We start from the raw sequence: 57,671 nt of genomic DNA on the forward strand, positions 1-57,671 counted from the left end.
TTACTATCGGCCCGAAGATATTGATTTCCTTGCTCATATTCGAACCCTTCTGCACGATCAGGGTTTCACGATCAAAGGCGTTCAAAAGCTTCTGGATCAGAATAAGGGCAAGCTGCCTTCCGAGATCGCTGTTGCGGGACAAGAGGCTGACACGCGTCCTTCGGACGGGGTGCTAAGTGATGTCGCACCAATGAAGACGGGTGTTTCAGCTTCAGATAAAGCCGCACTGAAAGCTGTTTTGGGCGAACTTGAAGAACTTCAGGTGATCTTGCGGACAGGCCTGCAGGACACCAAAAAAAATCCTTAAAAACCATTTGCGTCTTTGGCGTGGCGCCGCTATTTATCGAGCCGCGCCAAACGGCGCATCTTTACGGTCGGAGCGTGGCGCAGCCTGGTAGCGCACCTGCATGGGGTGCAGGGGGTCGGAGGTTCGAATCCTCTCGCTCCGACCAATTATCTCTCTTCCATGATTAGTTGATTGTTCGCTTCCTGCGGTGCTAGGGCATCAACCGGGCGAGAACTTCTATGTCTGCGGTTTCGTCAGCCAATCGAATCAGAATAATTTCGCCCGATCGCGGAAAAATTCCAGTCAGCGCCGTAATATTGACCTGATGGGTGACCAGTAATCGTTTTTCGCCGTCGGCCAGACCGGCCAGTAGCTGTTTGATTTTACGGGTTTGCGTCGGTTCGGTGCTTCGGTCCCGGAAGAACGAATTAAGTGCGGGTTCTTCGGCGACCGGTCCAACATCAAGTAATCTTGCTGTATCAACACAGCGGCACCACTGGCTGGTCATTACAGAGCTGATTAGAATCCCTTTACTGCGTATGACATTTCCAGTGTTGCGGGCCTGTTCCCGGCCGGTTTCATTAAGGTTGCGTTGGGTTGAGCAATCACCAAGCGTAAAATTCGCCGGATCGCCAGTCCCGGGCGCGATGGCATGACGCATCAGGGCATGTACGCCGTCAGACTTCCATATTTGCCATGCGTCTTCCGCAGCAGAAACAGGGAGGGTGGAAAGGATCAATAAAGCCAGAAAGCTGGCGATCCGAAGTATGTTTGGAAGCAAAATCGACATAATCCTTACCCATCTCGCGTACGAAGGAAGATGAGTCTGATACCTGAAATCAGGGGTTTCGGATCAAAAAGGGGCGGATTTTGATCCCAATGTGTGCGAAAAGCAGGAGTTCATGGCGGTATTAGGCGCCCGCGCTGGCGACACGACGCCCTTCATCTGTCAATTTGCAGATCAGCCAGTCCGGCTTGACCGGATTGTCAAACCAGGGTGCTGCCCAACCATGATCAATGCAGCTTCGAACTGTTTTCTCGCTGATCTGTTTGCCGTTGCCATCGAACAACGGCAATTTGCCGCCGGGCTGGCTTAGCCCGCGACGTAGCCATTCAAGTTGCACGTCTGTCGGTTTCGAATGTTTTTTCCCCGCCATCGGTACTCCCCGCACCGTTATGATATGATTGGTGATACAAACATTAGATGTTGGTCAGTGTGACGGATAATCAACCATGGAGCAATCGCAATGACGCCAGAAGAGTTCCAACCAAGCGAGATGTCATTTCTGTATATCACGGTGCCTGACATGGAGATCGCGCGGGTGATTGCAGGTGGGGCGATCCGCGAGAAGCTGGCGGCCTGTGCGAATGTATTGCCGCAAATGACAGCGATCTATGAGTGGGATGGCGATGTCGAGGAAGAAAGCGAAGTCGTCGTCATTCTGAAAACATCAAAAACGACGGCCTTTGAACTGGCACAATGGGTCGAGGATCATCATCCCTATGAAGTTCCCTGCATCCTGGAGCTGCCTTTGGGAAGGGGGAATCATGACTATGTTTCGTGGTTGCAAACCCAGCTGGGATCAAGATCACGGCTGATGTGATTGCATCTGGAAGACATGGCGCCTAGGATGGCGCAAATTTAGTCCTTGGATGATACGAGTTAATGAATCACCTAACCAAAATGGCCCTCGAGATGGGGCCGTTGATCCTGTTTTTCGGCGTCAACGCGACGACCAATCTGATGACGGCAACCGCTGTTTTTGTTGTTGCGACGGTTGTTGCCCTTGCAACATCTTATGCGCTGGCGCGTACCATTCCGGTCATGCCGTTGATTGGCGGGGTGTTTGTCATCGTGTTTGGCGGCTTGACGCTGTATCTTGATGACGAACTGTTTATCAAGATCAAGCCGACCATTGTGAACCTTTTGTTCGCCAGCATCCTGTTTGTCGGCCTTGCAGCAGGGAAATTGTTCCTGAAGCTGGTTCTGGAAAGCGCATTCAAGGCGACCGACGAAGGGTGGCGCATCCTGACCTGGCGCTGGGCGTTCTTCTTTGTGTTTCTGGCCGTCGTCAATGAAATCGTCTGGCGGAATTTCTCGACCGATACGTGGGTGGCATTCAAGGTCTGGGGGATCATGCCGATCACCATGGTGTTTGGCATGGCACAGGTGCCGGTTTTGATGAAGCACCAGCTGCCTGAAGAAGAAGGCGGCGAGGCGGCGTCGTAGGACCTCGGTGGTGTCCAGATAACGTTGAAAAAACAAAGGGCAGGATGATGATCCTGCCCTTGTTATTTGTTGATGGTCGGTCTGACTAGCTGATCGGAAGGGCGATGCTGACGGCGGCCTGTGCCGCAATGCCTTCTTCGCGTCCGGTAAAGCCGAGCCGTTCGGTCGTGGTGGCTTTGACATTGACCCGGTCGACATCAATCTCGAGGATTTCGGCAACCTTTTGACGCATTGCTGGCGTGTACGGCCCGATTTTCGGGCGTTCGCAAATCAGTGTCACGTCGACATTCACAATCCGTCCGTCACGCTTGCGCACAAGGTCCGCCGCATGTTTGAGGAAGATGTCGGACGCAGCACCTTTCCATTGCATGTCACTTGGCGGGAAGTGCTGGCCAATGTCGCCTTCGCCGATCGCGCCAAGAATGGCATCGGTCAGTGTGTGCAAGCCGACATCTGCGTCGGAGTGGCCCTCCAGGCGGGCGGTGTGGGGGACTTTAACTCCGCACAGGATACAATGATCACCCGGGGCAAACCGGTGAACATCAAATCCAGTGCCAGCCCGGTATTCTTCTTGCGACATGTGCGCTGTTTCCTTGTTATCAAAATCCGCCCAGCTTTGCGCGCGACCAAAATCATCCCGATGGGTGATCTTGTCATTGTTGGTGGTGCCTGCAACGCAGATCACATCCAGCCCGATGGCTTCAAGCAGGGCAGCGTCATCGGTAAATTCCTGACCTTCGAATTTCTCGTGGGCCGCCAATATGATGTTGAATTCAAACCCTTGCGGTGTTTGCGCCCGCTTAAGGCTATCACGGGGAATGGTGCGGGTAATCACTCCGTTTGTGTCGGTCTGCTTGATGGTGTCTGCCACAGGCAGGGTCGGTATCGCACCGGAATGGCTCTTAAGTGCCGTCGTGACCCGATCAATGACGTCATCGGAAATGCCCGGGCGTGCTGCATCATGGATCAACACACTATCGGGCGCCTTGATCGCGAGTGCGCGCAATCCGTTGAGGACCGATTGCTGTCTTGTGTCGCCACCCGCCACCGGCGCGGGCAGTGAAATGCTCTCGCCCAAAGACGCGGTTGCGCTTTCATACCAGCTTTGATGCGCCGGATTGTAGACCACCTGAATAAGGTCGGGATCGGTATGTCGTGCAAAACATTCAATGCAGTGCGCAAGAATGCTTTTGCCGCCAAGCATGTGATATTGTTTTGGTATTGGGTCGCCAAATCTGCTACCGCTGCCGGCAGCAACGATGACAATGCCTGTTTTTTGGGTCATAAACGTAATGCCATGGCTTGTCTGAATTGTGCCGCAGGCTATCTTTCTGTGAGGGTTTTGCCAAGTCGGCAAATGCAATATCGGGGGCGTTTCGTGCCCCTAAGACCAAGATGGGTTCCAAGATGCTTGCTGCATATATCCATATCCTTGCCCTGTTGCCCCTGACCGGGCAGATCATGCGTGCTGAACCACGTCGGGACGTTTGGCTATACGCATCGATTTGTCTGGCGGCATTGGGCACAATGGTTTTGTTGGGCGTTACCGGCGAGGAAGTCCAGTCGCGCGGTTTTGCAGCGGCGTTGCATTGGTCGGAACTGACCGTGATCATGATTTTTGGCGGGCTGGTAATTTGCAAAGGCCCCCATCAAGTATGGCGGCTGGCAGGCTACATTGGCGGTTACCTGCTTCTTTTCGCTATTTTAGCCGCAGTCTTCCGCCTTATTGGTGATAACGACCCAGAAACAGTGAATGGGCCTGCACTCTATTCCGGTTGGCTTTGGGCCCATATCGGCAGTTCACTGATCACCTATGCGCTGGTTACTTTGGCAGCCATTGCCGCGATGGCCTATGTGGTTCAGGAATACGCCCTTAAAAAGCGCAAACCAACCCGTTGGAGCCGACGATTGCCGCCATTGCGTGACAGTGAATACATGTTGGTCGGCTTTTTGAAATGGTCGGCATGGGTGCTGATCATCGGGATTATATCAGGTTTTGCATTACGGTACGTCGAAGGTCGCAGCCTGTGGGAGATTGACCACAAGATGCTGCTAACCTTGCTTGGCTTTGCGACCATCTGCATTCTGATCTTTATCCACGAACGATCAACCTTGCGCGGCAGAATGGCAGTGCGTTTCGTGCTTGGTGCCTGGTTGCTTCTCACCTTGGCATTTCCAGGTGTTCGTTTAGTGACCGGCTATATCGTAGGCTAGTCCCCAAACCGTTGGTTTGTAGTCCTGTTGCCCAATTTTTGCGATCACTTTGGTTGTGTATGCATAATTGCTAGTCATAAATCAGGGGCTCTGATCGGTTGCCGGGGGCTGGACGCGTTTAACTCGGTTGAATTTTCCACGGTTTTTCTTCGAATTATCCAGTTTGACGCTACGAATTTGCGCGGATGCGCCGAGAGTTGTTGCATGTCGTGCCCAGTTTTATTAATCTGCCCAAGTTTTAGGCAATTGGAATTCCTTCATGTCATTGCAGATCGGTTCTGTACATGTGCCAGAGAATGTTGTGCTGGCACCCATGTCAGGTGTGACTGACCTTCCGTTTCGGCAGCAGGTGCGCCATTTTGGCGGACATCTTGTTGTGTCCGAAATGATTGCGTCCGATGCCATGACCCGCATACAGCGGCATGAGAAGGAAGTCCGCAAAATGAATGGCGATTGCGCGGCCGAAAGCCCGCTTTCTGTTCAGCTTGCTGGCACCGAGCCCGAAGAAATGGCTGAAGCGGCCAGGATGAACGAGGCCCGCGGCGCCATGATCATTGACATCAATATGGGGTGTCCGGCCAAAAAGGTGACCAAGGGGTACGCCGGGTCGGCCCTGATGCGCGATGAAAAGTTGGCCGCAGACATTATCAAGGCGACTGTTGACGCGGTTTCAGTGCCAGTGACGCTTAAAATGCGTTTGGGCTGGGATGATGACAACCGTAATGCCCCGGCATTGGCCCGCATTGCCGAGGATCTCGGGATTGCGATGCTGACCATCCATGGTCGCACGCGTTGCCAGTTCTATAAGGGTGAAGCTGACTGGGATGCGATCGCACTGGTCAAAGATGCGGTATCGATCCCTGTTCTGGGCAATGGGGATGTCAACAGCGAGGAAGATGCCGAGGAACTTCTGGATCGGTCTGGCGCCGACGGCGTTATGATTGGCCGTGGTGCGCAAGGGCGCCCGTGGTTCCTTGCACAGGTTTCTCATTATCTCAAAACCGGTCAAAAACTTCCGTCACCTGGACTTGAGGTTCAGCTTCAAACCATCCTGCGTCACTATGACGCGATGATTGAGCATCATGGACGTCAGGGTGTTCGGATCGCCCGCAAGCATCTGGCATGGTATTGCAACAGTTTGCGGAACGCGACGGAATTCCGTCGTGTTGTCAATGTGTTGGATGATCCGGCAGAAGTTAAAGATCAGGTTCGGGCATTTTACGAACCTTTGATCGAAACCAAAATCAAACTGGATCAGGAAGCAGCCTGATCGCTTCATAACAATAATATGGCGACGGTCAAAACACGTCGTCGGGGAAGATATGCATGAGACTGGGATTTGGAAAAGGCAATGGGGTTGACCCGACCGGCGTTCTAAACGCCATTGCCAGTGCTGTTGTCGTTGCCAACAGGGATGGCAAGATCAAGTTCGTCAATCAGGCGACTGAGCAGCTGTTCAACACGAGCTCAAGCGTGTTGTGCCGTAGTAACCTGACGGACTTTATCCCGCAAGACAGCCCGGTATTCTCCTTGATCAAGCAGGCCGTTGATGAGGCAACCCTGGTTGCCGACCACAATCTGCTGATCGAAAGCCCCAAGATTGGCAAACACACGGTCAACCTAACTGTGGGGTCGATGCCCGACGACAGCGAGTGTGCGGTTTTGACCTTTGAGCCGCGATCCATCGCCCAAAAAATCGATAACCAGTTGCTGAGCCGGAATTCGGCCCGGTCTGTCAGCGCAATGGCGGCCATTCTGGCCCACGAAATCAAAAACCCGCTTTCGGGTATTCGTGGTGCAGCCCAGTTGCTTGAGCAAACCAGCAACGAAGATGACCGCGTCCTGACACGTCTGATTTGCGATGAGGCTGACAGGATTGTCGAGCTGGTTGACCGGATGGAGATTTTCTCCGACAAGCCGTTGGAGCGCGGGGCAGTTAATATCCATACTGTGCTCGAACATGTGCGTCGTTTGGCAGAAAACGGGTTTGGCAAGAACCTGACCTTCGAGGAGATTTACGATCCGTCCTTGCCACCGGTTTTTGGCAATCGCGATCAGCTTGTTCAGGTGTTCCTTAACCTGATCAAGAACGCCGGCGAGGCGGTTGATCCCAAGGATGGCAAAATCACCATTTCGACACGTTATCAGCATGGCGTCCGACTTGCCGTTGCTGGCGGTGATGCACGTGTTCATTTGCCACTTGTGGTATCGGTGCGTGACAACGGCCCGGGCATTCCGCAAGACATGCGTGAAAGTCTGTTTGACCCGTTTGTCACAACAAAGCCGACCGGTTCGGGGCTTGGCCTTGCGCTGGTTGCGAAAATTATCAATGACCATGGTGGTGTGATTGAAGTGAAAGATGTGCCTGGGGGAGGCGCAGAGTTTCAAATCATGTTGCCGATATACAATCGGGCACTGGCCGAAGGGGCATCTGACCCGGTCATAATCAAAAACAGGGAAGAAACCGCATGAGTACCAGCCCTGCGAGAATTCTGGTTGCCGACGATGATCGGGCCATTCGCACTGTCCTGACGCAGGCATTGTCGCGTCAGGGGCATGAAGTCCGTAGTACCGGCCATGGCCGTACCCTTTGGGACTGGATCGCCGACGGGGACGGCGACCTTGTGATTACCGATGTCATGATGCCCGACGAGAACGGCCTTGATATGGTGCCGCGTATCCGCAAGCTGCGCCCAGATCTTCGCGTGATCGTCATGAGCGCCCAGAACACCTTGATGACCGCGGTAAAAGCAGCCCAGCGCGGCGCGTTTGAATACCTGCCAAAACCATTCGATCTCAATGAGTTGATGGGGATTGTTGATCGGGCACTTGAGACGCCGCAAGAAAGCGAGAAGGGCGAGGAAGAGGACGAAGAGGGCGATGATCGCCTGCCATTGATCGGTCGTTCGCCGGCAATGCAGGAAATCTATCGTGCGCTTGCCCGGCTGATGAATACTGACCTGACCGTGATGGTTACTGGTGAAAGCGGAACGGGCAAGGAACTTGTTGCGCGCGCACTGCATGAATATGGCGGACGTCGCCATGGGCCTTTCGTTGCGATCAACATGGCTGCCATCCCGCGCGAACTGATCGAAAGCGAGCTTTTCGGCCACGAAAAGGGCGCCTTTACCGGTGCAAATGAGCGCAAGGTCGGACGGTTTGAACAGGCCGAAGGCGGCACATTGTTCCTTGATGAAATCGGCGACATGCCGCTTGAGGCGCAAACACGTTTGCTGCGTGTCTTGCAGGAAGGTGAATATACCCGCGTGGGTGGGCGAACGCCAATCCGGGTGAATGTGCGCATTGTTGCCGCAACCCACCGCGACCTGCGTAAACTGATCCGTGAAGGCACATTCCGCGAAGATTTATTCTATCGCCTGAATGTCGTGCCAATCCGTCTGCCGTCGCTGCGTGAACGTCTTGAAGACATTCCGGAGCTGGTCAACCACTTCCTGATGCAGGCAAGCGAAGAAGGTTTGCCACGTAAAACCTTGTCCGCCGAAGCCATGGCGCGCCTCAAAGCCCATCGCTGGCCGGGTAACATCCGTGAACTTGAAAACATGGTGCGGCGTCTGACAGCGCTTTATTCGCATGATGTGATCGGTGTGGATGTCATCGAAACCGAGTTTTCCGAAAACAATGTCAGCGAAGCCGCCCCAAGTGCAGAGCCACAATCGCTTTCGGAGTCCATAGAGCGTCATGTGCGCGAGTATTTTGACGCCCATGATGACGATTTGCCAGCCAACGGGCTTTATGATCGTATCTTGCGTGAAATGGAACGTCCGCTTTTGAATGTGACACTTGAAGCAACGCGCGGAAATCAGGTCAAGGCAGCAGAAGTACTTGGTTTGAACCGCAATACATTGCGCAAGAAAATCCGCGATCTTGGATTGGAAGTCGTCAGGGGCACGAAATGAACAATACCGACCGTTCGATCTCCAACCGGTTCTTGCGGTCGGGCTTTGTACGGTTTCTGGGGCGGCTGGGCCAGTCACGACGCTTTGCGGTCGGATTGGTAACCGCGGCCCTGATTTCGGTTACTGCGACCTATCTGGCCATGACGGGGACGGCGCCATTCCGCCCGGATCCACGTCTGATCTTGCTGTTGCTTAATATCGACCTTGTGTTGGTCTTGCTTCTGGCAACATTGGTGGCGCGCAAGCTTGTCCAGATCTGGATGGAGCGTCGACGCGGTGTCGCGGGCGCAAAGCTGCACACCCGGATGGTGTTGATGTTCTCGCTGGTGGCGGTAACACCGGCGATTGTGGTGGCCATTTTTTCTGCACTCTTTCTGCATTTTGGCATTCAGGGCTGGTTTAGTGACCGCATCAGAACGGCGGTTGAAGAAAGCATGGTAATTGCTGATGCCTACCTGCGCGAGCATCAGGAACTGATCCGTGCCGACGCCCTGGCGACAACAAGCGATTTGCAGCGTTTTGGGGTGAATTTCTCGACCAGTACGGATCGCATTGCCAATCTTTTGACCGACCAGGCGCTCGCGCGTGGCTTGCCGGAAGTCATGCTGATCGATGGAACCGGTCGGATTATCGCCCAGTCGGAATACAGTTTTTCCTATGACACCAATCAAGCTTCCGTGCCGCCCGAAGTCCTGGACGATGCGCGCGAGAAAGACGTCGTTTTGATGATCGGGTCCAGCGACAACCGTATCCGTGCGATTGCAAAGGTTCCCAGTTTTATTGATGCATTCCTGCTTGTCGGTCGATTTGTCGACCCCAACGTCCTGGATCGTATCGACAAGGCACGGCGTGCGGTTGATGCCTATGAAAGTCTGGAGGGTGAGCGGTCCGGGATCGTGATCACCTTTGTGATGATCTTCGTTCTGATTTCGGTGGTGTTGCTTCTGGCGGCCGTAACGCTGGGCCTGATGGTTGCTACACGACTTGTGCAGCCTGTTTCCCAACTGATCACCGGTGCAGAACGCGTTCGCGATGGTGACTTGTCATTCCGAGTGCCGCTGGACGGGCAGGGTGATGAGCTTGAAGCCTTGGGCCGTGCCTTTAACCGAATGACGGCACAGCTTGAAACGCAGCGAAATGAACTGATTGCGGCCAATCGCCTTAATGATGAACGACGTCGCTTCACAGAGGCCATTCTTGGCGGTGTTACAGCAGGGGTGATCGGCCTTGATCCCGAACGCAGGATTGATCTTCCCAATCGTAGTGCATCTGATCTTCTGGGGATTGATCTTGAAGGCTTCCTCGCACAGGAACTGACAGAGGTCATACCTGAATTTCTGCCGTTGTTTGATGATCTTGGCCGGGATGGCGATCGCAGCAAGCCACGCCAGATCGAAATTCGCCGTGATGGCGTTATTCTGACGCTGATGGCGCGCGTAACGGCAGAGTGGGCTGATGACGGAACTGTTTTTGGCTATGTCGTTACATTCGACGATGTTACCGAACTGCAAACAGCCCAGCGAATGGCGGCATGGGCAGATGTCGCGCGGCGTATTGCGCACGAAATCAAGAACCCGCTGACACCGATCCAGCTTTCGGCCGAGCGCTTGAAACGCCGCTATCTAAAGCAGATCAATGATGATCAGGAAGTCTTCAAGACATGTACCGACACCATCATCAGACAAGTGTCTGACATTGGGCGGATGGTTGATGAGTTTTCCAGCTTCGCGCGCATGCCATCACCGAAGATGCGACTAGAAAACCTTGGTGAACTGGTGAACAGTGCTGTGTTCCTGCAAAAACAGGCGCATAGCAACATCACTTACGACTTTGATCGCAGTGGAATTGAAAACGTGCAAATTTCCTGTGATGCGCATCAGGTTAACCAGTGCTTGATCAACACCCTAAAAAACGCTGCGGAAGCCATCGAAGGCCGGCAAAAGCCTGAAGACGGCGAGCTGCCGCGCGGCAAGATCGAGATTTCGGTGGCGACATCGCCCGACAATCAGCGCGTCTTTGTGGCTGTTTCGGATAATGGCAAGGGGCTTCCGGTTGAGCATCGGGAACGTTTGACCGAGCCCTACGTGACCACTCGGTCGAAGGGTACCGGGCTTGGTCTGGCCATCGTAAAGAAAATCATGGAAGACCATGGCGGAGAGCTTATACTCTCTGACGGCGTTGAAAACGGAGCAACGATTACGCTATCTTTCCCGAAAGTTGTCAACGCCGGAGGCGATGACGCATCGCCGGACGAAAATTCCTTAGACAATTGATTTAATTGTCAAAATCGCAACAATAAAAAGATTGATTTGGTCACGACATGGCGCACGACATTCTTATTGTCGACGATGAAGAAGATATCCGGGCTCTGATCTCCGGCATCCTCGAAGACGAGGGCTATACAACCCGCCAGGCAGGATCAAGTCAGGGCGCGCTGTCCGAAGTTGCAGCGCGCAGACCAAGCCTTGTGGTTCTTGATATCTGGATGGATGAAAGTGACCATGACGGTATTGAGACCCTGAAACTGATCAAGCGCGAGCACAGCGAAGTTCCGGTGGTCATGATTTCCGGGCACGGCAACATTGAAACTGCGCTCGAGGCGTCGCGTATCGGGGCGTATGACTTCATCGAAAAGCCGTTTAATACTGACCGTCTGTTGATGGTGGTGGAACGCGCCATTGATGATGCACGACTGCGCCGCGAAAACCGCGAACTCACGCTACGTGCAGGCGGGGATACAGAACTTGTCGGTAAATCATCAGTTTTGAATAATTTGCGCCAATCGGTCGACCGTGTGGCGCGAACGGGTAGCCGGGTCTTGATCCATGGGCCTGCGGGCTCGGGCAAGGAAGTGGTCGCGCGCCTGATTCATCAGAAATCTGCACGCGCCGAAGCCCCGTTTGTGGTTTTGAATTGTGCAAATATTTCTCCCGATACCATGGAAGAATCGCTGTTTGGTGCGGTCGCGACAGCCGATCGTGAAGCGCGCACCGGGGTACTTGAACTGGCCCATGGCGGGACTTTGTTGCTGGACGAAGTCGCGGACATGCCGCTTGAAACCCAAGGTAAAATCGTCCGCGTCTTGCAGGATCAGACATTTGAGCGTGTCGGTGGCTCGGTGCCGGTCAATGTGGATGTGCGTGTTGTTGCAACAACCGCGCGCGATCTTGAACAACGGATAGAAGAGCAAAAATTCAGACAGGACCTTTATTACCGCCTGAATGTTGTGCCGCTTGAAGTGCCGTCCTTGCAGCAGCGCCGTGACGATATTCCTGTTCTGGCGGAAATGTTTCTGGATCGTTATGCTGACGCAACGGGTCTTCCGAAAAGAAAGCTTTCGCCCGAAGCGATGGCAACCCTTCATGCCTATGACTGGCCAGGAAACGTTCGTCAGTTGCGGAATGTGATTGAAAGACTGATGATCATGGCACCGGACGACGAAGACAAGGTCGACCTGATCAGTGGCAAGATGCTGCCATCCGAGCTGTTTTCTGACGTGCCAACGTCGCTAAGTTTTGACAAGACCAGTGAAATCATGGCATTGCCGCTGCGCGAAGCGCGTGAGATGTTTGAAAAAGAATATCTCCAGACACAGATTGATCGTTTTGGCGGGAATATCTCCAAAACGGCAAGCTTTGTCGGCATGGAACGTTCAGCCTTGCATCGCAAACTGAAAAGCCTTGGTGTAAGTGGGCAATAGGCTCACGATCGTCCGGGACTGTTGTGAACGGGAGAATTCGAAATGAAGGTCATCATTTGTGGCGCCGGGCAGGTGGGCTTCCACATTGCCAAATATCTGGCTGCGGAAAACAATGATGTAACCGTGATCGACCAGTCCGAAGAACTGGTACGCAAGATTTCCGATACGCTCGAAGTCAAGGGCATCATCGGGTTCGGGTCGCACCCGGATGTGCTTCAGCAGGCCGGCGCCGAAGAGGCCGACATGCTCATCGCCGTGACCTTTGCAGATGAAGTCAACATGACAGCCTGTCAGGTCGCGCATTCGCTGTTTAACGTCCCGACCAAGATTGCGCGTATCAGAAGCCAGACCTATCTCCAGCCGGAATGGGCCAGCCTGTTTGGCCGGGAAAAGCTGCCGATTGATGTGGTGATTTCGCCGGAAATGGAAGTTGCACGTGCGGTTGCGCGCCGCCTGCAGGCCCCCGGTGCGTTTGATATGATCCCGTTTGCCGATGACAAGGTCAAAATCCTCGGTATTCGGTGCAGCGATGACTGCCCGGTGATCAACACACCCCTGCGTCAGCTTCATCAACTGTTCCCGGATCTGAATATCTCGATCCTTGGTATGATCCGTGGTGACAAAGCGGTCTATCCCAAGGGTGACGACCAAATGTTGGCAGGTGACCTTGTGTATCTGGCGGTCTCGGGGGATCAGGTCGATCGCGCCATGTCTGCGTTTGGGCATGAAGACCCCGAAGCACGCCGCATTGTGATTTTCGGTGGCGGCAACATCGCACTGTTCCTCGCAGAGGAAATCAATAAAAACTTCCCCGGCGTCACGACCCGGCTGGTCGAGGCAGATCCGGAGCGTGCGCGCTTTGTCGCACAGAAACTGCCAAAGAAAAGCGTTGTTCTGCGTGGTGATGTTCTTGATCCGGAACTGCTCGAAGAAGCCAATGTCGGCAATGCCGAGGCTGTTGTTGCCCTGACCAATGACGATGAAACCAATATTTTGGCATCCCTTCTGGCCAAGCGTTATGGCTGCCCGCGCGCACTTACACTGATTAACAAAAGCACCTATAACTCGCTCGTTTCCGAGCTCGGCGTGGATGTCGTGATCAGTCCGCGTATGACAACGGTGTCGACCATTCTGCACCATGTGCGTCGTGGTCGCATTCGGGCTGTTCACAGCCTGTCAGAGGGATTTGGCGAGGTGCTTGAGGCAGAAGCACTGGAAACGGCACCGATCGTCGGCAAGGCAATCAAGGACATCTCTATGCCGGCCAGTGTTGTATTTGGTGCAATCCTGCGGGATGGCGAGGTTGTGATGCCGCGCGCCAATACCGTGATCGAAGCCAATGACCGTATTGTGGTATTTGCAGGGTCCGAGCAGATCAAGAAAGTTGAAAAGATGTTCGCTGTCCGACTGGAATACTTCTGATTGGGCAGGGGGTTAGCTTATTCCTCATACAAATCGTCATGCAGCCAGCCACCGGAAGTTCAAATGTCTGATCAATTGCCCCATCCGCCCAAAGCCGTCCTCTTTGACTGGGATAACACCCTTGTCGACAGCTGGGGGACAATTCAGACGGCGCTTAACATGACGTTTGAGGAATTTGGTCTGGAGCGCTGGTCGATTGCAGAGACCAAACAGCGCGTTGCGCGCTCGATGCGCGACAGTTTTCCTGTTCTGTTTGGTGAGGATCGCTGGCTGGATGCCAAAGACAGTTTCTATGGCCACTTCCAATCCATCCATCTTCAAACCTTGCAACCACTTGCCGGTGCGCACGACCTGTTGTGTGCGCTGCGTGATAACGGAACTTATATCGGGGTGGTCAGCAACAAGAATGGCGACTTCCTGCGTAAGGAGGTCGATCACCTTGGATGGACGTCGTTGTTTGGCCAGATTGTCGGAGCAACCGATGCCGAAAAGGATAAGCCTGCACCCGATCCGGTCCATATGGCAATGGGCGACTCTTCGGCACCGCAATATGAGAATCTGTGGTTTGTAGGGGACAGCGCGGTCGATATTGAGTGCGCACGCAATGTCGGAGCGACTGCAATTCTGATTGGCGATGAAATAACCGGTTACAGTGACACGCAGAATTCCGCGACTCTTAGCCCTGATTGGCATTTCGCGGATTGCGGGGCGCTTGTAAGGGTTGTAAAAAGCTTCTCGAACGTCTTATAGTTCACTCAGGTCATTAAAAATGGGGCCGGAATCGTGACAGACCTGAAAGTCGACGGTTCCACATTTTCCTTGACCGCCCGAAACCAAAAAAACGCTCATAAAAGAAGGCTAGGTCTAACCAATGGCGGAAAAATCACAAAATGTTCAGGACGTCTTTCTGAACTATTGCCGTAAAAACAAAACGCCGGTTACCGTGTTTCTGGTCAACGGAGTCAAATTGCAGGGCATCATTACCTGGTTTGACAATTTCTCTGTTTTGCTGCGGCGCGATGCTCATACCCAGCTCGTTTACAAACACGCGATTTCGACGGTAATGCCGACGACACCAATCAAGCTGTTTGATCCGAGCCAGCCTGCGACGGAAGAAGAAAATAGCTGACGAGTCTCTGACTTCGGGGGGCGGCGATACGCCAGAGTCTCCCCGGGTCCTGGTTTTCCACCCGGAACTAAAACGCGCAGACCCGACCGGGACTTGGCGCGACGCTTCGTCACGTTTGGAAGAAGCGGTCAGTTTGACGGGTGCTCTTGATTTTGAAGTGGTGGGCGCAGAAATTGTGCCCATCGCAAAGTTGCGTCCTTCCACCTTGTTTGGCAAGGGCGTTACTGAACGTCTTGGTTTGCAAATCAAGGCAGAAGAAGCCGACATTGTGATGATCAACGGCATTCTCACCCCGATCCAGCAACGTAACCTGGAACGTGAATGGAAATGCAAGGTCATCGACCGAACCGGCCTGATCCTTGAAATCTTTGCCGATCGCGCACGGACCCGTGAAGGCCGCCTACAGGTGCAACTGGCACTGCTGAGCTATCAGCGATCCCGCCTTGTACGGACGTGGACGCACCTTGAGCGTCAGCGTGGTGGTCGTGGCTTCCTTGCCGGTCCTGGTGAACGCCAGATCGAGATTGACCGGCGTCTTATCGGTGACAAGCTGGCCAAGCTCCGTCGTGAGCTTGAGGAAGTCAAACGTACGCGTGAGCTTCATCGTGAAGCCCGCCGTCGGGTGCCTTATCCGATTGTCGCGCTTGTCGGGTACACCAACGCCGGAAAATCGACGCTGTTTAACCAGTTGACCGTGTCCGAGGTGTTTGCCGAAGACATGCTGTTCGCGACGCTTGATCCGACCATGCGGGGGCTGATCCTGCCAAGTGGTCGCAAGGTGATCCTGTCCGATACCGTGGGCTTTGTGTCAGATCTGCCGCATGATCTTGTCGCGGCTTTCCGTGCAACGCTTGAAGAAGTGCTGGAAGCCGACCTGATTGTGCATGTACGCGATGCCTCTTCGCCTGAAACCGAAGAGCAAAAGCTGGATGTACTTGAAGTCCTTAAGGAGCTTGGGCTTCAGAAGGCGATTGACGGTGAAGAACTGGTCGAGGCACTTAACAAGATTGATCAGCTGGAAGGCGATGACTTGCAGGCTGTCTTGGAATATGCGACGCGCCATGACAATACGATCGCGATATCGGCCTATAAGGGCACGAATTGTGAATCGTTGCTTGATCTGATCGAAGATCGCCTGACCGAAGATATGCCGATCTTTGAGCTTTGCGTGCCGTATGCGGACGGAAAGTCACTCGCCCGACTTTACGAACAGGGCGAGGTATTGAAGCGCAGTGAAGGCGCGGATGGCATTTCTGTTCAGGTACGTGTCGATACAACCCGTGTTGGCCGGTTCGAGGATTGGTGTGCCAAGGTCGGGCTTGATATTCATCTGGTGTGATAGGGAGTAAGCGCGTGGCGATCAAAGTCGATATGGACAAGGTGACCGAGATCATTCGGGAAGTGTCGGCTGTTGAGATTGCCCCGCGCTTCGGCCAGCTTGAGGATGCCGATATCGATACCAAGAGCCATGCAATGGATCTTGTCACCATCGCCGATACGGAAGCCGAGCGGGTTCTGACCCGGCGCCTGACCGATCTGCTGCCGGGAAGCCGGGCCTTGGGCGAAGAAGCGGCACATGCGGACCCGACCTTGCAGGATCGGATGTTTGCGGCCGCTGATCCTTTCTGGATCATTGATCCGGTTGATGGCACCAAAAACTTCGCCCATCACAGACAGCCATTTCGCTGTATGGTCGGTCTCTATGCGGGCGGGGAAACCGTTGCGGCATGGATTGTCGACCCGATTGAAGGGGCAGCAACTGTCGCAGAACTGGGGTCAGGTACGCGCTACAAGGATCAGCCGGTTTCGGTGCGTTCCAACATTACCAGGGCATCTGATGCCAGGGGTTTTTTGATTTCCTATGCGCGGGACCGCATCCGCAAGCATTACGGCCATCTCGATTTCTTTGCCGATGTTGCGCATTACTCGTGCTGCGGTGCCGAGTATGAAGAAATGGCGCGTGGGGCCTTTGATTTCTGTGCGTATCGCATCCTCAAGCCCTGGGACCACGCGCCGGGCACGCTATTGGTGCGTGAAGCGGGCGGGTATGCGCGCTATATCACCGCAGATGCTGATAACGAATACAATGCCAACGCGACTGCACCCGGCCTTCTTTGTGCAAGTTCAGAGGAACTTTGGGCGGAAATCAACGCAATCCTGATGCCACTTTTTAGCTAGGGGCAGGTCCGCGGATCGGAGCTCAAAATAGCTCTCCGCCAGCTTCCGGGAAGGCAGAGTTTCTGCGAGGCCATCTAGGGCGATGTCGTGCGGATTGTCGTTGCTTGCGCTTTCCACACCCAAGACACTTCTGATTGCAGGAACGCTACGAAATTCAGCGATGCTCAGCCCAGCTTTCGCGGGCGCGCCGGGTTATTTCATCAACCAGTTCAGAGCTAACCGCTTGGGGTGTCCATTGATCCTGGGGATCGAAGTGAAACAGATATAGTCGAGAGGCAAACTGCTCGAGAGGGAGGGATGCCTCACCGTATTGCTCACCGTTGCCTTGGGTCGACACCACCGTGTCATGGCCCCAGTTTTGGCCGCTATCGTTGTTGGGATTGAAAAAATAGACGCGCATGACATGCTCCAGGTCCAGCGTCACACGAGTGATTGTAATCGCATGCCAGCCAACAAAACGACCGCGCACGTCCGTTACAGCAATGCCAGCGGGTTGGGGATGGATCAGGGGGCGGTTACGGTTGTAGGTCGGGTGGTAAATTGCGACGAAGTCACGAACGAATCCCTCGTAGTCAAACAGCTTTCCGGTCGGAACGTCAACGGCGAGACGGCAACCGCGTCCAACCCACCAGCCGTGGAACTCGCGGTTGATCCATTGGTGCGGGTCACCGGGCCGATCTGCGCACAGGCGTCCCATTTCACAATAAATCCGGTCCAGATGCGGCACGACAATCAGCGATACCGGGTCAACATCTCGCGGGGGCAAGTGCGGGGGCAATGCCTGCACATTCTGCGATGATATGGCTTGCCCTTCAAAGTGCACAACGACTTCGTCGTCACGTGCGGCCCAAACAACCGTTTGCATCAAATACGCAGGTTCGTCTTGCGCCCACATCGATAGCGCTCGCGCGGCTTGGCAGGTCGGGTTGTTGCCTTGACCCACGCCGAACGGTTGGCCGATAACGTTTAGCAAACCAGCCAACAGAAAAACCTGGGCCGGACGTGCAGTACCGTAAACGGAGGAGACCAATTCCTCTACGCTAGGCGCCAGTGGGATGCTGATAAAGTGCCAGAATCCGGGCGCAATCGGCGGCATGAACAAAATGCCACGCTCCAGCAATAGCGCCAGCCCGTAGGCTGCTTGACTGGTTTCGGGGTAGATTGCCTCCAAGACAAGGTTTTTCACCAAATCGCGGTAGCAGTTCAGAGCGTCTTGCCCGGTGGAACTCAGGCCAAGAGCATGGGGCATCAGATCCATATTGTCTTGCGCGATAAAGCGTAAAAACACCGGATGATAGGGCGAGACCAGTCCTGTGTCGTGCATGGCGCGCGCAAAACCGCTGGCTTCTTGTGCAAGGGCATTGGCGTCCATGGTGGAAAGACGCTCGTAATAGGCATCAAGACCGGGATCTTCACGACACCCCTGGGTGGGGCCGAACAGGGCGCTGATCAGGCGGTCCGCTCCCATGCCGGCATTGCCGATGCTCTTGCCGCTCAACTCTGCGGTTTCACTGTAAATACACGCGGCAATTTGACTGATCATGGCCTTGACGCTATCGACCTGGATTGGCCTCTGCGCCAGAATACGCCAAATTTCAGCAATCAATTCGTCGAGGATACCTTCAAGGCCAATGCGCTCGGCGAGAAATTCATACAGCGTGCGCACCGATGTCCCGAGCACCGATTCCTGTGCACGCTCGGCCTCGCTCGAACCTTCGAACAAGATGTTGAGGTTGAGAGCCAGAACCTGCGACAGAAAATGGCGCGCCTGTTCGTCGGTCAGGTCGTCGCGTATCAAATCCCCGTTGGCCACCGCGAGGAAGCGCAGTTCATTGAGGTATTCCAGCGTCGCAGTTATTTTGTCACCTTGCCAGAGGGTGTTGGCAGCAAGGCCCGGCTGTAGCGACTTGGGATGCTCCCAGTCGCCGCCATGGAAGATGCCGGCAGTGTCGAGCCGGCCGATGCGGGCATAGATGGCCTCCACGCCGCCGGGCTGAGCGCCCAGGCGACGTGTAATGTCCAATGCAGCCGTCTGATGGCTCGCCTTGGCGAAGTGGCGAGCACGCTCCAGTCGCTCGATGGCAGCATCAAGCAAACCCTCCAGCTTGTGTCGGTGCTCCATGCCGGAGGTGTCGGGCGTGTAATCAGAATTCAAGGCCATTTGCACTCCAGTGTAGCGCTATGTACGTCGGATGGACGTCAGACGTAGTAATCGAGTTCTTCTTGGCGATTGAGCAGCTCACGCATGCGTTCTGCATTGTCGCCGAAGAAGTATGCCAGCCCCCAGTGTGTGCCAAAAGCTGTGCGCTTCGGGACCTTGGCTTCTGCCGGCGCGGACAGCTCGTGAAACTCGAAATATTCATGGTTTTCCGTCTCTTCTGGGATTTGCAGTTCGCTGACCACCCGGCGGCGCGGATAGACACCAAAGCACCCGGCATAACCTGTTGCGTCCACGACTTCGCGAGGGAAGAAAGCCTCGACCTCTTCGGCTGTCGATTTTGGATCGAACATTAATACCAGCCCGTGATAGGCGTTGAAACCATAAGTACGTTCCATCAGTTCAAATACATTGAAGCCAGGCGGGCGGTAAGCAACTTCGCCGAAGTGCATCTTGCCGTCGGACGTGACAAAGTATTCAGGGTGGATGAAACCGAAATCAATGTTGAAGGTCTCGATCAGTTTGTTGATTTCGTCTTCTACTTGTGGACGCCATTTTTCCATTTCGGGTGACGCCGGGACGAACACCGAATAACCTAAGGTGACGTATTCGGAAATGTTGAGAAACTGGATTTTGCGGTTCCAAATAAACGCCTCGCAGGCAAACTCAAAGCCGTCGAGGTGACTTTCCATCAAACACGGAAACTCATCATCGGGGATGTTTTCCACGTCGTCCGGCGTATGGACCACCCGGTGGCCCAAACAACCTGCCATGTCGAAAGCCTTGAGGTGGATTGGATCGTTGGGGTCACCGTCGAGCTTCATCAAGGCTTGATTGACGCGTTTGAGGAAGTGAATAACGTCGCTCCTCTCGCGGGCTTCTTCAAAAATACCCACGCGGATACCGCCAAGCTGTGCACGGCGCTTCATCAACGATTTGTCACGAAACAGCATTGACTGGTTGAGCAGACGGGGATTGTCCAACAGGACCGCGTTGATGGCACCGGCCCATTCCACAACTTCTTCGAACAACGGGATCGCAACGTCGACGCCCATTTCTTGAAGCGTCTGGGCGAGCTCGTACGATCGCTCGTTCAAGCGGTCAAAATTCCATTTGAGGAACGGAATACCGTGTTCCTTGGCGTACGGCTCAGCCCAATCCGGGGCAACCACAATGTAACGTCGGTCGAAGCGGTCAATGGCGTCAATGGCCTTGAGGCTCCAGCCAATAATGGCAATGTAGCCCTTGTTAGGGTCTTTGGGGTTCTCTTGGTTTGATGCTAGCTCAGTAGTCATAGTTATTCGTTCCCTTCGACGGTTATGTCTTGGTCGCGGTATGAAATATGACGGCTTTGATGAACACGGCCGAAAACCGGATCAGCACGCCACGCGTGCTGAAGCCACGACCGTTGTTCAACAACGGTTTAGGAGGCTACGGTCATATTGGCTTGATGTGCTGAACGGGGTGATTTTCCCCTGCTTGTGCTTGATTCATCAGCTTCGGATGCGGCATGTGCGCGCAAGATGTGCATGAACGACGTTGTTATGTTTGTCAGCATGGGGCGGACCATAACGCATTTAAGCTGCAATGTCGAATTTCAGCAAAATCAGAGACTAATATATATCTAAATAAGACGCATTAATTCAGGTCAGATTGTCCCTGAAATGTGATATTTAGATAGAAATACGTGAAATAAAATCGAGAGAAACGAAGATAATCTGTGGATTTTGGTTTAATCGTGCGCCATAAAAATATATTTGTAATTTAGTTGTTTTTATTCAACGCCACATATTATGGTTGTGAGTTCTATATTCCGTGGAAAAGTTATTTTGGATGATGACCTAATAATCTTAAAAATACTGACGAGCATGTTTTGTTCACGCCTAACGGGTGGCTGTGTGGGGCTGCGGAGGGGGTCAAGAAAAACCGAGGCAGAAGACCGGAACTCTGATTGATCAGTTTCCATGACAAGAGTATCCAAACCACTGCAAAAATTCTGGGTAGTCAGTGCCCCATTTGAAGATGTCTTCGGGGGTTGTGCATGCGCAGTGTTAAACTTCGCCTCGCTCTACCTTCTTTGCGAGGTTCCATAGCCCATCCATTTCAGTCAGGTCGGAATCTGCTGCGGTTCGTCCGTCACGGGCGAGCTCGTCTTCAATGAAATGGAAGCGTTTGGTGAATTTGTGATTGGCACCGCGGAGTGCGACTTCCGGATCCACCCCGATCTTTCGTGCCAAATTGGCCATGACAAACAGCATATCCCCTAACTCGTCCTGCAATCGCGCTTGGTCGGGGCTTGCGGTCATTTCGGCTTTGAGTTCGTCGATTTCTTCATGAAGTTTTTCAAAGACTTCATCGGTGCTGGGCCAGTCAAAGCCAACGCGGGCGGCACGCTTGGTCAGTTTTTCAGCGCGCATCAATGCGGGCAGGGCACTTGCCACCCCATCAAGGGCGCTGTGGCGTTCATGTCCTTTGACTTCGGCCTTTTGAGCGCGTTCGGCCGCCTTGATCTTTTCCCAGGTCTGATTAACGCCATCGGTTGTTGTGGCATCCCCGTCGCCAAAGACATGTGGATGGCGGCTGATCATTTTTGAAACGATGCTGTTGGCGACGTCTTCGAACTCGAAATGGCCTGCTTCCTTTGCCATCTGGGCATGGAAGACAACTTGCAAAAGCAGATCGCCCAACTCGTTGCACAGTTCGGGCATGTCGTTGTCGGCAATGGCGTCAGCGACTTCGTAGGCCTCTTCGATAGTGTAGGGGGCAATGGTCGAGAAATCCTGTTCCAGGTCCCACGGGCAACCGCCATCCGGGTTGCGCAGCTTTGCCATGACGTCAAGAAGGTCGTTTATGGCTTTGCTGTTATGCGTGGTCATGGTGAATGTCCTGTTTGCTTTGCTGCTGTGCCCCGTTTGATTGTTAAGTCCTATCGCGCTGCACCAGAACTGACAAGTAGATGATGAGAGCAAAACAAAACCCGCAAGGCCGGTCTGGCACTTGCGGGTTTTGCTGTGATGTTTGGATGCCCTTTTGGCTTATGCAGCCTTGAGCTTTTCCTGTTTTTCGGTGCTGTCATCCTTGGATTGCGTGGATGATGCACTTTCTTCTTTTTTACCTTCGACCAGACCGCGATGCAGGGCGACGATAGCCTTGTTAAAGTCCCCTTCTGCAACAACAAACTGCAGATCAACGCGGCGGCTCGGATAGTGGGAGGCCACCAGTTCAACACCGGCTTCATCCAGTATCGTAACCGCACGGGCAAACAGACCCGGCTGTTCGATATTGGCGCCGATGACCGAAACAATCGCAACCTTGCGGGTTTGAACGGTTGCTTCGGGCTGGTTTGCCTCGATCTCGTCAACACAGCGACGGATTTGTTTCAGCGGTGCTGACACATAATGCGTAATCGTGTTGGCATTCAGGTTCTTGGTGACAGTCGGCACCTTGTAACGTTTCAGAACGTTCAGAATGGACTCTTCGCCACCCGGAACACCAACCATGTCCTGATTGAAGACTTCAATTTCGAACGCGGTTGGTACGCCGGTCACGATTTCAACGCGGCTATTTTCCGGTTCCCAATGATCATCAATAACCGTGCCCGGATGTTCCGGTTCAAAGGTATTGGCGATCCGCAGCGGAATGTCATTCTGACGCAAGCCCTTGGCGGCACGTGGGTGGATGGCTTCCATGCCCATGTTCGACAGTTGGTCGGCCACGTCATAGCTGGTCCGGCCAATCGGGCGTACGGCATCTTCACCAACGATGCGCGGGTCAGCGCTCGAGAGATGGAATTCCTTGTGAATGATCGCTTCACGGGCCTGAGTCAGGCAGGCAATGCGCGAGAAGGTCACTTCACTGTAGCCACGGCCATAGATGCTCATCAGGCCTTCGCTGCACTGAGCGTAACCTGTAGCGATCGCAAGCTGGTTTGACAGATCAATGTCTTCAAATACCTTGTTTATGCGGCCATCAAGGGTGGATGCCTCTGGTTCGCGCCAACCAGAAAGGTCGGCGAACACGGCATTAACGCCCTTGGCGCGCAGGAGCAACATGGTGTTGTGCGCACTGTGTGCTTCACCAATCGCAGAAAGCATTTCACGCACGGTCAGAAGATGCTTTTCAAGCTTGAAATGACCGAAGCTGCACAGGCGATGAAGATCCATCAGGCAGCTGCGCGTGCCTTCGATGCGTTCCTGCACAAAGGCATTGGCCAGCTTCAGTTCCGGAGCGTCGCCAAAGATTTCCTCGTTGATGGCGCACATTTTTTCGGAAACTATGGTCAAGGCATCGCCCCAGGCCCAATCGGTCTCCGAACCGGCGTAAAGCTGATAGACGCCTGCTTCGCCAGTCTTTTTGTTTTCGAGCAGAAGGTCGGTAAAGCCGCCATATGCCGAAACGACAAAGACACGATTGTAAAGTTCGTCTTCGCTACGATTGCCGACCAGAATGTTGTCCATGACCGCATCAACCTGGGTCATCGACGTACCACCGATCTTGTGAACGCTATGCCCAGCGTCCTTGTTTTTCTGGGCTGAAAGCATGTTGCCTCCTTTGGGGGCGTATCCTTAAAAAAATATGCTCAAGAGCGCGCGGGGCAGATTGTCGCTGCCCCGCACAAAAGCTTTTAGCTGGCGAGGGCTTCGCCATCGAGCGGGTAGACACCGTTTTCGTCATGAACTTCACGACCATTGAGCGGCGGGTTGAAGGCACAAGCCACAACCATGTCTTCGGTGCCGCCGCGCAGATAGTGGCGGTCATGTTTGTCGAGGATGTAAACAGTGCCCGGCTCGATTTTGTATTTCTTGCCGTCAGCAATGGTTTCCACTTCGCCATTACCCGAGATGCAATAAACAGTCTCGAAATGGTTGGCGTAGCAGATTTCTGTTTCAGTACCGGCATAGATGGTGGTGATGTGGAACGAGAAGCCCATGCCATCTTCTGCGAGTGACAGACGGGTGCTTTCCCAATTGTCCGAAACCACGCGGCGACCGGATGCTTCACATTCTTTCAGAGTACGAACAATCATTTTTAACTCTTTGATATAATTAAGTTGTGGGGCAGGGCGACGCATCAAAGCGTCGCCCCAACTTTTTGTTACTCAGCGGCAGCTTTGGCCGGGGTGACGTCCTTGCCCATGGCTTTGGCAGTTGCCAGTTCAAGGATTTCCAGACCATGTGCCAAATCCTGCTTGGAGATGATCAAAGGCACAAGGCATTTGACAACTTCATCTTCCGGGCCACTGGTTTCAATTACAAGGTTATGTTTGAAACATTCCTTGGTCACCTGTGATGCGAGCTCACCGCTTTCAAAGCAGATACCCTGCATCAGGCCACGGCCCTTGCGATAAATTTTGCCATCACCATAACGATCAGCGATCTCGGTCAGGCGCGTTTCAAGGAACGCAGCCTTGTCGCGAACGTCAGCGGCGAACTGGTCGTCAGACCAGAAGTGCTCAAGTGCGGCAGCAGCGGTCACAAACGCGTGGTTGTTGCCACGGAAGGTGCCGTTGTGCTCGCCCGGATGCCAGACATCAAATTCCGGTTTCATCAGCAGCACAGCAAGCGGAAGACCATAAGCCGAAAGCGACTTCGACAGGGTAATCATGTCCGGCTTGATGCCCGCAGGTTCGAAGCTAAAGAACGTGCCGGTACGGCCACAACCCGCCTGAATGTCATCGACAATCAGAAGGATGTCATGCTTGCGGCAAACTTTCTCCAGGTTCTTGAGCCAGCCGAAGTCAGCTGCATTCAGACCGCCTTCACCCTGAAGCGTTTCAACGATAACGGCTGCGGGCAGGGCGATACCACTGGAGTTGTCCGACAGGACACGGTCCAGATATTCGGTGGTGTCCGCACCGTCACCCATGTAACCGTCAAACGGAACAGCAACAGCGTTATCAAGCGATACGCCGGCAGCGCCACGATGATGTTCGTTACCGGTGATGGCAAGCGAACCCAAAGTACAACCGTGGAAGCCATTGGTGAATGAAATCACGGTTTCGCGGCCTTTGACGCGGCGTGCCAGTTTCAGGGCAGCTTCGACGGCGTTGGTGCCAGTCGGGCCGGTAAACTGAACCTTGTATTCCATGTCGCGCGGCTTGAAGATCTTTTCTTCAAGGGCTTCAAGGAAAGCGGCTTTGGCCTTGGTGTGCATGTCCAGACCATGGGTCACACCGTTTGATTTGATATAATCAATCAGCTTTTCCTGAAGAACAGGATGGTTGTGGCCATAGTTAAGGCTGCCTGCACCTGCAAGGAAATCAAGGTAGCGGTTGCCATCTTCGTCGGTCAGCCATGCGCCTTCTGCCGATTCAAAGGTTACAGGGAAGGAGCGTGCGTAGCTCTGAACTTCCGATTCAAGGCGATCAAATACAGTCATAGTTCCCTCTTTCAGATTGGGAAAAATCAAGTCCACCTGTCATGCCAAACGTTCCGGCTTGCCGGATGTTCCAGAAATGATCGAGCCATTTCGTGCATGAAAGATGGGGAAAAATTGGTCTGCCGAATTAGGCAGCGACGCGTTCGACGTCTTCGCGCTCGAACGGTCCGATCTGCCACAAGATTTCGCTGGCAGCGGCACCTTCAAAGTGCGTTTCACGTTCAAACTGAACCTTGCGTTTGACGTCGGCGCCCAGTTCGCGTGCAACGGAGCGGAAAACACCCTGCGAAGGAGCGTTGGTTGACGTGATCGTCGTGTTCAGCTGAGAGACACCGTGGCAGGACGGACGATCCAGGATGTCAAGGATCAGGCGTTTCGCCAGGCGCAGGCCACGGGCCTTCGGGGAAACGGCGACCTGCCAGATGAAAAGCTGTTCAGGTGTATCCGGGACGATGTAGCCCGAAACGAAGCCTACGGCTTCGCCATTCAGTTCGGCAATCGCGCATGTGTCAGCAAAGTGTGAACACTGCAGCAGATTGCAGTACACCGAGTTTTCATCCAACGGCTTGCAGTCGGCGATCAGGTTGTTCACCGCAGAGCCGTCTGTGGCTTTGGGTTTACGGATAATCAGGTTGGCTTTCTGGCCGGTATTGCCGTTTGTGTTGGCAATTTTCATCGGTCTGCCTGCTCTGTTATTTCGATATGCGATCATTTATGCCGCGAGAGATATATAGAATAGCGATGTAAATTGATCAACCCTATTGTTGTGACTTTCCTGTGAAAATGTATAAGTCATTGAAAATAAATGAAATATAAATGTATCGACGTCCGATAGTGATTATATTCTTTCGATGAAATATTATTTCCTGAAAAGAGCGGGTTTCGATGTAAAAAATGATCGAAATTCGATGCAAAAATGTCTTAAACCATTGCGAAATTGCGGCCGTAGGGCTAAAACAGCGTTTTCTACAGAAAACCGAAGATGCCCGGAAAATAACAATGGATAAATTGCATGAAGCGTTGATCTCCATCCGCCGTATCCTGCGCGCGAGTGATATCCACGCAAAAAGGCTTGGTAAGGTAACCGGGCTTAAAACGTCACAGCTTCTTGTTTTGCAGTCTCTTGAGGAATTCGGCGAGATGACGGTTGGCCAGATTGCGGCCAAAGTCAATTTGGCCCAGGCGTCGACCACAGCTCTGGTCGACAAATTGCAAGCAATGCAGCTTGTTACCCGCGAGCGTGGCGATACCGACAAGCGCAAGGTGTTTGTCCGGCTGACCGACCAGGGCAGGGCAATCCTTGATCGCGCACCGATGGCACTTCACGACCGGTTTTCTGATAACTTCAATAGTCTTGAAGAATGGGAACAGACTTTTCTGATCGCAGCCCTTCAACGTGTTTCAGGCATGATGGACGCCAGCGACATCGATGTCGCGCCGGTTCTGGACCACAACGTTATTGTTGAAAAACGTGACTAGCGGCAACAACCAGGGGGCCGCACCGCAAATGCATCGGCCCAAAGGTTGAAAGGCGCCAAGGTTCGATGCTCGCGAGCGGGACGTTCAGAGAGCATGAAGGTTGTCATAGAAGGATCTCTAATCCTGAGAAACAGACGGGCGCTCAAGCCAGACGCTTAGTTCTTTGTTTGCCGTAATCAAACCTTCCCGGTTAATGATCTTGCGGGCAATGGCACTGGATACCGCACGCGTACGCTTGTTCAGGACGACGCCCATTTCATTTTGATCATGTGCTTCGACGTCAAGCTTGTCATAGAGCGACAGCAACCGGTTTTGTACGGTGCGTAATGACAGCTTTCGTCGCATTGCGATTGCCTTGTCAGGAAGGCCCAGCGCCAGATCAAGCAAGATCAGATATTCGAATTCGGTGAGCGCACTGCGTGAGCGCATCTGCTGGGCCTGGATTTGATGGACTTCACGATCAACCACGATCTGGGCTTCGATCAGAACAGCGCGCAGTGCCAGCCGCATTTTATCCTGTGTCGCTGTTTTGAGAACGTAACCATATGCCGCCTGGTCGGGGACAATGCGCGTGATTCCGCGCAAATAGGCCTCATCTGAATAGTTCGACCAAAACAGGATCCTTGTATTGGGTCGACCTGCCCAGATTGTTCGGGCTGCCTCAATCCCGTTATGTTCTTTCATCCGAAGATCCATCACGATCGCAGTGATTTGATGCCGATGCGCAAGGGTTTCCGCTTCCTTGCCGTTATTGGCGACGAGAATTTCATCAAATTCCGGCAATGTTTGCTCGACGATTTCCAGCAGAAAATCGGCATGCATGTTGTCATCTTCAACCAGCAATATTTTCATTGACGTTTTCTCCTTGTTGTCTGGTTTTTTGATGCAACTTGATTGTCACAGTTGTTCCGTCTGACGTGGCAAGATCGTAATGCGCCCCAATCAGTCTGGCGCGCGTTTTCATATGTTCAAGCCCACTAGAGGGTTTCATGGGTTGCGGTCGGAATTTTCCATTGTCTGAGATCTGGATGGTCAAGACATTATCCGGGGAGGCTGTAACCTGCACAGACACAAGCGAAGCATTCGAGTGCAGCACGGCGTTGTTGATTGCTTCCTGACAAATGCGGAAAATCGCGATGCGGGTTGTTTCAGGCAACAAGTCAATGGCGCCATCTGTCGCGTCATTGACCTTGAATTGCATTGTGCTGTCATAGCTTACAGCACGTTCAAGGTGCGTTTGAACAGCATGGTGGAAACCGAACAGGTCAAGGATTGAGGGGATGGAAGTGTCGATGATGTCCCGAAGCCCCTGAATCATGTTTTGGACTTGTCGTTGCAATCTCAGATACTGGGCCTCGCTTAGGCCAGGGCGCAGGTCCCTGGCGATGCGGGTCAGGTCGGCCAGGGTTTGATCGTGCAAATCCATGCCGATACGCTGACGTTCTGCCTCAAGCGCGTCTGTCAGGCTTAGCGCACCGAGCCGTAATCCTTCTTCGCGCGCAAGTATTTCTGCGCGCATAATCGCTTCCTTGTTTGCCTTTTCGTTGGCCCGCAAGGCGTGAAAATAGGGCGCGAGCATATCGGCCAAGATGCGCATTTGCTCAAGGTGGCTATGGTCGTAAAAATCTTCTTTTGTTGAAGAGCAATTCAATGAGCCAACGACTTCACCAAGAACCTTCATTCCGACGCTGACACGGCTGCGTAATTCGTGATCAATGATCGGCGCACTTACCGCGCCGGGGAAAACGAAACGAGGGTCTTTAAGGGCATTTCCCGTCAGAAGATGATCTGTGTTGCCCAGAAGGATATCGCGGATGGGAGCCTTGTGGACGTTCGAGCGCATCTTGCTCCAGGCGGTTTCAACGCCAACCTCGTATGCCGTCGCCCACATTTTGTCTGTGTCAATCAGGCAGACATCCAGATGATCAAACTCAATGATCTTTTCGATCTCGGTTTTTACCGAACTTAGGGCCGAATGAATATCAAGGTTGCCTGCAAGCAAATTGGATATTCGAAGGTAATGAGCAAGATCCGACATGGTTGTTTCCTCCGCCCTTTGAATAATATTCGCAGGCATTTCCCTTGTCTTGCGGGAACCCGCAACTTGGATGCGTAACACCGTATGCGTTGTGCGGAAACTGCTCTTTACGATTTAATTGAAAGCAATGAAGGTTGCGCAACGGTTTTCGCTTGGCTTTGCTGGCGTAAACCCAATCTTGCCGATCAACGGCAAGGGTTAAAACAAAAAAACAATAAGTCACAAGCTGACATCAGGGGAAATGTTCGGGTTACGCAATATCTGCGTGATGACGAAACTTCCTTACAGGTAACAGACGATACCGCCATTTCTGATCACCAGTCAGAAGTGTTGATGAAAGCAATTGGCAAAAGGGCGACCAAGATAATTTCACAATGCGGGCTGCGGCGCTGACCTGCAGCGGATGACATAAAGAACAATGCATCCAACGGGAGGAATACCATGAAAAAACTATTGACTATGACGACAGCTACTGTCGCGTTGATGATGACCGCACACGTAGCGATGGCTGGACCGCAAACCGTTGCGGGTCCTGGTGCCGATCCATCCTGTTTCACGCCGGTATCGGAAAACACCAACTATTTCCAGTGGCCTGCGCGTGAGGGCCCATACAAAATCGCACTGGTAAACGGTTTTATTGCCAATGACTGGCGCGTTCAAATGATCGCGGTTGCGAAAGCATATGCTGCCCAACCGGCTGTCGCTGCCGACATCGAAGAGTTCAAGGTTGTGTCGGTTGGCGAAGACATTGCCGCACAGATTGCTGCTGCGAACAACTTTATCGACCAGGGCTTTGACGCCATCATCATCAACGCCAACAACACGGCGGCATTTGGTTCTGTGGTACGCAAGGCCAATGAAGCCGATGTGGTGGTTCTGTCGTTTGACAACGTTATTGATGATCCCAACCAAATTGCGATCAATGTCGACCAAAAGGGCCTGGGTAAATCAGCTGGGGAATTCCTGCTTAAGGAAAGTGGTGATGGTCCGGCCAAGTTCCTCCATGTGCGTGGTCCGGCAGGGCAGCCGGTCGATATTGCACGAAACGATGGCTTCCTTGAGGTCATCAAGGCATCCGGTCGCGATATCGAAGTGGTCGATGTTGTCGGAAACTGGGCCCCGGGTGACGGGCAGAAAGTAACCGCAGATGCCATCGCAGCCGGTGGTGTGTTTGACGGGATTTATGTACAGGGTGGCTCGCAAGGTGTTGCCACGGCAATGCTGGATGCTGGCGTATTCAAGGCCCCGATTTCCGGCGAAACCGAAAATGCGTTCCGACAGCTTTGCAATAAGGCTGGTCTAAGCTGTCAGTCCGGTGGAACGGGCCCCGCGCAGTCCTCTGTAACCATCAAAACCGCGATTGCGGCGTTGAAGGGCGAGGTTGTTCCGTCGGAAATTGCACTCCCGACTTCGATTTCTTATGCGCCGTTTGAGGAAGGCGTCGAGATGTTCCCGAAACTGCCGGGTAGCTTCTTTGCGGGTAACAATTTTGAATCCTGCAATATCGGCTTCACGGCAGAGGAAATCGCCTCGCAGACCGGCGAAAATAACTAACAATAACAAGCATCCAAATACCGTCGACCCTGTTTGGGTCGGCGGTACTCAAGTCTGATTAGGAATACTGCCGTGTCAGAGAGCAACTCTCCTTATTTACTGTCAATGTCGGGCATTACCAAGCGCTATGGCGGGGTTCGCGCGCTTGAAGACGTCAGCTTTGACACCAAACGTGGATCTATTCACGCACTGCTTGGTGAGAATGGTGCTGGAAAGTCGACATTGATCAAAATTCTGTCGGGCGTTGTGCAGCCTGATAGTGGCACCATCAAGATCGATGGAGATGTCGTCAATTTCGCAAATCCGCAGGAAGCAAATGATCTGGGGGTTTCGTGCATTTTTCAGGAACTCTCCCTGTTGCCGGACCTGACGGTTGCCGACAATATCGGTATCACCCGTCCACCACGCAACAAGCTGGGGCTTATCGACTATCGTGCGCAACGCCAGATTGCGGAAGAAGCCCTTGCGCGGGTTGGAGGTGAAAACATCGATCCGATGGCTACGGTGAGTAGTCTTTCGCTGTCGCGGCGCCAGATGGTGGAAATTGCCAAGGCTTTGGCACGCAATCCAAAAATCCTGATCCTCGACGAAGCAACCTCTGCATTGACGGCGGCCGACGTAGAGAAGGTTTTCTCGATGCTTCACCGGCTTCGCGATGAGGGCATGGCGATCATCTATATTTCGCACCGGATGCCCGAAATTGCGGAACTGGCAGATACATGCACCGTTTATCGCAATGGCAGCAAGGTCGAAACTTTTGCCAATGGTACGAAGTCCGACAGTGCTGTTGTCGAGATGATGATCGGTCGCGAATACAGCAGTGTTTATCCTGCGAAAAGCACCAGTCCCGTGGCATCCGAGCCAATCCTCGAAGTCGAGAACCTTTCGTGGAATAACGAGCTCAACAACATCAATCTTGAGATGCGACCGGGTGAAATCGTTGGACTGGGTGGTCTGGACGGGCAGGGACAGCGACAGTTGCAACTTGGCCTGTTTGGCACCCTGATCGGGTCGACCGGTTCGGTAAAGGTCAACGGAACCGCGGTTAAGTTAAATAGCCCGAAGATGGCCAAGTCTGATGATATCGGCATTGCTCTTGTGCCAGAGGACCGCAAATACGAGGGTTTGATGCTTTCAATGACGGTGCGTGAAAACCTGTCATTTGCAGCGGTCGAAAAAATGAGCCGACTGGGCATTGTTGATAGCCATGCGGAAGAAGAAGCGATTGATGAGATGGTCAAGCTTCTCAAGATCAAGGCTGACGGCATCGACGGGCCGGTCGGGGCCTTGTCAGGCGGCAACCAGCAAAAAGTCGTCATTGGTAAATGGTTGATGACCAAGCCAAGAATTATCCTCTTAAACGACCCAACCCGCGGCATCGATGTCGGTACCAAGCAGGAAATTTATCAACTTCTGCAGAAGCTCGCCGCACAGGGATGCGCAATCCTTTTGTATTCAACCGACTATGACGAATTGATCGGTTGCTGTGATCGCGTTCTTGTCATGTATGACGGCCGGATCGTTCGCACCCTTGCGGGCGATGATCTTAACGAAACAAATCTGGTGTCGGCTGCGCTTAATCTTCCTGACCAAGTTGCGGCCCAACCTGAGCAAAATAAGAAACAGGGAGTGTCGTCATGACTGTGGGATCTGAACCAGCAGATCTGGTTTCTCGGCCAAAATATTTCGCGTGGATCGGACGTCTGTCAGCGGCCCAGCGTGGCGTTCTGATCGCTATGCTGATCTTTACGACAATGTTCCTTGTCTATGGCTGGAAGCAGGCTGTCGGCCTGTCTCCGAATATGATCAACACGGCGGCAAACAAAGGTGCGTTGCTTGCGCTGGTGGCAATGGCACAGACTTTGCCGATTATCACGCGCGGTCTTGATCTTTCTGTTGGCGCGACGTTTGTGCTGTCGAACTGCCTTGCCTCTTCGATTGTTGTCGGTGGACCCGTCGCAACAACTTTCGGGATCTTTGGCGTGTTGCTGCTTGGTCTGGCCTGTGGCGCGATAAATGGCGTCATAATTGTGTATGGCCGCCTGCAGCCCCTGATTGCGACGCTGGCGACAAGTGCCGTCTATTTCGGTGTTGCGCTTGCCATTCGTCCCCAACCAGGTGGGGCTGTGAATTTCGAACTTGCTGATTTCATGACCCGTTCGTCATTTGCGGTTCCGCATACTGTATTGCTGTTGCTGGCAGTGGTCGTGTTCATCTGGATCCCGTATCGCCGATCGGTTCTGGGAAGAGCTGCATTCGCCATCGGTTCATCAGAACAAGCGGCTTATATGTCCGGTATTCCGATCAATCGCGCAAAGATGCTGGCATATACCCTGAGCGGATTACTGGCGTCCATTGGCGGTATCCTTTTAACAGCATTGACCTATTCCGGCGCGGCGAAGATGTCGATTGCCAATGAATATACGCTGAATTCAATCGGCGCCGTGGTGATTGGCGGAACATCTTTGTTTGGTGGCGTCGGAAGTGCTGTTGGCTCGATTTTCGGAGCCTTCGTCATGCGGACAGTTGGGGATCTGTTGATCGTGTTTGACATCAACCCTGTTTTGCAGCCGCTGTTTGTTGGCGTCGTGCTGCTTGTTGCGGTCAGTCTCGGTTCATTACGTGTTCTGCGAATTAAGAACAGACTAGATATTTATCGGTAAGGCGGAAAAATGAGTGTTTCAGGCGTAATCGCAAGGCAATTTGATCGGGCGACCCTTATTGCATTTGCATGTGTAATTGTTCTGCTACTGATCGGCGCTATGGTCGAGCCAGCATTTCTGTCACCAAAATATCTGATACAGCAGCTCCACACCGCATCCTTCCTGGGGGTGGTTGCCAGTGGCGTGATGCTTGTCATTCTGTTGGGGCATATCGACCTTTCCATCCCGTGGACCATTGGCGTTGGTGGCATGATGGCAACGGGTGCAACCGGCTTCCTCGGGCCAGAATGGGGTGTCACGCTTGCGGTACCGTTCGGGGTCTTCTGTGGCGCATTGATCGGCACGGTGAATGGGTTGGGTGTGGCGTATCTGCGTGCGCCGGCCATGATATTCACCCTTGGAATGAACGCGGTTGCACAGGGCCTTATGGTTTATCATACAGGCGGTTTCGCACCGCAAGACCGGGCAACCGAGTTCATGCGTGAACTGGCGGTCGGGCATCTCATTCCCGGCATTCCCAACCCACTTCTTATCTGGATCATTTTGGGTTCGGCGATTGTGTTTATGCTTAATCGCACGGTTCTTGGCCGTCGGATCTATGCCGTTGGCAATCAGGAAAGATCCGTCTTTCTGAGCGGGGTGGATACACGCAAGGTTATTCTGGCCTGCTTTATCTTTTCGGGTGCATGCGCGGCATTGACGGGTGTTCTGTTGGCAGGGTGGGCAAACCGCTCTTATCAGGCAATGGGCGATCCTTATTTGTTGCCAACCATCGCTGCGATCATTCTTGGTGGAACAAACGTCCTTGGCGGCCGCGGAAAGTATGTCGGAACGATCGCCGGGGTCATCTTGATCACCATCTTGCAGTCGATGCTTTCAGTGGTTCAGCCGCAAAGATACTTCGCCCAGCTCGGTGTCGATATTCCTGCCGATACTTTCCGTCAGGTGGTATTCGGGGCGGTGATTATCGGGATGTTGCTGATCTATGGTCGTCAGCAGCTGGTGCGGTAGTGGACGTGACCGCATTCGAGCCAAGCATTCTTGTCACACAACTTGTTTAGCACAAAGGATTGTCACGTGGCTTACTGCGCCGTAGACAAACTTGAAAGTACTTCTGGTATGTTTGAGCCATATCAGATTTTGGATGATCGGTTTCGCGACCTGGTTCTGCCAAATGTTCGACTGAGAAAAATCTCTGGTGGGCATCTGTGGACAGAGGGACCGGTATGGTTTCCGGCGCATCAATGCCTTCTGTTTTCTGATATTCCGAACCAGAAGATATTCCGCTGGATGTGTGATGGTTCGGTCAACGAGTTTCGCGATCAATCTGACTTTGCGAATGGCAATACCCGCGACATCAATGGTTGCCTTGTGACCTGTCAGCACGGATCAAGGACGGTCACGAGGACCGAACACAACGGAAAGATCACGACGCTGGCTGATGGCTTTGAGGGCAGGCGTCTTAACTCGCCCAATGACGTCGTGGTGAAGACAGACGGATCAATTTGGTTCACGGACCCAACCTACGGGATTTTGTCGAACTATGAGGGATACAAGGCAACACCCGAGCAGGAATTCAACAATGTGTTCCGTCTTGAACCAGAAACCGGAATTGTGGAAAGCGTTGCACAGGACTTTAGACAGCCAAACGGCCTGGCATTTTCCAATGATGAGAAGCTGCTTTATGTAACCGAGTCCGGAAGCAGCCACGATGCGACAATCCCGGCCGTCATTCGTGTTTATGATGTTGTTGGTGAAAGCGCGCTTGGAAATGGGCGCGATTTCGCCGAAATCGACAATGGCTTGCCTGATGGGATAAGGGTCGATTGTTACGGCAATGTCTGGAGTTCTGCCGCAGATGGCGTTCACTGTTTTGACCCCGGCGGCAAATTGCTTGGCAAGGTTCTGGTGCCCGAAACCGTCTCAAATTTAACGTTTGGTGGTGCGCGTGGGAACGAGTTGATGATTACAGCGACATCAAGCGTTTACGCAATACACGTCAACAGCCAAGCGTTGGTGCGCTAAGCGAAGAAAATACACTCTGCAGTGGGCCCGCGATCATTCCGAATTGGGGTTGGGTTCAACAGAATCGCGTTCAACCAACATGCATTCGACTTTGATCTGATTTGGAGACGCCAAAAGTCCCCCGACACTGTCGATAAGAAGTTCCGCGCAAATTTCACCCATCTCATAGTGCGGGAGAATAAGCGTTGTGAGGGGAGGGTGCGTATGTTGTGCAATCTCTCGATCATCGAATCCGATTACCGCAACATCATCCGGGATGCTTAACCCAAGTTCGCGCAAGGCATCAAAACACCCAAGTGCCATCAAATCGTTTGCGCAGAAAATCGCATCTGGTGGATTGTCCAGTGCCATAAGTTCGTGGGTCATCGAATAGCCGGTGGAGGGTTCCCAGTTACCAGGGCGCACAAGGGTTGAGTCGAACGGGATGTCGTTACTGGCAAGCGCTTGTCGATATCCTTTCAAGCGATCACGCGACGCATCAACACCTTTCTGGCCATTAATGATTGCGATGCGCTTGCGCCCCGCGCGAATAAGCCGTTCAGTCGCGGCCCGTCCACCAAGCAAGTCACCGGGCAACACAGACGGAAGGGTGCGGGTGCTGTCATAGCAATTGGCCAAAACAGTCGGTTTCTGCGACAGAACCGGGGGCAATTCCACCAATCTTGTCAGGATGGTGCCGTAGATAAAGCCAATAACGTTCGAGCCTGCCATCTGGTTGACGATGCTGGCTTCGATGTTGGCGTTACCATGGCTGACGGCCAGACAGACATTGATGCCGTACTCCAGCGCCTTGTTGTGGGCACCTTCAAAGGCCAGCGCCATCCAGGGATCCGTGCTGATTTCATCGGCGATAAAGATGATTGTCGAACGTGATTTGCTGGTCTGCGTGACCTGGCTTTCCCGGCGAACAAGCTGGTAACCGAGTTTGACGGCAGAATCGATCACGCGCTGCTTTGTTGCTTCGGTCAGTTTGGCCGGGCTGCCATTCAGGACCAGCGAAACAGTAGCCTGCGACACGCCCGCCATTGCAGCGACATCCATCATCGTGGGGCGCTTGTTTCCACCGTAATGTTTGTTTTGCGACATGGACTTTTCTGCCTCTGGTCTTTTTGCCAAGCGATTGTTTGCAGTGATTGTGTCAGGTGATTGAGAAGCCGCCGACAAACACAGCTATTGGTTCCGCAAATTGAATGGTTTGGTGAATGCCTACCCGTTCAAATCGTCATTGGTAATACCTGTTCAGTTTGATCAAAACAACCCGTCAGGCGATTCAGTCGCGATATTTATTAATTGTAGAAACTAATGAATTTATCGACGAGACGTCCGATAGGTCACTTGACTTAAAGATATTAATTAATATTATTAATTCAACAGGAAGGATGATTAATGAAGATTTTGGTTACGGGTGCGACGGGAAAGGTCGGCAGGGAGTTTCTGGCGACGTTTCTTGGTTGCGAGCAATATTCGTCCGCCAGCGTTGTGGCGCTGTGTCACAACCGAAAGGTCGAAACAGACGGTCGGATAGAGGTCATCAACGGTTCTCTCTCTGACCCTGAGACCATTGCGCGTGCAATGGATGGCGTAACCCACGTTCTTCATATGGCCGCGGTAAAAGAAAGCCCCGAGCTTGTGATTGATGTCGCGATTAAGGGCATGTTCCTGCTGCTTGAAGCGGCACGCCAGTCACCGACATTCAAGCAGTTTGTTTTGATCGGAGGGGACTGTTCTGTCGGGCACATTTTCAAAGAATACCCGGAACCCATCACGGAAACCTCGCCGAGGAAAGCCTATAGCGGGTGCTATGCGCTGACCAAGGTGCTCGAAGAGGTCATGATTGAGCAATATCAAATCCAGTATGGCCTAAATGGCACCGTTTTGCGCGCGCCCTGGATCATGGAGAAAGATGATTTCAGGTACGCGCTTTCATTCGGGGCTGATCAGTTTGGTGGCCCGGTCTGGAGCGACCTTATGAGCGCAGACAAGGCTTCGCGCCTTGGAAAAGGCAACTTTGTGCCGCTGATGCGTGACAGAACCGGGGCGCCACTTAAACGCAATTTTGTGCATGTCGATGACCTCGTTGCTGCGTTGATTGCTGCCATCGATCATCCCGCGGCGATGCAAGAACTTTTCAATATCGCTATGGATGAGCCGGTCGATTATGCGCAAGTGGCGGATTACCTCGTTCGGACACGGGGTATGGAAGCCATCGAAATCCCCACACCGTTTCATAGCAACTGGCTGGACAACACCAAGGCTCGATCCGCCCTTGGTTGGCGTCCGCAAGTAGATTTCGAGGGAATGATCGAGCGGGCCTGGTCATACGAGAGAAGCCCGGGAGATCCTCGGAAAATCTGGTATCCGGGGTAATCAACTTCGGGCCAGACCAACTAGGGAGAGCTAAACGTGAAACATAAAATGTTACTAACTCTCACATCTGCGCTCATTCTTGCGACAGGTGTTGGTGCTGCAAATGCCGATGAAAAAAAGACATTGGCCATCGTAGTCAAAGGCTTGGATAACCCGTTTTTTGAACAAATCAACCTTGGTTGTCAGCAGTGGTTGTCGGAGAACAAGGACTCTGAATATGAGTGCTTCTATACCGGACCGGCATCCAGTGCGGATGAGGCTGGCGAAGTTCAGATCGTTGACGATCTGCTAACCCGTGGCGTTGCTGCCATCGCAATTTCGCCATCAAATGCGCCGGCAATGGCTAACCGCATTCGTCAGATCAACCCGGATGTCCCTGTGATGACGATTGATGCGGACTTTCTTGAAAAAGATCGCGATTTGCGTGCGACTTATCTGGGGACAGATAACTATCTGATGGGGGTCAAGATGGCCGAAGAGGCCATGACCCTGAAGCCGGATGGCGGATCCGTTTGCTTGCAGCTTGGGAACGTTGCGGCAGACAACATCAATGCACGGGCGGCCGGCTTTCGTGACACGATCTCAGGCGTGAAGGGCACTGAACGTCTTGATAACAGCAATGGCTGGACGGAAGTCGATGGGTGCCCGGTCTTTACAAACGATCAGGTTGATCTCGCGAACCAGCAAATGGCCGATACATTCACTGCCAACCCGGATCTCGATGCCTTTATCCTTATTGGTGGTTGGGCGCAGTTCGCGCCACAGGCTTATGCCCAGGTTACAGATCAGGTCATGGATCGGCTGAAGTCCAAGGAATTGATCCTGATTGCCGGGGATACGCTTCCGCCGCAGACGCAGGCCTTCAGGGACGGCCGCAGCCATGCGCAGGTTGGTCAGCGCCCGTTTGAAATGGGCTATCGCGCCCCTGATGTCATGATCGAGCTGATCAATGGCAAAAAGGTAGATGACCCGCTCTTTACGGGATTGGATATTTGCAATCAGTCAGATCCGGGCTTCTGCGCGGATAATTGATGCTCAGGTAGCGTAAGCAGGGCCGGGTTCCCATGGATCCGGCCCAATCTTTATCGAAATTCAGACAGGACAGGCGACAGGCGTGACAAAGCGAAAAATCAACTGGGGTATTCTTTCAACGGCCAAGATCGGATTGGAAAAGGTTATTCCTGCAATCCAGAAGTCCAGTTCTTCAAATGTCTTGGGGATTGCATCGCGCAATGCTGGTCGATCGGCAAGGGCTGCCAATGATCTTGGAATTCAAAAATCCTATGCTTCTTATGAGGCCTTGATCGCAGATCCGGAAATAGACGCGATCTACAACCCTTTGCCAAATCATATGCATGTGGATTGGACCCTCGCAGCGGCCCGGGCAGGGAAGCATGTGTTGTGTGAAAAGCCAATTGGATTGAATACAGACGACGCACGGCGCCTTCTGCAATGTCCGGATAACGTTCTGATCGCAGAGGCGTTCATGGTTCGCTATCACCCGCAATGGCTTCGAGTCCGCGATTTGGTCAGGAGCGGAGAGCTGGGAGAGGTAAGGGCTATTCAGGCGGCTTTCAGCTACTTTAACACTGACGGTTCCGATATTCGCAATCGCCCAGATGCCGGGGGTGGGGCGATGATGGATATCGGGTGCTATCCAATCACTGCAGGGCGGTTTTTGTTTGAAAACGAGCCCGTGCAGGTGATGGCTCTGATCGACAGGGACCCGGAATTCAAGACAGACCGAATGGCAAGTGTTGTGGCGGACTTTGGGCGCGGGCGGCAGTTGTCTTTCGTCGTTTCCACGCAATTGTGTCCATATCAGACGTTAATTGTCCTTGGCACAAAGGCGCGCGCCAAAATCATGATTCCGTATAACGCGCCATCAGACGAAGAAACGGCTGTGGTTATTGATGATGGTCAAAGTCTCGACGGCAGCCTTGCAGGCTGTGAGATATTGCCTGCGTGCGATCAATACACCGAACAGGCCGAGCAGTTTTCCCAGGCAATCCTTACAGGTACCGCATTGCCGTACGGCATTGCGGATTCCATTGCGTCGATGCGTGTTTTGGACGCGGTTTTCGCCAGCGAACATCAAAAAAAATGGATCAATGTGTGATTAAAACCATCCACTTAAACAATTAGTGGTTAAAAACACTTGATCCAAATTTATTAATGATATTATTAATAAACATCCGCACGGATAATTCATAAAATAGTGCTGCGGTTCAATAATCGGGAGGATTAAACGCATGAAAATAGCAACGACCTTCGCAACGCTTGGTCTGTCAGTGGTTTTGGCTGGCGGAGCGCTTGCACAAGAAAAACAACAGCTCGCATTCGTCGTGAATGCGGCATCGGATTTCTGGAAACTTGCAGAAGCCGGCGTAGAGGCTGCGCAAGCCGAATTGCCGGAATACGAGCTGCAATTCCGTTATCCGGCGCAAGGCACAGCTGCACTGCAGAATGCCTTGATGGACGATTTGGTCGCAGGGGGTACTGACGCGATCATGATCTCTTCGGCAGACCCGAAAAACTCCATTGATGCGTTCAACCGTATCGCTGGTCAGGTTCCGCTTTTCACCACCGATAGTGATGCACCGCAAAGTGATCGCATTTCCTATCTCGGGTCTTCAAACGTTGCCGCAGGTGTCCAAGCTGGCGAAGTCGCCGTCAAAGCCATGCCTGATGGTGGCAAATGCATGGGCTTTGTCGGTTTCCTTGGTGCAGACAACGCAATTGAACGCATTGCTGGTTTCCGTGAAGCCGTTGAGGGCAGTGGTATTGAGCTTGTCGATGTCCGGGGTGATGATGTCGACTTTGCACGCGCGCGCTCAAATGTCGATGATGTGCTTGCTGCAAATCCGGATATCGACTGCATGGTCGGGTTCTATTCCTACAATCCACCCAAAATTTACGAAGCGTTGCAGGCTGCCGGAAAATTGGGGCAGGTCACTGTTATCGCGTTTGATGAAGACCCTGTAACGCTTGGCGCCGTCCGCGAGGGCAGTTTTGCCGGAACTGTCGTGCAGGACCCTTATCAGTGGGGATATCAGGGTATGCATCTGATGGCGGATTACCTTGAAGGAGATACCTCCAAGATTCCCGATGATGGTCTGATTATCGTGCCGACCAAAGTTATCGACAAATCCAATGTTGATGAGTTCGAAGCCGTCGTTAAGGAAAGAATAGGCGGGTAATTTTCTTCCCCCTGCCTAGCGAGCGGGTGCAGTTAATCTGCGAGTGCGCCCGCTCGCACCTTTCCAATGATGTCGAATTGACATTGGGGAGACGAATATAATGAGTGCAGTGCATGAGCTTGATCTGCGACTTGAAGGTGTCACCAAGGTTTATCCCGGCGTGGTTGCCCTTGATGATGTTTCATTGCAGATCAAAGCAGGCGAAGTTATTGGACTTCTTGGTGAAAACGGGGCCGGTAAATCGACCTTGATGAAGATCCTTGGTGGGCTGATTGCCCCGACTTCGGGAAAGATCATTCTGGATGGTCAGGAGTATGACGGGTTTGACGTCAAGCAATCTCAACAAGCCGGGATTGCGTTTGTCCATCAGGAACTGAACGTGTTCGACAATATGGATGTTTCTGCAAACATCTTTCTGGGGCGTGAAAAAGTGCGTGGACCGCTTCGGTTGACTGACCGAAAAGCGATGAATGATCTTGCGCGACCGCTTCTTGAACGTGTTGGTGCGACGTTTAAACCAGAAACAATGGTTTCGACATTGTCGTTGGCAGAGCGTCAGTTGCTTGAAATTGCCAAGGCTTTGTCTGTGAATGCGCGTCTTGTCATCATGGACGAGCCAACGTCAAGCCTGACGCTTTCGGAAACCAACATGCTTTTAAAGGTCATTGCGGACCTTAAGACGCAAGGGATTGCCGTTGTCTATATTTCGCATCGTTTAAGCGAAGTGGAGGAATGCGTGGATCGTGCGGTTGTTTTGCGGGACGGTCGAAATGTGGGGGGACTTGCGCGCGAAGAAGTAACGCATGATGCCATGATCCGCATGATGATCGGCCGAGACCTTAAATCGCTTTACACACCGCCCGCAGCACCCGCGACCAAGCCTATCCTCTCAGTCAAAAACCTATCGATCAAAAGCAAGCCGGATCACACAGCCAGTTTCGACCTGATGGCAGGCGAAATTCTTGGTGTTGCAGGGTTGATCGGGGCAGGGCGCACAGATTTGGCCGAAGCGATATTTGGTGCTGGCGAAAAACTTGGTGGCGAGATTTCGCTTGATGGAGCGACGTTGGAGATCAAGTCGCCCTCAGACGCGATCGCGGCAGGACTTTATCTTGTGCCGGAAGATCGCAAACGGGCGGGCTTGATCCTGGAATTTCCGACGCTTGAAAATGTCACAATGGCAAGTCTTCCTGCTTACACAACCCATGGCATCGTTTCTCAGCGGCGGCAGATGGCAGTTGCCGAAGCCCAGCGCAAGGCACTGGGCATCAAGACGCACGATGTACGCAGTGCGGCCAGCGAAATGTCGGGGGGAAACCAGCAAAAAGTTGTTTTGGCAAAATGGCTTTCCATGAATCCGAAGGTCATCATCTTTGATGAGCCGACCCGGGGAATTGATGTCGGCGCGAAAGCCGAGATTTATGGATTGATGCGATCTCTGGCGGATCGCGGAGTAGGGGTGATGATGATATCGAGCGATATGGAAGAGGTGATCGGGGTGTCAGACCGCATTGTCGTGATGAAAGACGGGGTTATTACCGGCGAGTTACCTCGGCTCAGGTTCTCCGAGAGTAACGTGCTTAACCTTGCCGTCGGCAAAGTGCTGGAAGAGGCCTGAAAAATGCAGAAAAAAGATATTGGTCTTGGGGTTCTGATTATTGTGGTTGGCGCAATTGTCTATATGCGTAACCCCTTGTTTCTCTCGCCGATTAACCTCGGAAATACTGCGAACCTGATTGGTCTGTTTGGACTGTTTGCCATCGGGCAGGGTTTTGTCATCATGACCGGGGGCATCGACCTTTCGGTTGGTTCTGTTATTGCCTTGCTCGGGGTCTTGTTTGTCGACATGGTCGGCGAATTTGGCGTGCCATGGCCCGCTGCAGTGGCAGTTACCATCGGCTTGGGTGTGCTGATCGGTCTTGCGCACGGCATACTGATTACACGGTTCAGGCTCCAACCCTTTGTCGTAACATTGTGCGGCCTGTTGATTTATCGCGGGATTGCCCGTGGTTACACTGCAGAATCAACCGCCGGATTCCCGTTTGGCTCCAGCTACCCACAACTTGAATGGCTGACAATCGGTCGGAGCTTTGGTGTTCCTCACTCATTCCTGGCAATGCTGATTGTTGCCGCTGTGATGTGGGTCGTGTTGCATCATACAGTGTTTGGGCGACATCTATGTGCCGTTGGCAAGAACGAGGAAGCGGCGCGGTTCTCGGGCATAAATACCCGTTTTGTCACCATTGCCGCGTATGTCATTTGCGCCGTATTAGCCTCGATTGCAGCGATATATTTCGCAATGTTTACAAAATCCGTACAGCCGTCATCGCATGGCAACTTTTATGAGCTTTACGCTATTGCGGCGGCTGTTTTGGGCGGATGCTCACTGCGCGGCGGCGAAGGGTCTGTTATCGGTATCGTCCTGGGGGCCGTCTTGCTTCAGGAACTGCAAAACCTGGTGAATTTGCTCGGAATTCCATCCTCGCTGAACTTTGCGGTCATGGGCGCGGTGATCCTTATGGGGGTCTTGGCCGATCAGCAATTCGCGGCCTATCGCAGCCGTAAGAACACCGAGCGTGCGTTGGGTCTGCTGCAAAAACAATAGCCGGCCGTCAGTTGACGGGATTGCGTAGAGGAGGGGAAGTCATGAGCGTCCTGGAGCTTAGAAACATATCCAAACGTTATGGTGCCATTCAGGCGCTCAATAATGTGTCGCTTGCTATTGAGCCAGGTGAAGTGGTCGGGCTGATGGGGGATAACGGCGCCGGAAAGTCCACCCTGGTAAAGGTCATCGCGGGCAACTTTGCCCCGACTTCCGGGGATGTTTTTATCTCTGACCAGAAAATGGCGTTTCATAAACCACTGGATGCGCAGAAAGCAGGCATTGAGGTCGTCTATCAGGATCTTGCGATCTGCAATAATATGAGTGCTGCTTCAAACGTGTTTCTGGGGCGTGAACCCACCAGAAAAATTGGTCCGATCAAGGTTGTTGACTATGCATTCATGCGCAAGCGGTCAGCAGAGCTGTTTGCCCGTCTGAAGTCCGAAACCCGACCGCGAGATTTGGTGCACAAAATGTCCGGTGGCCAGCGGCAGGCTGTTGCGATTGCAAGGACACTTCTGAGCGATGCAAAAATTGTCCTGATGGACGAGCCAACCGCAGCGATTTCTGTGCGCCAGGTGGCAGAGGTTCTTAACCTTATACGGCAACTGAGTGATCATGGAATTGCTGTTGTCCTGATCAGCCATCGTATGCCCGATGTTTTTGACGTCGCCAGCAAGGTTGTGGTTCTCAGGCGTGGGGAGCTTGTCGCAAACAAAAAAGCCTCGGCGTCATCGCCAGAAGAAATTACGGGCCTTATTACGGGGGCAATTGAAAGCGCATGAGTGGGTTTAAGAAAGGAACAATAAACATGGCAAATCCATCTCTTGCTGACGTTATAAACCGTTCCCAGCACCATGGTTGGGCCGCCCGGATCGTCAATCAGCAGATTTTCTGGGTGTTTTTGGCGGCGGTGTTCGCCTGTTTGGCTCTTACCGTGCTCACCGACAGTTTTGCGACAGAGCGAAACCTTTTTAACGTGACGCGCAACTTTGCATTTGTTGGGATTATTGCGCTTGGGATGACCGCAGTCATCGCATCAGGTGGCATTGATCTGTCAGTTGGGTCGACCTTGGTAATTTCTGCCATGACTGTGAGTGTCATAATGTCGGCCGGAATGCCGTTTTGGGCCGGCTGCATTGCAGCGCTAGCCGTTTCGCTTCTGGTCGGCGCGGTTAATGGCGTACTGATCGCTTATGCGAAAATGCCGCCATTTGTCGTGACCCTTGGGATGTTATCTGTCGCGCGTAGCCTGGCGATGGTTCTATCTGACAACAAGATGATCTACGAGTTCGGGCCAGATCACGATTTCTTGCTCTGGCTTGGGGGTGGTGCAACTTTTGGCCTTCCGCATCCGTTGATCATCATGATCATCTTGGCGTGTCTCACAGCGTTCGCATTTCGGCATTTGCGTTGGGGGCAACATTTGTTCGCCATCGGGGGCAATGAGAATGCTGCTGTTCTGACCGGGATTCCGGTCGCACGCATTAAGGTCAGTGTTTATATGTTCTCCGCACTGATGGCGGGGATTGCCGGTGTCCTCGAAGTTGGTTGGCTTGGGGGTGTGACGACCAATCTCGGGCAGGCGATGGAGTTGACCGTGATTGCTGCTGCTGTTATCGGCGGTGCCAATCTGGCCGGAGGTGGAGGCACAGCGTTTGGCGCGGTCGTTGGTGCGTTGTTGATCGAAGTAATCCGCAACAGCCTTATTTTGCTGGGTATCAGCACGTTCTGGCAGGGAACGTTTGTCGGGTCATTTATTGTTATCGCTGTCGCATTCGATCGCTTCAGGCAGAAGAAAGTGTAGATAAAACAGATGTGACAAGGCGGAAGTTAATCCAAACACGTAATAACCGGGGCGTTGAATGTTGGTGCTATTTATTTGTCATAATATATATTATAGAACACATGTGTGATCTAAAAGATGGGTCTATTGACCCCACCTCTGAGGTCCCCGGTTCCTAATTAACCTCAATCACCAGACCATCATACGCTGGTTCGACATGGTCTGGTGTATCGGCCATCGCCTGTGCGTAATCAAACTGGATGCTCATGTGGGTCATGTAGACCTGTTTGGGTTTGTATTCTTCAACCCATCCCAGAAGCTTTTCCAGATGTGCATGCGTATTATGTGGACGATGGCGCAAGCAGTCCACCACCCAGACATCCAGATCATAGAGATGTTCTTTGGACTCGTCGGGAAATTCAACCACATCAGTTGAATAGGCAAACTTGCCGATTTTGAATCCCAGCGTCTCGCCATAGCCGTGGTCTTGCGAGAAAACGGTGATTGGGACCCCTGCTGGCTTGATCGGGCCTGTGATGACATGCGGGATCAAAACAGGCTTGAAATAGAATTCAACGCCATCTGGCAGCGGTGTAAAGACATAATTGAAACGGTGATCAATGTCCGAGATCGTCTGCGCATTGGCATAGATATCGATCGGACTTTCCATCGCGACATTCAGCCATCGCACGTCATCAATGCCATGCACATGATCGGCATGTGAATGGGTGAACAGGATCGCATCAACATGATTGATGTTGTGCGTTAGCGCCTGTTGACGAAAGTCAGGTGTGACATCGACCAGGATCTTTTTGCCGGCTTCCTCAATCAGGATCGAGCTCCGCAAACGCCGGTTTCTCGGGTTGTCCGGGTCGCACTTTCCCCACCCAAGGCCAACCGATGGCACACCATTCGAGGAGCCGCAGCCAAGGATGGTTACTTTTGTCACAGTTACTCTGCTCCCAGCGCCAACAGATTGTTGCGATCTGCTTTTGTGAACAGTTTAAAGAAGTTATCCGTTGTTATTCGCGTGATTTCTTCGACGTCAACGCCCTTGATTTCTGCAAGTTTGGCAGCTGTATGGGCGACATAGCTTGGCTCGTTCGGTTTACCCCGTTTTGGCACGGGGGCCAGATACGGCGCATCTGTCTCGACCAACAGCCGATGTAGCGGGACATCTTCAAGAGCCGCCCGGATTTCCTTGGCAGAGTTGAAGGTAATAATGCCCGAACAGGAGATATAGAAACCGATCTTAAGTGCCCGCTGTGCCAGCGTGGCTGAGCTCGAGAAGCAGTGAATGACGCCGGTAAACGGCCCCTTCTCATACTCTTCTTCGAGGATGTCCATCGTGTCGTCATCCGCATCGCGGGTATGCACGATCAACGGCAAGCCGGTCTCGCGGCAGGCCGCGATATGAGCTCGGAAGCTTTCCTGCTGCGCTTCACGCGGGGAATTGTCATAGAAATAATCAAGCCCGCTTTCGCCGATGCCGATGACTTTCGGATCGGATGCCTTTGCGATCAGGGCATCGGGGCTTGTCAGCCCCTCCTCGCCTGCTTCGTGCGGATGAACGCCAATCGTGCAATAGATATGATCTGATTGTTCGGCTACGGCACGGACGTTTTCAAAGGTTGTGAGTTTCACACCAATGGTAACCATCATGCCGACACCGGCATTTTTGGCCCGCGCAAGAGTCCCGCTCAGATCATCGGAGAACTGCGGGTAGTCCAGATGGCAGTGGCTGTCGACAAGGGCGACATTCATGCCTTCTCTCCTTCGTCTTCGGTCTCGACATAGCGCGGGAAGACACCCGCCGGTTTCGGGATTTCCGATCCCGGTTTCAGCGCATTGTCCGGACCAAGTGCATCAAACCCGCGTTGCTCATCACCAAGCACCAGAAGATCAAGGATCTTCGATGCAGAATCAGGCATGATGGGCTGAACAAGGATACCAACGTGCCGAATGACTTCGGCCAGAACATAAAGAACCGTTTCCATGCGTGCCGGATCGGTCTTTTTCAGGCCCCAGGGCGCCATTTCGTCGACATAGCGGTTTGCATCGCCAACAAGGCTCCAGATTGCCTCAAGCCCCTTGTTAAAGGCCTGTTCCTCAAACAGCGGACGCACGGTATCAAGCATGCCATGCGCTTTGGCGAGGATCTCCTTGTCTGCACTGGTGAGCGCGCCCGGTGTCGGGATTGCCGCGTTGCAGTTCTTGTGGATCATCGACAGCACGCGCTGGCACATATTGCCAAGATCATTGGCCAGTTCGCTGTTCATGCGGTTGACCATGGCGCGATGGGCAAAGTCGCCATCATTGCCAAACGGGACTTCGCGCATCAGGAAGTAACGCGTTTGATCCAGACCGTATTTATCAGTCAAATCATAAGGATCAATCACGTTGCCGATCGACTTGGAAATTTTCTGGCCTTCATTGGTCCACCAGCCATGGGCAAAGACGCGCTTAGGGGGCTGAATGCCGGCAGCCAGCAGGAAGGCCGGCCAATAAACAGCGTGGAAACGCAGGATATCCTTGCCAACCATATGCAGGTCTGCCGGCCAGTATTTTTCAAGTTTGGCCGGATCGGCGTCGGGATAGCCGATCGCGGTCAAATAGTTGGTCAGTGCGTCCAGCCAGACATACATGACGTGATCTTCGTCGCCTGGAACAGGAACACCCCATTTAAAACTGGTGCGCGAGACAGAAAGATCATGCATGCCGCCTTTCACAAAGCTGATCACTTCGTTACGGCGTGATTGCGGCGCTATAAAATCAGGGTTCTGTTCATAGAACTCAAGCAGACGATCGCCCCAAGCAGAAAGCTTGAAGAAATAGCTGGGTTCAGACACCCACTCCACCGGTGCGCCGGTTGGAGCAAGTTTTTCGCCGTCTTTTTCGATCAGTTCCTTTTCGGCGTAGAACGCCTCGTCACGGACAGAATACCAGCCGTCATAGGAGCCAAGATAGATCTCGCCCTTTTCAAGAAGGGTATTCCAAAGCGCCTGACAGGCCTTTTTGTGGCGTTCTTCCGTTGTACGGATGAAGTCATCGTTGGAATAGTTCATATGAACAGCGAGATCGCGGAAGTTCTGCGACACCTGATCGGTGAAGGACTGCGGATCAATATCCTTGGCCGCGGCCGATTTATCGACTTTCTGACCATGTTCATCGGTTCCGGTCAGGAACATCACGTCGTAACCGTCCAGGCGCTTGAAGCGGGCCAGCACATCGCAGGCAAGCGTGGTATAGGCATGGCCAATATGGGGCTTGTCATTGACGTAATAGATCGGTGTCGTGATGTAATAGGGCTGTTTGTGCCCGGTCATGGTCGCAAATCCTTCACACAAGTCGTGAAACAAAACGGCCCGAATTGGGCCGTTATGGTCAAAATTTCGGTATGTGGGCAGTGATGTCAGGTTCGCATGGTTTCTTCAAGCATGAAGAATGCATTTAGCAAGGCTTGCTTGCGATCAAGATGCAAACCGCGGGTCGCGCCCATCAGTTCGTTGATCTTTTCCCACACCTCTAGCCATTGATCAAGCGGTTGCGCGGCGACCATACGTTGCATTGCGGGCAGTTCACCGTCAACGACTTCTCTGGGGGCCTGCCCTGTGGCAGCAAACCGGATCATCCGCGCAAGCCACCAGTGCATTAATTCGGCGATGGTGGCGAAGGCCGCATCCTTGTCTGCAGGTGAAAAACGTTCTGCAAACTTGTGTTGGGCCGCAACATCTGCATTCGGAAGAGCTGCGATGATGTTTACAAGATCGGTATATAGCTCAAGCCCGCCGACATCGTGAAGCTGCAGCGCGCGACCTATACTGCCCTCTGCCAGCCCCGAAAGTGCGTCACGTGCGCCAAGATCCATGTCCGGGCAATAGCGTCCCAAAAGATCGACAACCTGATGATCGTCAAGCGGCGCAAGATTAAGGCGCCGGCAGCGTGAACGTATGGTTGGCAACAAGCGCCCCGGATGATGGGCAACCAAGATCATCATGGCGTTTGACGGCGGTTCTTCGAGAACCTTGAGGATCGCGTTGGCGGCGTTGCGGTTCAGCTCATCTGCCGCATCGACAATGACGATACGCCAGCCCCCCTCGGCCGATGTCTTGGACATGAAATTGCCAACGGTACGCACGTTGGCGACCGTGATTTCGCCCTGCAGACGTTTTTTCTTGTCGTCATACAGGCGTTCAATAACCTTGAGGTCACCATGTCCTCCACCGGCAATACGCCTTGAAACCGGATCCTCAGGATCGACATAAAGGCCGTCATTCTGATCGCCAAACAGGCCAGCGCCGCCATTTTCACCGCCGCCAGACAAAATAAAGCGCGCCATGCGGTAGGCCAGTGTTGCTTTGCCAACGCCCTTGGGGCCGCACAGCAGCCAGGCGTGATGCATGCGTTTGCTGTTCCAGGCATCCAGAATGGTTTTCTCGGCCTCTTCATGGCCAAGAAGTGCATCATTTCGGCGTGGTTCGAAGGGGTTTTCTTCAGCGGGAAGATCGTCCTTGGCCATGTTCGGTTCAGGCCCCCTGCCCGGCAATATGGGACGTAACGGCCGAAATAACCCGTTCACTTACTGTCTCAATGTCACCACTTGCATCAATGATCTGACAACGGTCCTTCTCATCAGAAGCAATTTCGCGGAAGCCATCGCGCAGGCGTTGGTGAAATTCCAGCCCCATGCGTTCAAAACGATCTTCCGCTGCACTGACATTGGCAAACCGTTCGCTTGCGCGTTCAAGGCCAAGTTCAAGCGGCAGATCAAAAATCAGGGTCAGGTCGGGTTTAAAGTCACCGATCGCCAGTTGCCAAAGCTTGCGGATATAATCAGCCCCAAGACCATGGCCGTATCCCTGATACGCGACAGATGAGTCAGCAAACCGGTCACACAGGACGATCTTGCCGCTATCAAGTGCCGGACGAATGGTCCGCTCAACATGATCGCGGCGTGACGCAAACATCAAAAGCGCCTCTGTCACGGGGTCCCAGCGTCCGGGGTCACCGGTCAGAATAAGGTTGCGGATTTCTTCTGCCCCCGGCGACCCACCGGGTTCACGGGTAACAACAATATCTTGACCCTGATCGCGAAACCACTTTTCAAGACAGCGTATCTGGGTCGACTTTCCGCTGCCTTCGCCACCTTCGAAACTAATGAACAAACCGGGCTTAGGTGTCACCCGTTTGCCCCCCAGAGCAGATATTTGATCGCTGCCCCGATACGGCCAACAAAACCAAGGCGTCCGACATCATGGGCGGCGTAGAGCGGAAACTCGATCGTGTCCTGATCGGGTACTTCGACCTTGAGCATCGCGATCTGATCACCCTGACTGATCGGCGCCGGAACCGGTCCCTCGTAAACGACTGATACCTTCATATCGCGGCTTGCGGTACGCGGCAATGTGAGGAGAACTTCCTTGTCTGCGACAAGATCAACCTTGGGCTCCGAACCCAACCAGACATTGGCAGAGCTAACCGTTTCGCCTTCGGCGAACAGGTCATAGTTGTCAAATTCCCGGAAGCCCCAATCAAGGAGTTTCTGTGATTCCGTACGGCGCTCCCGAACGGAGCCCAATCCATTGACGACAAGAATCAGGCGACGATCATCACGTTCGGCTGAAGCTGTCAGGCCGTATCCGGCAGCCTCGGTATGGCCGGTTTTAAGGCCATCGACACCTGCACTTGTGCCGAGAAGCGGATTGCGGTTTGGCTGACGGATGCCGTTATAGGTAAATTCCTTAATGGAATAGAGTTCGTAAAGATCAGGGAAGTTGCGAATGGTATCACGCGCAAGGATCGCAAGATCACGAACCGTAACAAGATGACCCTCTGCGGGCCATCCGGTCGCATTTTTAAAGACAGACTTGGTCATCCCGATTGCGCGGGCTTCTTCAGTCATGGCTTCGGCAAAGGCTTCTTCTGACCCGCCAAGGCCTTCTGCGACCACGATTGCAGCATCATTGCCCGACTGGACGATAATCCCGTGTAGCAAGTCTGAAACCGAAACGTTGGAGTTCACCTCGACAAACATTTTCGATCCACCTTTTCGCCAGGCCTTCTCGCTGACATGGAAGGTGTCATCCATGGAAACGCGACCATCCTTGATATACTTGAATAGCATATGGACGGTCATCATCTTGGTCATCGAGGCTGGCTCGGTCAGGGTATCCCCTTCCTTGTCAAGCAGCACGGCCCCGGTGTCAAAATCCATAATGAATGCTTCACGCGCATTCGTCTCGATGGCCTGCGCACTTGCAGAACTCATCGACGTAGCCATGACAGAACCAAGAATAAAGGCCCCGGCCACTACCCGGTTCAGAGTGTTTTTGAACGGAACTGGCGGCATCAAAGTCATGGCATACAAACCCTGTTAAATAAATTCTCTAACCACCGGGAACCGGTGTATCCGCTGTTTTGCTTATGTCGCAAATTCGGCAGAATTGTGCAACAGCTGCGAGGTCGGCATATTAAATCGCTAGCATAACCCGCTTTTTTCAATCAACAACCAGATGTGGCCGAACCGCCATCTGCGCACTCTACAACCACTTTTGCGCCGTTTTGTCCCGTTGCAATAACACGTTCAAGAAGAATGTCAGCCTCTGGCACAGTTTCAAGCGGGCCCAGACGCACGCGGTAAAAGGTAGTGCCCTTGACCTCGATCGGCTCTATCTTGCTGGGGGCAAGGTCGTAAAGGCGATTGCGAAGATTCAATGCGTTGTCATAAATGGAAAAGGCGCCAGCCTGTACGTAGATCGATGATGTTGCGACCGGTGTTACTTCTACAATAGCGGCTTCTTCTACCACACCGTCAAGCGGAGCGGATTCAACGCTGGTGTTTGCCGAAGGTGGTGTTAGCTTGATACGGGATGTCGTCGGTTCCCCGCTATCAGCGATGGGGCCATCATCTAGACGAACCGTTTCAACGACGTCGCGTGGTGCAGCACTTACAGTGCTTTGCTCCGCGACGCTTACTTTCGGGGCTGCCTTGCCCTGTGCGATGGCCGCGATCTGTCGGCTTTCTGCCTCGACCACCTCAACCAGCACCTTTGCCGTGCCTTTGCGCTCGAACCCCAAAAGCTGTGCAGCACGGCGCGACATATCGATGATCCGGCCATGCGCAAACGGTCCGCGATCATTTACGCGGACCTTGATTGATTTGCCGTTTTCAAGGTTGGTTACGCGAACGATGCTGGGCAGCGGCAAGGTACGATGGGCAGCTGAAACTTCATACTGATCGAAAATTTCGCCATTTGCCGTTTTCTTGCCGTGGAACTTCGGCCCATACCAGGATGCGATACCTGTTTCACTGTATTCGTAATCGACTGCAGGATAATACCACTGACCGGCAATCTCGTATGGATTGCCGATCTTGTAGTTTCCGATCTGCGTCGGTTGTGATTGTCCACCGAGCCGTTTGACGCCATGAACAGCGAGCTGAGTTTCAGCACAACCTGCCAGCAAGATACCAAGCGCTGCGGCCGCCATAGCGAGGCGGCCTTTGGATCGCAAATGTGCCAAGGCACTGTTTCGTGGTTTGGGCATCAAGGTGTCCCCGCTTTTAGATGCTCTGTCCATGCTCGTTTAGGTCAAACTGTCGTTATTCGAATTATGTGTTTTTATCGACCAGCAATCGCGTCGGCCAACGTACCAACAGCTATTGCAAAGTATGTCGAGCGGTTCCAGTGCATGATGGTATGGAAGTTGTTATAAACCATATAGGCTGGGCCTTCACCGTCATTTACGATGACAATTGACGCGTCCATATCCGCAACAGGCAAGTCTGCGCCACTTGGCATCCGGACACCAAGCTGCTGCCATTCTGCAATCGGCTTGCGGATATCGCGACCTTCCAGTTCCATATCGAAGTTTTCCGGTAGGCTGATCTTGCGACCCCAGCGCTCATCTGCATGCCATCCGACGGATGACAAATAGTTCGCAGCAGAGGCGAACACATCTTCCTTTGCGCCCCAAAGATCAATCTTGCCATCGCCATTGCCATCACGTGCGTAGTTCAGGAATGTTGACGGCATGAATTGGGCCTGCCCCATGGCGCCAGCCCAGGAGCCTGACATCTTTTCCGGCGCGATATGACCGGCATCGATAATGGTGAGCGCGTTCATCAATTCCTTGCGGAAATATTCAGCGCGACGGCCTTCGAATGCCAGGGTGGCAAGTGAATCCACAACGGAATATCCGCCAGTAAAGCGACCAAACCCGGTCTCGATACCCCAGAACGCGGTCAGGTAATGGCCAGGCACCCCGTATTTCTTGGCTGCGGCATCAATGACAGCACGGTTTTCAGCATATTTGCGGCGACCTTCATTCACTCGGGACTGAGGCACAACGCGATCAAGATACTGCTCGAAGGTCAGTTTGAATTCAGGCTGGCTGCGATCATATTCGATTACTTTCGGGATCGGCTTGGTATCGGCAAAGGCAACGTCGAGTGTTGCGTCAGAAATGCCCTTGCTTGCGGCTTCTTTTTTGAATTCAACGAGCCATTCGTCAAATCCTTCGGTGGTAAATTCTGGAAGTTTCTCATCAGTCTGTGCAAAGGCTGGTGCATGTGCTGCCATCACGGCAACGACGGAGGCAGCGGTAAGCAGTTTCCAGAATTTCATCTAAGCCTCATCCAAATTTGTATCAGTTTTCAGTCCCGGATTCTTTTGGTCCGGGGAACCATTCATCGGTTCGGCCGGTCCAGTAATAAGCGGTTAACCCAACCCATTCACGCAAAGCACGACCCAATGATTTGATAGCCCCTGAGACGTTAAGACTTGCTAAATGGATGTCATTGGAGGTGAATCTATCGACAGGATAAGGGATTACGTTCCAGCCTGCCTGGCGGAATGCTCCGACAGCGCGCGGCATATGTTGTGCCGAAGTAATTAGGACCCACGGTTTTTTCGCAAGCTCCGGCCAGTCGCGATAAACCAGTTCAAGAGATTTGGTGGCGTTCTCATGCGTGTTACGTGATTTCGTTTCAAAAAACATATTCGGTGTCTTCAGCCCCGAATCGTCCAGCCAGTCTTCGAGCACGACCGCTTCGCTGAAACCGCGATCAGTAAGGTTGCCATCGCCACCAGTAAAAAGGACCGGCTTGTTCGGATACAGGTTCGCGACACGCATCATGGTAAAGATACGATCCGCCGATGCACCGACATGCATTTCGCCACGTTCTAAGTAGCTAGAAGGGTCAAGGCTTCCTGCAAGTGTTACTGCACCTGCAAACTCAATGTTTGCAAGATCGGGCTTCTCAAACCGGCTTTCCAAAGTGTGCGACAGGATAGTACCAACAGGAATAACCGTGATCAGAAGCGATGCCCCGGTTACGAAAACCAGCCCGCCAATCGCGATTCTACGCGTGCGTCCAAAGATCAACAGACCAAAGAGAATGGCGAGTAAAAGGCCATGCATGAAAGCTGTATTGATCAGGATGCTGACGGTTTTGGACAGGAAGTAGAACACGATCGCAGGTTCCGAAAACAATTGGTTATTTGAACCGGCTTACCATACCGAAATCCGGATAAATCGCCAGCATTCGCTGCAATATTGGATTGCCCTATTGACAGGTCATCTTCCCCAATTTATTGAAAGCGCCCAGAGCAAAGCGCTCCAACCAGTTTTGCGGAGAGGTGGCAGAGCGGTTGAATGCAGCGGTCTTGAAAACCGCCGTGCCTTTACGGGTACCGTGGGTTCGAATCCCACCCTCTCCGCCACTTACCCAAGACAGAGCAGAACCAGTTCAGTAATCGCAGGACGATCTTCTTTGCGAGACGCCAAGCCGTATCTGCCATGACGTCACAATCGTCGAAAGGTTATTGATATGAGCGAACTGCCGCCCTGTCCCAAATGTTACTCCCCCTACACCTACGAAGACGGTGAGTTGTTGATATGCCCGGAATGCGCCCATGAATGGTCGCTGACAGCCGCACATGCAGATGCGCCTGTTGTGCGGGATTCCAACGGCACGCCGCTTGCTGACGGTGATACGGTTTCGGTGATCAAGGACCTGAAGGTCAAAGGTTCATCGGCGGTGGTGAAAGTCGGTACGAAGGTCAAGGGCATTCGGCTGGTTGAAGGTGACCATGACATTGATTGCAAGATCCCCGGCATCGGGCAAATGGGCTTGAAATCGGAGTTTGTGAAAAAGGTTGCCGAGTAGTTGACCAAATCCATTCCTCGCCAAAAGAAAAAGCGCACCAAATAAGGTGCGCTTTTCTCGTTTCGGTGTTTTGCCGCCGTGTTTAGTCTGCCCCACCCGTGCGGAAGGTCGAGCCCGGTTTCGGTTTCAGCACACGTTGAATAAACAGCGTGCCAATCGCAACACCAATACCAATCAGGTCGGTAATAAGGCCGCCGGAAATCATGAACAGAGCGGCGATGACCAGCAAGATGCGCAGGAACCAGACGGCACTACTGCCAAGGAACCAGCCCTGAACACCGGAAGATAGCAGGAAGACGCCAACAACAGCGGTGACGAGAGCCTGTCCGATCTGGAGATATGTTCCATCCATCAGGATCGCAGAGTTATAGAAGAACATGAACGGTACGATGAAGGCCGCGATCCCGATCTTGAACGATGCGACCGACGTTTCCATCGGATTGGCGCCGGATATGCCGGCTGCGGCATAGGATGCAAGTGCCACTGGCGGGGTAATTGCCGAAACCACAGCAAAGTAAAACACGAAGAAGTGTGCTGTAAGCGGTTGAATACCCAGCTCAATTAGGCCTGGCGCCACAACGGATGCTGCGACGGCATAAGCCGCGGTTGTTGGCATTCCCATGCCCAGAAGAATGGCAATAAGCATGGCGAAGACCAGCGCCAAAAGCTGGGATGCTTCTGCGAGACCCAATAACAGGTTCGAGAAACGTGCACCAACACCAGTCAGCGCAATAACACCGACAATAATACCGGCACAGGCGCATACGGCGATGATCTGGATCGACATACCGCCTGCGAGTTCAAAGGCCTTGGCAACTGAGCGCACGCCGACCCGATTGGGCGTCAACCAGCTGACAACAACGGCCGCAACCGTTGCAAGGGTCCCCGCCCTGATAACGGAATATCCAAGGAACAACGCAACGATCAGAATGATGATCGGCAGGAAAAGGAATACCTTTTTGATCATCGCATCAAAGCGCGGCAGCTCGTCCTCACGCATGCCGCGCATGCCAAGCTTCGCGGCCTCGAAATCGACCATGAAGTAGATCGATACGAAATAGAGGATGGCCGGAATAATGGCAGCGATGGCAATATCGGTATAGGGAATGCCCGTGATTTCAGCCATGATGAAGGCACCTGCCCCCATGATCGGCGGCATGATTTGACCACCGGTGGAGGCGGCTGCCTCAATCGCGCCTGCCGTTTTCTTGTGATAGCCTACCTTCTTCATCAAGGGAATGGTCAGTGAACCGGTGGCCACCACGTTGCCTGCAGACGTGCCATTGATCATGCCCATCAGGCCAGATGCAAAAATCGCAACTTTTGCTGGTCCGCCACGGGCCCGGCCAGCGACCGAGAAGGCAAAGTTCACGAAGTAGTCGCCAACCTTGGATGCCTGAAGGAACGCCGCAAAAATGATGAATAGAATGATGTAGGTCGACGAGACGGCCGTCGTTGGACCAAGAATCCCGGCATCGGTGTAAACTTGGCTGAAGAACCGCTGCCAAGTAACTGAGGGTGATTGCAGGAAGCCAGGCAGGTGTTCGCCGACAAACACATAAATAAGGAAAATCGTCGCAATGATCACAAGTGCAAGCCCGGCAACACGGCGGGTCAATTCCATGATCAGCAATGTGCCGGCAACCGCAGCAATCGAGATCCCGATCGGCGCAAATGGTGTGCCGGTCGAGTTGCGCATGAGGGTGCCATAAATCGTGATCAGGTAGACCGCAACGGCAACACCACAAACACACAGAACAAAGTCTGGCGCGGAATATTTGTCGCGCGATGTCTTGTGGAACCATGACAGAACGATCCCGCCCACCGTCGCAATCAAAAGCGGTGTTCCGAACAGCCAAGTCTCATTGAACTTGATGGTGGCATCAATGCCATTCCACATCACACCATTCTGAATATCGAATGCGAAACTGATGGCCATGCCCGTCGCCATGAAAGCCGGCACCAAAAGGACGTAAGACAGATACCCCAGAAGAGGTGTTGAAGTGCCCGGGCTGTCACTAAAGCTGTTGGCGGAGTACCACAGGAACCCAAGTGCCAATGCACCGGCAACGTGAACAATCCGGAAGTTCCAGGTTTCGAGTGGAAAGTCTGGCAGGAACGGCAGATTGACCAGGCCGCCTGTCATCCCCGACAGGGAAACGCCATTGAGCGCAAGC

53 protein-coding genes and 2 tRNA genes (2 of these 55 only partly in view) are annotated in these 57,671 nt (G+C 53.0%); 32 read left to right on the top strand and 23 right to left on the bottom strand.

Features of this window, described 5'->3' with window-relative positions; genetic code table 11:
* Window positions 1–307, top strand: the 3' portion of a protein-coding gene (locus tag AUQ43_RS04235; RefSeq protein ID WP_062954844.1) for a MerR family transcriptional regulator. Its footprint begins 176 nt before the window's first position; 307 of the gene's 483 nt are visible here — the last part of the coding sequence; its start codon lies off the left edge, out of view; its stop codon occupies window positions 305–307.
* A gap of 68 nt (window positions 308–375) precedes the next feature.
* Window positions 376–452 (top strand) — tRNA-Pro (locus AUQ43_RS04240).
* Between the two features lie 45 nt (window positions 453–497).
* Here the strand turns inward: AUQ43_RS04240 and AUQ43_RS04245 are convergent.
* Together AUQ43_RS04245 and AUQ43_RS04250 are read right to left on the bottom strand one after the other, a co-directional pair.
* On the bottom strand, window positions 498–1,076 hold the full coding sequence (locus AUQ43_RS04245) for a histidine phosphatase family protein (protein WP_062954845.1): 579 nt from the start codon (window positions 1,074–1,076) through the stop codon (window positions 498–500).
* A gap of 121 nt (window positions 1,077–1,197) precedes the next feature.
* Complete coding sequence (locus AUQ43_RS04250; protein ID WP_062954846.1) at window positions 1,198–1,443, bottom strand: hypothetical protein; 246 nt, start codon at window positions 1,441–1,443, stop codon at window positions 1,198–1,200.
* A gap of 90 nt (window positions 1,444–1,533) precedes the next feature.
* Here AUQ43_RS04250 and cutA point away from each other — a divergent pair, with 90 nt between their 5' ends.
* Window positions 1,534–1,890, top strand: a complete 357-nt coding sequence (gene cutA, locus AUQ43_RS04255; protein ID WP_062954847.1) for a divalent-cation tolerance protein CutA — start codon at window positions 1,534–1,536, stop codon at window positions 1,888–1,890.
* Between the two features lie 62 nt (window positions 1,891–1,952).
* Window positions 1,953–2,516 (top strand): septation protein A, encoded by a 564-nt coding sequence (locus tag AUQ43_RS04260; RefSeq protein ID WP_062954848.1) that lies wholly within the window; start codon window positions 1,953–1,955, stop codon window positions 2,514–2,516.
* An 85-nt stretch (window positions 2,517–2,601) separates the two neighbouring features.
* Here AUQ43_RS04260 and AUQ43_RS04265 read toward each other — a convergent pair whose 3' ends face one another.
* On the bottom strand, window positions 2,602–3,801 hold the full coding sequence (locus AUQ43_RS04265; protein ID WP_062954849.1) for a bifunctional 2-C-methyl-D-erythritol 4-phosphate cytidylyltransferase/2-C-methyl-D-erythritol 2,4-cyclodiphosphate synthase: 1,200 nt from the start codon (window positions 3,799–3,801) through the stop codon (window positions 2,602–2,604).
* A 122-nt stretch (window positions 3,802–3,923) separates the two neighbouring features.
* Here AUQ43_RS04265 and ccsA point away from each other — a divergent pair, with 122 nt between their 5' ends.
* The 11 genes from ccsA (at window position 3,924) to AUQ43_RS04320 (ending at window position 17,076) form a co-directional block, all read left to right on the top strand.
* Window positions 3,924–4,730, top strand: coding sequence for a cytochrome c biogenesis protein CcsA (ccsA, locus tag AUQ43_RS04270; protein WP_062955253.1), 807 nt, complete (start codon window positions 3,924–3,926; stop codon window positions 4,728–4,730).
* A gap of 259 nt (window positions 4,731–4,989) precedes the next feature.
* Window positions 4,990–6,000, top strand: coding sequence for a tRNA dihydrouridine synthase DusB (dusB, locus tag AUQ43_RS04275; RefSeq protein ID WP_062954850.1), 1,011 nt, complete (start codon window positions 4,990–4,992; stop codon window positions 5,998–6,000).
* A 56-nt stretch (window positions 6,001–6,056) separates the two neighbouring features.
* Window positions 6,057–7,202, top strand: a complete 1,146-nt coding sequence (locus tag AUQ43_RS04280) for a nitrogen regulation protein NR(II) (protein ID WP_062954851.1) — start codon at window positions 6,057–6,059, stop codon at window positions 7,200–7,202.
* Window positions 7,199–8,647 carry a nitrogen regulation protein NR(I) gene (gene ntrC / locus AUQ43_RS04285; protein WP_062954852.1) on the top strand — a complete coding sequence of 483 codons (1,449 nt, stop codon included), beginning with the start codon at window positions 7,199–7,201 and terminating at the stop codon, window positions 8,645–8,647. The genes AUQ43_RS04280 and ntrC overlap by 4 nt, the downstream gene beginning before the upstream one ends.
* A complete protein-coding gene (locus AUQ43_RS04290) occupies window positions 8,644–10,920 on the top strand; it encodes a PAS domain-containing sensor histidine kinase (protein ID WP_062954853.1) in 2,277 nt (758 codons plus the stop codon). Before ntrC ends, AUQ43_RS04290 begins: the two co-directional genes overlap by 4 nt.
* Before the next feature lie 47 nt (window positions 10,921–10,967).
* Window positions 10,968–12,347 carry a sigma-54 dependent transcriptional regulator gene (locus AUQ43_RS04295; protein ID WP_062954854.1) on the top strand — a complete coding sequence of 460 codons (1,380 nt, stop codon included), beginning with the start codon at window positions 10,968–10,970 and terminating at the stop codon, window positions 12,345–12,347.
* Window positions 12,348–12,389: 42 nt separating this feature from the next.
* Window positions 12,390–13,769 (top strand): Trk system potassium transporter TrkA, encoded by a 1,380-nt coding sequence (gene trkA, locus AUQ43_RS04300; protein WP_062954855.1) that lies wholly within the window; start codon window positions 12,390–12,392, stop codon window positions 13,767–13,769.
* A 63-nt stretch (window positions 13,770–13,832) separates the two neighbouring features.
* The gene (locus AUQ43_RS04305) at window positions 13,833–14,519 is read left to right on the top strand and encodes an HAD family hydrolase (RefSeq protein WP_062954856.1); all 687 of its coding nucleotides are present in this window, start codon (window positions 13,833–13,835) and stop codon (window positions 14,517–14,519) included.
* Between the two features lie 121 nt (window positions 14,520–14,640).
* Window positions 14,641–14,898 (top strand): RNA chaperone Hfq, encoded by a 258-nt coding sequence (gene hfq / locus AUQ43_RS04310; RefSeq protein WP_008891082.1) that lies wholly within the window; start codon window positions 14,641–14,643, stop codon window positions 14,896–14,898.
* Window positions 14,899–14,905: 7 nt separating this feature from the next.
* Complete coding sequence (hflX, locus tag AUQ43_RS04315) at window positions 14,906–16,237, top strand: GTPase HflX (protein WP_062955254.1); 1,332 nt, start codon at window positions 14,906–14,908, stop codon at window positions 16,235–16,237.
* A 14-nt stretch (window positions 16,238–16,251) separates the two neighbouring features.
* Complete coding sequence (locus AUQ43_RS04320) at window positions 16,252–17,076, top strand: inositol monophosphatase family protein (RefSeq protein WP_084271982.1); 825 nt, start codon at window positions 16,252–16,254, stop codon at window positions 17,074–17,076.
* A 154-nt stretch (window positions 17,077–17,230) separates the two neighbouring features.
* On the opposite strand, the gene AUQ43_RS04325 is transcribed toward AUQ43_RS04320, so the two are convergent.
* The 7 genes from AUQ43_RS04325 to ectA all read right to left on the bottom strand — a co-directional run bounded on the left by AUQ43_RS04325 (window position 17,231) and on the right by ectA (window position 26,288).
* Window positions 17,231–19,237: a hypothetical protein gene (locus AUQ43_RS04325; RefSeq protein WP_114129901.1), complete on the bottom strand. Its 2,007-nt coding sequence runs from the start codon at window positions 19,235–19,237 to the stop codon at window positions 17,231–17,233.
* Window positions 19,238–19,275: 38 nt separating this feature from the next.
* Window positions 19,276–20,529 (bottom strand): acetyl-CoA carboxylase biotin carboxylase subunit family protein, encoded by a 1,254-nt coding sequence (locus AUQ43_RS04330; RefSeq protein WP_062954857.1) that lies wholly within the window; start codon window positions 20,527–20,529, stop codon window positions 19,276–19,278.
* 756 nt (window positions 20,530–21,285) lie between these two features.
* Window positions 21,286–22,110: a nucleoside triphosphate pyrophosphohydrolase gene (gene mazG, locus AUQ43_RS04335; protein ID WP_062954858.1), complete on the bottom strand. Its 825-nt coding sequence runs from the start codon at window positions 22,108–22,110 to the stop codon at window positions 21,286–21,288.
* 159 nt (window positions 22,111–22,269) lie between these two features.
* Window positions 22,270–23,775 carry an aspartate kinase gene (locus tag AUQ43_RS04340; protein WP_062954859.1) on the bottom strand — a complete coding sequence of 502 codons (1,506 nt, stop codon included), beginning with the start codon at window positions 23,773–23,775 and terminating at the stop codon, window positions 22,270–22,272.
* A gap of 83 nt (window positions 23,776–23,858) precedes the next feature.
* Window positions 23,859–24,260, bottom strand: a complete 402-nt coding sequence (locus tag AUQ43_RS04345; RefSeq protein WP_008891076.1) for an ectoine synthase — start codon at window positions 24,258–24,260, stop codon at window positions 23,859–23,861.
* 68 nt (window positions 24,261–24,328) lie between these two features.
* Entirely contained in the window at window positions 24,329–25,612 is a 1,284-nt protein-coding gene (gene ectB, locus AUQ43_RS04350; protein WP_062954860.1) for a diaminobutyrate--2-oxoglutarate transaminase, read from the bottom strand.
* 127 nt (window positions 25,613–25,739) lie between these two features.
* Window positions 25,740–26,288, bottom strand: coding sequence for a diaminobutyrate acetyltransferase (gene ectA / locus AUQ43_RS04355; protein ID WP_062954861.1), 549 nt, complete (start codon window positions 26,286–26,288; stop codon window positions 25,740–25,742).
* A gap of 323 nt (window positions 26,289–26,611) precedes the next feature.
* Between ectA and AUQ43_RS04360 the strand changes: the two genes are divergently transcribed.
* Window positions 26,612–27,091, top strand: a complete 480-nt coding sequence (locus AUQ43_RS04360; RefSeq protein WP_062954862.1) for a MarR family winged helix-turn-helix transcriptional regulator — start codon at window positions 26,612–26,614, stop codon at window positions 27,089–27,091.
* Window positions 27,092–27,208: 117 nt separating this feature from the next.
* Here the strand turns inward: AUQ43_RS04360 and AUQ43_RS04365 are convergent, their stop codons facing one another.
* Window positions 27,209–27,943 carry a response regulator transcription factor gene (locus AUQ43_RS04365; RefSeq protein ID WP_062954863.1) on the bottom strand — a complete coding sequence of 245 codons (735 nt, stop codon included), beginning with the start codon at window positions 27,941–27,943 and terminating at the stop codon, window positions 27,209–27,211.
* Complete coding sequence (locus tag AUQ43_RS04370; protein WP_198157141.1) at window positions 27,924–28,772, bottom strand: sensor histidine kinase; 849 nt, start codon at window positions 28,770–28,772, stop codon at window positions 27,924–27,926. The genes AUQ43_RS04365 and AUQ43_RS04370 overlap by 20 nt, the downstream gene beginning before the upstream one ends.
* A gap of 441 nt (window positions 28,773–29,213) precedes the next feature.
* On the opposite strand from AUQ43_RS04370, the gene AUQ43_RS20230 reads away from it, so the two are divergent.
* From AUQ43_RS20230 to AUQ43_RS04395, 6 genes are all read left to right on the top strand, one after another.
* On the top strand, window positions 29,214–29,522 hold the full coding sequence (locus AUQ43_RS20230) for a hypothetical protein (RefSeq protein WP_114129902.1): 309 nt from the start codon (window positions 29,214–29,216) through the stop codon (window positions 29,520–29,522).
* A 48-nt stretch (window positions 29,523–29,570) separates the two neighbouring features.
* The gene (locus AUQ43_RS04375; RefSeq protein WP_062954865.1) at window positions 29,571–30,683 is read left to right on the top strand and encodes a substrate-binding domain-containing protein; all 1,113 of its coding nucleotides are present in this window, start codon (window positions 29,571–29,573) and stop codon (window positions 30,681–30,683) included.
* 72 nt (window positions 30,684–30,755) lie between these two features.
* A complete protein-coding gene (locus AUQ43_RS04380; protein ID WP_198157142.1) occupies window positions 30,756–32,324 on the top strand; it encodes a sugar ABC transporter ATP-binding protein in 1,569 nt (522 codons plus the stop codon).
* Window positions 32,321–33,346, top strand: coding sequence for an ABC transporter permease (locus AUQ43_RS04385; protein WP_084271984.1), 1,026 nt, complete (start codon window positions 32,321–32,323; stop codon window positions 33,344–33,346). The genes AUQ43_RS04380 and AUQ43_RS04385 overlap by 4 nt, the downstream gene beginning before the upstream one ends.
* Before the next feature lie 9 nt (window positions 33,347–33,355).
* Window positions 33,356–34,357 (top strand): ABC transporter permease, encoded by a 1,002-nt coding sequence (locus tag AUQ43_RS04390; RefSeq protein WP_062954867.1) that lies wholly within the window; start codon window positions 33,356–33,358, stop codon window positions 34,355–34,357.
* 108 nt (window positions 34,358–34,465) lie between these two features.
* The gene (locus tag AUQ43_RS04395; RefSeq protein ID WP_062954868.1) at window positions 34,466–35,371 is read left to right on the top strand and encodes an SMP-30/gluconolactonase/LRE family protein; all 906 of its coding nucleotides are present in this window, start codon (window positions 34,466–34,468) and stop codon (window positions 35,369–35,371) included.
* Between the two features lie 33 nt (window positions 35,372–35,404).
* Here AUQ43_RS04395 and AUQ43_RS04400 read toward each other — a convergent pair whose 3' ends face one another.
* A complete protein-coding gene (locus AUQ43_RS04400) occupies window positions 35,405–36,457 on the bottom strand; it encodes a LacI family DNA-binding transcriptional regulator (RefSeq protein WP_198157143.1) in 1,053 nt (350 codons plus the stop codon).
* A gap of 300 nt (window positions 36,458–36,757) precedes the next feature.
* Between AUQ43_RS04400 and AUQ43_RS04405 the strand changes: the two genes are divergently transcribed.
* The 8 genes from AUQ43_RS04405 (at window position 36,758) to AUQ43_RS04440 (ending at window position 45,347) form a co-directional block, all read left to right on the top strand.
* Window positions 36,758–37,738 (top strand): NAD(P)-dependent oxidoreductase, encoded by a 981-nt coding sequence (locus AUQ43_RS04405; protein WP_062954869.1) that lies wholly within the window; start codon window positions 36,758–36,760, stop codon window positions 37,736–37,738.
* A gap of 48 nt (window positions 37,739–37,786) precedes the next feature.
* Window positions 37,787–38,770, top strand: a complete 984-nt coding sequence (locus AUQ43_RS04410) for a substrate-binding domain-containing protein (protein WP_062955259.1) — start codon at window positions 37,787–37,789, stop codon at window positions 38,768–38,770.
* Window positions 38,771–38,852: 82 nt separating this feature from the next.
* Complete coding sequence (locus AUQ43_RS04415) at window positions 38,853–39,857, top strand: Gfo/Idh/MocA family protein (protein WP_062954870.1); 1,005 nt, start codon at window positions 38,853–38,855, stop codon at window positions 39,855–39,857.
* 133 nt (window positions 39,858–39,990) lie between these two features.
* Window positions 39,991–40,938 carry a sugar-binding protein gene (locus AUQ43_RS04420; RefSeq protein WP_062954871.1) on the top strand — a complete coding sequence of 316 codons (948 nt, stop codon included), beginning with the start codon at window positions 39,991–39,993 and terminating at the stop codon, window positions 40,936–40,938.
* Between the two features lie 100 nt (window positions 40,939–41,038).
* Window positions 41,039–42,556, top strand: a complete 1,518-nt coding sequence (locus AUQ43_RS04425; protein ID WP_114129903.1) for a sugar ABC transporter ATP-binding protein — start codon at window positions 41,039–41,041, stop codon at window positions 42,554–42,556.
* Window positions 42,557–42,559: 3 nt separating this feature from the next.
* Window positions 42,560–43,543, top strand: coding sequence for an ABC transporter permease (locus AUQ43_RS04430; protein ID WP_062954872.1), 984 nt, complete (start codon window positions 42,560–42,562; stop codon window positions 43,541–43,543).
* A gap of 41 nt (window positions 43,544–43,584) precedes the next feature.
* A complete protein-coding gene (locus AUQ43_RS04435; RefSeq protein WP_062954873.1) occupies window positions 43,585–44,325 on the top strand; it encodes an ATP-binding cassette domain-containing protein in 741 nt (246 codons plus the stop codon).
* A gap of 26 nt (window positions 44,326–44,351) precedes the next feature.
* A complete protein-coding gene (locus tag AUQ43_RS04440; protein WP_062954874.1) occupies window positions 44,352–45,347 on the top strand; it encodes an ABC transporter permease in 996 nt (331 codons plus the stop codon).
* Between the two features lie 154 nt (window positions 45,348–45,501).
* Here the strand turns inward: AUQ43_RS04440 and AUQ43_RS04445 are convergent, their stop codons facing one another.
* The 9 genes from AUQ43_RS04445 to AUQ43_RS04485 form a co-directional block, all read right to left on the bottom strand.
* Window positions 45,502–46,275: an MBL fold metallo-hydrolase gene (locus tag AUQ43_RS04445; protein ID WP_062954875.1), complete on the bottom strand. Its 774-nt coding sequence runs from the start codon at window positions 46,273–46,275 to the stop codon at window positions 45,502–45,504.
* A 2-nt stretch (window positions 46,276–46,277) separates the two neighbouring features.
* Window positions 46,278–47,090, bottom strand: coding sequence for a TatD family hydrolase (locus AUQ43_RS04450; RefSeq protein ID WP_062954876.1), 813 nt, complete (start codon window positions 47,088–47,090; stop codon window positions 46,278–46,280).
* A complete protein-coding gene (gene metG, locus AUQ43_RS04455) occupies window positions 47,087–48,652 on the bottom strand; it encodes a methionine--tRNA ligase (protein ID WP_062954877.1) in 1,566 nt (521 codons plus the stop codon). Before metG ends, AUQ43_RS04450 begins: the two co-directional genes overlap by 4 nt.
* Window positions 48,653–48,738: 86 nt before the next feature.
* Complete coding sequence (locus AUQ43_RS04460; protein WP_062954878.1) at window positions 48,739–49,845, bottom strand: DNA polymerase III subunit delta'; 1,107 nt, start codon at window positions 49,843–49,845, stop codon at window positions 48,739–48,741.
* Between the two features lie 7 nt (window positions 49,846–49,852).
* Window positions 49,853–50,509 (bottom strand): dTMP kinase, encoded by a 657-nt coding sequence (gene tmk, locus AUQ43_RS04465; RefSeq protein WP_062954879.1) that lies wholly within the window; start codon window positions 50,507–50,509, stop codon window positions 49,853–49,855.
* Window positions 50,506–51,684: a D-alanyl-D-alanine carboxypeptidase family protein gene (locus AUQ43_RS04470; RefSeq protein ID WP_181838575.1), complete on the bottom strand. Its 1,179-nt coding sequence runs from the start codon at window positions 51,682–51,684 to the stop codon at window positions 50,506–50,508. The genes tmk and AUQ43_RS04470 overlap by 4 nt, the downstream gene beginning before the upstream one ends.
* 143 nt (window positions 51,685–51,827) lie before the next feature.
* A complete protein-coding gene (locus tag AUQ43_RS04475) occupies window positions 51,828–52,871 on the bottom strand; it encodes a septal ring lytic transglycosylase RlpA family protein (RefSeq protein ID WP_062954881.1) in 1,044 nt (347 codons plus the stop codon).
* Between the two features lie 74 nt (window positions 52,872–52,945).
* Entirely contained in the window at window positions 52,946–53,950 is a 1,005-nt protein-coding gene (locus tag AUQ43_RS04480) for a lytic transglycosylase domain-containing protein (protein WP_062954882.1), read from the bottom strand.
* A 22-nt stretch (window positions 53,951–53,972) separates the two neighbouring features.
* Window positions 53,973–54,797: a YdcF family protein gene (locus tag AUQ43_RS04485; protein WP_147250479.1), complete on the bottom strand. Its 825-nt coding sequence runs from the start codon at window positions 54,795–54,797 to the stop codon at window positions 53,973–53,975.
* A gap of 161 nt (window positions 54,798–54,958) precedes the next feature.
* Between AUQ43_RS04485 and AUQ43_RS04490 the strand changes: the two genes are divergently transcribed.
* Window positions 54,959–55,048, top strand: a tRNA-Ser gene (locus tag AUQ43_RS04490).
* A gap of 107 nt (window positions 55,049–55,155) precedes the next feature.
* Window positions 55,156–55,494, top strand: a complete 339-nt coding sequence (locus AUQ43_RS04495; protein ID WP_062954884.1) for a zinc ribbon domain-containing protein YjdM — start codon at window positions 55,156–55,158, stop codon at window positions 55,492–55,494.
* An 82-nt stretch (window positions 55,495–55,576) separates the two neighbouring features.
* Here AUQ43_RS04495 and AUQ43_RS04500 read toward each other — a convergent pair whose 3' ends face one another.
* On the bottom strand, window positions 55,577–57,671 hold the 3' portion of the coding sequence (locus AUQ43_RS04500) for a TRAP transporter permease (RefSeq protein ID WP_062954885.1). The gene runs 146 nt beyond the window's last position; 2,095 of the gene's 2,241 nt are visible here — the last part of the coding sequence; the start codon falls outside the window, past its right edge; its stop codon occupies window positions 55,577–55,579.

This window comes from Thalassospira sp. MCCC 1A01148 (assembly GCF_001613795.1).
Classification (GTDB): Bacteria; Pseudomonadota; Alphaproteobacteria; order Rhodospirillales; family Thalassospiraceae; genus Thalassospira.

Bases quoted from the DNA above. Each gene is read 5' to 3' on its own strand.
- ccsA (WP_062955253.1), top strand. From the start codon at position 3,924: ATGCTTGCTGCATATATCCATATCCTTGCCCTGTTGCCCCTGACCGGG.
- AUQ43_RS04330 (WP_062954857.1), bottom strand. From the start codon at position 20,529: ATGACTACTGAGCTAGCATCAAACCAAGAGAACCCCAAAGACCCTAAC.
- AUQ43_RS04400 (WP_198157143.1), bottom strand. From the start codon at position 36,457: ATGTCGCAAAACAAACATTACGGTGGAAACAAGCGCCCCACGATGATG.
- hfq (WP_008891082.1), top strand. From the start codon at position 14,641: ATGGCGGAAAAATCACAAAATGTTCAGGACGTCTTTCTGAACTATTGC.
- AUQ43_RS04360 (WP_062954862.1), top strand. From the start codon at position 26,612: ATGGATAAATTGCATGAAGCGTTGATCTCCATCCGCCGTATCCTGCGC.
- AUQ43_RS04470 (WP_181838575.1), bottom strand. From the start codon at position 51,684: ATGACTTTGATGCCGCCAGTTCCGTTCAAAAACACTCTGAACCGGGTA.
- dusB (WP_062954850.1), top strand. From the start codon at position 4,990: ATGTCATTGCAGATCGGTTCTGTACATGTGCCAGAGAATGTTGTGCTG.
- AUQ43_RS04325 (WP_114129901.1), bottom strand. From the start codon at position 19,237: ATGGCCTTGAATTCTGATTACACGCCCGACACCTCCGGCATGGAGCAC.
- AUQ43_RS04405 (WP_062954869.1), top strand. From the start codon at position 36,758: ATGAAGATTTTGGTTACGGGTGCGACGGGAAAGGTCGGCAGGGAGTTT.
- AUQ43_RS04295 (WP_062954854.1), top strand. From the start codon at position 10,968: ATGGCGCACGACATTCTTATTGTCGACGATGAAGAAGATATCCGGGCT.
- AUQ43_RS20230 (WP_114129902.1), top strand. From the start codon at position 29,214: ATGCGTTGTGCGGAAACTGCTCTTTACGATTTAATTGAAAGCAATGAA.
- ectB (WP_062954860.1), bottom strand. From the start codon at position 25,612: ATGACTGTATTTGATCGCCTTGAATCGGAAGTTCAGAGCTACGCACGC.
- trkA (WP_062954855.1), top strand. From the start codon at position 12,390: ATGAAGGTCATCATTTGTGGCGCCGGGCAGGTGGGCTTCCACATTGCC.
- AUQ43_RS04245 (WP_062954845.1), bottom strand. From the start codon at position 1,076: ATGTCGATTTTGCTTCCAAACATACTTCGGATCGCCAGCTTTCTGGCT.
- AUQ43_RS04390 (WP_062954867.1), top strand. From the start codon at position 33,356: ATGAGTGTTTCAGGCGTAATCGCAAGGCAATTTGATCGGGCGACCCTT.
- AUQ43_RS04435 (WP_062954873.1), top strand. From the start codon at position 43,585: ATGAGCGTCCTGGAGCTTAGAAACATATCCAAACGTTATGGTGCCATT.
- AUQ43_RS04250 (WP_062954846.1), bottom strand. From the start codon at position 1,443: ATGGCGGGGAAAAAACATTCGAAACCGACAGACGTGCAACTTGAATGG.
- AUQ43_RS04280 (WP_062954851.1), top strand. From the start codon at position 6,057: ATGAGACTGGGATTTGGAAAAGGCAATGGGGTTGACCCGACCGGCGTT.
- metG (WP_062954877.1), bottom strand. From the start codon at position 48,652: ATGACCGGGCACAAACAGCCCTATTACATCACGACACCGATCTATTAC.
- AUQ43_RS04340 (WP_062954859.1), bottom strand. From the start codon at position 23,775: ATGCTTTCAGCCCAGAAAAACAAGGACGCTGGGCATAGCGTTCACAAG.
- AUQ43_RS04365 (WP_062954863.1), bottom strand. From the start codon at position 27,943: ATGAAAATATTGCTGGTTGAAGATGACAACATGCATGCCGATTTTCTG.
- AUQ43_RS04475 (WP_062954881.1), bottom strand. From the start codon at position 52,871: ATGCCCAAACCACGAAACAGTGCCTTGGCACATTTGCGATCCAAAGGC.
- AUQ43_RS04370 (WP_198157141.1), bottom strand. From the start codon at position 28,772: ATGAAGGTTCTTGGTGAAGTCGTTGGCTCATTGAATTGCTCTTCAACA.
- AUQ43_RS04385 (WP_084271984.1), top strand. From the start codon at position 32,321: ATGACTGTGGGATCTGAACCAGCAGATCTGGTTTCTCGGCCAAAATAT.
- AUQ43_RS04495 (WP_062954884.1), top strand. From the start codon at position 55,156: ATGAGCGAACTGCCGCCCTGTCCCAAATGTTACTCCCCCTACACCTAC.
- AUQ43_RS04410 (WP_062955259.1), top strand. From the start codon at position 37,787: ATGTTACTAACTCTCACATCTGCGCTCATTCTTGCGACAGGTGTTGGT.
- AUQ43_RS04290 (WP_062954853.1), top strand. From the start codon at position 8,644: ATGAACAATACCGACCGTTCGATCTCCAACCGGTTCTTGCGGTCGGGC.
- AUQ43_RS04395 (WP_062954868.1), top strand. From the start codon at position 34,466: ATGTTTGAGCCATATCAGATTTTGGATGATCGGTTTCGCGACCTGGTT.
- mazG (WP_062954858.1), bottom strand. From the start codon at position 22,110: ATGACCACGCATAACAGCAAAGCCATAAACGACCTTCTTGACGTCATG.
- AUQ43_RS04450 (WP_062954876.1), bottom strand. From the start codon at position 47,090: ATGAATGTCGCCCTTGTCGACAGCCACTGCCATCTGGACTACCCGCAG.
- AUQ43_RS04260 (WP_062954848.1), top strand. From the start codon at position 1,953: ATGAATCACCTAACCAAAATGGCCCTCGAGATGGGGCCGTTGATCCTG.
- AUQ43_RS04420 (WP_062954871.1), top strand. From the start codon at position 39,991: ATGAAAATAGCAACGACCTTCGCAACGCTTGGTCTGTCAGTGGTTTTG.
- AUQ43_RS04375 (WP_062954865.1), top strand. From the start codon at position 29,571: ATGAAAAAACTATTGACTATGACGACAGCTACTGTCGCGTTGATGATG.
- AUQ43_RS04460 (WP_062954878.1), bottom strand. From the start codon at position 49,845: ATGGCCAAGGACGATCTTCCCGCTGAAGAAAACCCCTTCGAACCACGC.
- AUQ43_RS04440 (WP_062954874.1), top strand. From the start codon at position 44,352: ATGGCAAATCCATCTCTTGCTGACGTTATAAACCGTTCCCAGCACCAT.
- AUQ43_RS04425 (WP_114129903.1), top strand. From the start codon at position 41,039: ATGAGTGCAGTGCATGAGCTTGATCTGCGACTTGAAGGTGTCACCAAG.
- AUQ43_RS04305 (WP_062954856.1), top strand. From the start codon at position 13,833: ATGTCTGATCAATTGCCCCATCCGCCCAAAGCCGTCCTCTTTGACTGG.
- ectA (WP_062954861.1), bottom strand. From the start codon at position 26,288: ATGAAAATTGCCAACACAAACGGCAATACCGGCCAGAAAGCCAACCTG.
- cutA (WP_062954847.1), top strand. From the start codon at position 1,534: ATGACGCCAGAAGAGTTCCAACCAAGCGAGATGTCATTTCTGTATATC.
- AUQ43_RS04265 (WP_062954849.1), bottom strand. From the start codon at position 3,801: ATGACCCAAAAAACAGGCATTGTCATCGTTGCTGCCGGCAGCGGTAGC.
- AUQ43_RS04345 (WP_008891076.1), bottom strand. From the start codon at position 24,260: ATGATTGTTCGTACTCTGAAAGAATGTGAAGCATCCGGTCGCCGCGTG.
- AUQ43_RS04480 (WP_062954882.1), bottom strand. From the start codon at position 53,950: ATGAAATTCTGGAAACTGCTTACCGCTGCCTCCGTCGTTGCCGTGATG.
- AUQ43_RS04430 (WP_062954872.1), top strand. From the start codon at position 42,560: ATGCAGAAAAAAGATATTGGTCTTGGGGTTCTGATTATTGTGGTTGGC.
- ntrC (WP_062954852.1), top strand. From the start codon at position 7,199: ATGAGTACCAGCCCTGCGAGAATTCTGGTTGCCGACGATGATCGGGCC.